The following is a 55237-nucleotide window of genomic DNA, read 5'->3' as shown; positions in this document are numbered from 1 at the left end:
CGGGCTCGACCAACTCGGTGCAGATCGGCTCGCTGCAGATCGCGACCTTCATCAACCCGGCCGGCCTCGAGGCGCGCGGCGAGAACCTGTTCTCCGAGACCACGTCGTCGGGCGCGCCGAACGTGTCGCAGCCGGGCCTGAACGGCGCGGGCGTGCTCAACCAGAACTACGTCGAAGCGTCGAACGTGAACGTCGTGCAGGAGCTCGTCAACATGATCCAGACGCAGCGTGCCTACGAGATCAACAGCAAGGCCGTGACGACGTCCGACCAGATGCTGCAGACCGTCACGCAGATGAAGAGCTAACCGGAAAGTCCCGTCGTCGCCATGAAGCAGGTTCGCCTCCTCCCGTCAGCCACCGTCGGCGCCGCATGCGCGGTCGCGGTGGCGGCGCTCGCCGCCGGTTGCGCGCAGATTCCGCGCGATCCGATCATCCAGCAGCCGATGACGGCGCAGCCGCCGATGCCGATGTCGATGCAGGCGCCCGGCTCGATCTACAACCCCGGCTACGCGGGGCGGCCGCTGTTCGAGGATCAGCGGCCGCGCAACGTCGGCGACATCCTGACGATCATGATCGCGGAGAACATCAACGCGACCAAGTCGTCGGGCGCGAACACGAACCGGCAGGGCAACACCGACTTCAACGTGCCGACGGCCGGCTTCCTCGGCGGGCTGTTCGCGAAGGCGAACCTGTCGGCCGCCGGCAACAACAAGTTCGCGGCGACCGGCGGCGCGAGCGCGGCGAACACGTTCAACGGCACGATCACGGTGACCGTCACCAACGTGCTGCCGAACGGCAACCTGGTGGTCAGCGGCGAGAAGCAGATGCTGATCAACCAGGGCAACGAATTCGTGCGCTTCTCGGGCGTCGTGAACCCGAACACGATCTCGGGCGCGAACTCGGTCTACTCGACGCAGGTCGCCGACGCGAAGATCGAATACTCGTCGAAGGGCTACATCAACGAAGCCGAGACGATGGGCTGGCTGCAGCGCTTCTTCCTCAACATCGCGCCGTGGTGATGACGATGCAGAAGACCCTGTTCGACCGGCTGTCGGCCCGCGCGCATGGCGCCGCGCGGCTCGCCCTCGTGTTCGCGGCGGTGGCCGCGGCGTGCGTGCTCGGCGCGGCGCCCGCGCACGCGGAACGCCTGAAGGATCTCGCGCAGATCCAGGGCGTGCGTGACAACCCGCTGATCGGCTATGGCCTCGTCGTCGGTCTCGACGGCACGGGCGACCAGACGATGCAGACGCCGTTCACGACGCAGACGCTCGCGAACATGCTCGCGAACCTCGGCATCTCGATCAACAACGGTTCGGCCAACGGCGGCCCGTCGTCGCTGAGCAACATGCAGCTGAAGAACGTCGCGGCCGTGATGGTGACCGCCACGCTGCCGCCGTTCGCGCGGCCGGGCGAGGCGCTCGACGTCACCGTGTCGTCGCTCGGCAACGCGAAGAGCCTGCGCGGCGGCACGCTGCTGCTCACGCCGCTGAAGGGCGCGGACGGCCAGGTCTATGCGCTCGCGCAGGGCAACATGGCGGTCGGCGGCGCGGGCGCGAGCGCGAACGGCAGCCGCGTGCAGGTGAACCAGCTCGCGGCCGGCCGGATCGTCGGCGGCGCGATCGTCGAGCGTGCGGTGCCGAACGCGATCGCGCAGATGAACGGCGTGCTGCAGCTGCAGCTGAACGACATGGACTACGGCACCGCGCAGCGGATCGTGTCCGCGGTCAATTCGAGCTTCGGCCCGGGCACCGCGACGGCGCTCGACGGCCGCACGATCCAGCTCGCCGCGCCGGCCGATTCGGCGCAGCAGGTCGCGTTCATGGCGCGCCTGCAGAACCTCGACGTGAGCCCGGACAAGGCCGCGGCGAAGGTGATCCTGAACGCGCGCACCGGCTCGATCGTGATGAACCAGATGGTCACGCTGCAGAGCTGCGCGGTTGCGCACGGCAACCTGTCGGTCGTGGTCAACACGCAGCCGGTGGTGTCGCAGCCGGGGCCGTTCTCGAACGGGCAGACGGTGGTGGCGCAGCAGTCGCAGATCCAGCTCAAGCAGGACAACGGCGCGCTGAAGATGGTGACGGCCGGCGCGAATCTCGCCGACGTCGTGAAGGCGCTGAACACGCTCGGCGCGACGCCCGCGGACCTGATGTCGATCCTGCAGGCGATGAAGGCCGCCGGCGCGCTGCGCGCCGACCTGGAGATCATCTAAATGGCAGCCTCTCTTCCGAACGCGAACGACCTCACGCAGCGCTTCGCGCTCGACGTGCAGGGTTTCGACGCGCTGCGCGCGCAGGCCAAACAGTCGCCGCAGGCCGGCGCGAAGGCGGTCGCCGGCCAGTTCGACGCGATGTTCACGCAGATGATGCTCAAGAGCATGCGCGACGCGTCGCCGGACGGCGGGCTGTTCGATTCGCATACGTCCAAGCTGTACACGTCGATGCTCGACCAGCAGCTCGCGCAGCAGATGTCGACGCGCGGGATCGGCGTCGCCGACGCGCTGATGAAGCAGCTGCTGCGCAATGCGGGGCAGGGCGCGGGCAGCGACACGGCGGCCGACGTCGGCGCGGCCGGCCTGGGCGCGGGCGGCCTAGGCACGTCGGGTAACGAAGGCGGCCTCGCCGCGATGAACGCGATGGCGAAGGCCTACGCGAGCGCGGCGAACAACGGCGGGCTCGCCGGCACGCGCGGCTACTCGGCCGGCAGCGCGCTGACGCCGCCGCTGAAGGGCGCGAGCGGCGTGCAGGACGCCGACGCGTTCGTCGACCGGCTCGCGGGCCCCGCGCAGGCGGCCAGCGCGTCGACCGGCATCCCGGCGCGCTTCATCGTCGGCCAGGCCGCGCTCGAATCGGGCTGGGGCAAGCGCGAGATTCGCGCGAGCGACGGCTCGACCAGCTACAACGTGTTCGGCATCAAGGCGACCAAGGGCTGGACCGGCCGCACGGTGTCGGCGCTGACGACGGAATACGTGAACGGCACGCCGCGCCGCGTGGTCGCGAAGTTCCGCGCGTACGACTCGTACGAGCACGCGATGACCGATTACGCGACCCTGCTGAAGAACAATCCGCGCTACTCGGGCGTGCTGAGCGCGAGCCGCAGCGTCGAAGGCTTCGCGCACGGGATGCAGAAGGCCGGCTACGCGACCGACCCGAACTACGCGAAGAAGCTGATCTCGATCATGCAGCAGATCGGCTGACGGCCCGTCGGCCCGCGCCGTTGCCCCTTTCGGACCGCGCCCGGCAGCCCGCCGCGCGCGGTTTCAACGTTTGCGCGAAAAAAATCCCCGTTTCGATCTAAACTTTCGGTCAGCACTGCCGCTAAGTGTGAGAGACCTGCGACCGGGCCCCCGTTCTGGCCCGGTTTTATCGCGCACCGGTTGCCCGGGCGCCCATGACAAGAAAGACCGGCTAGCCATGAATATCGAAACGTCGACGGACCCCAGCCTGGATGCAGGCCACTCCGGGCCCGACTATGCCCGCCGCAATCCGCTGGAAATCGGCGTGCAGCTGCGCAACCTCGTCAATCGCGGCGATTTCCTGACCGTCCAGTATCCGGGCGGCCAGCTCGTCACGCGCCTGCTCGAGGTGGATGTCGGCGCGCGGACGTTCACGTTCGACTGGGGCGCGCTGTCCGAGCAGAACGCCGGCATCCTGGGCGCGTCGCACTGCACGTTCGCGGCCGCGCCGGAGGGCGTGCGCGTCGAATTCTCCACGGGCACGCCGCGCGAGACGCGCTACGAGGGGCTGCCCGCGTTCGTCGCCGATTTCCCCGACGTCCTGATGTGCATCCAGCGCCGCGAGTATTTCCGCGTCGATGCGCCGGTCGTCGATCCGTACGTGTGCCGCGGCAAGCTGCCGGACGGCGAGAGCTTCCTGTTCGAGGTGCACAACCTGTCGCTCGGCGGCGTGGGGCTGCGCACGGCGGACGAACGCGTCGAGGCGCTCGAGGTTGGCACGCTGCTGCCCGACGTCGAGCTCGAGCTGACCGGCCACGGCAAGCTGTCGCTCGACCTGCAGCTCGTGTCGCAGCGTTCGACGCAGATGCCGAACGGGTCGCGGCGCTACCAGCTCGGCTTCCGCTACATGTCGCTGCCGGGCAGCGCGGAGAACACGCTGCAGCGGCTGATCACGCAGCTCGAGATGAAGCGCCGCTCGCTCGCGCGGGCCTGACGCGCCCGCGGCGGCCGGCCCCGCCCGGGGCCGCTCGAGGCCGCCCGCGCGCCGCCCACGCACCGCCGCCGGCCCGGGCCGCCGGGCGTTTCGACCCGCCACGCGCGAGCGCGCGTCGCGCGTGCATTTTTTCCTCAATTTTTTCGATCCGCGGCCGTTATACCGGGAGTCACGCAACCCGGCGGCCGCAGCGCGGCCGGCTCATCAGGATCGCGCATGTCCAACACACTCATGAACCTCGGCGTCAGCGGCCTGAATGCCGCGCTCTGGGGCCTCACGACGACCGGCCAGAACATCAGCAACGCGGCGACGCCGGGTTATTCGGTCGAACGCCCCGTCTATGCCGAGGCAAGCGGCCAGTACACGAGCAGCGGCTACATGCCGCAGGGCGTGAACACCGTCACCGTGCAGCGGCAGTACAGCCAGTACCTGAGCGACCAGCTGAACGGTGCGCAGACGCAAAGCGGCGCGCTGTCGACGTGGTATTCGCTCGTCACGCAGCTGAACAACTACATCGGCAGCCCGACGTCCGGCATCTCGACCGCGATCACGAACTACTTCACCGGGATGCAGAACGTCGCGAACAGCGCGTCCGACGCGTCGGTGCGGCAGACCGCGATGAGCAATGCGCAGACGCTCGCGAACCAGATCACGGCGGCCGGCCAGCAGTACGACGCGCTGCGCCAGAGCGTGAACACGCAGCTCACGAGCACCGTGACGCAGATCAACGCGTACACCGCGCAGATCGCGCAGCTGAACCAGCAGATCGCGTCCGCGAGCAGCCAGGGCCAGCCGCCGAACCAGCTGATGGACCAGCGCGACCTCGCGGTGTCGAACCTGTCGAACCTCGCGGGCGTGCAGGTCGTGCGCAACAGCGACGGCTACAGCGTGTTTCTCGCGGGCGGCACGCCGCTCGTCGTCGCGAACAAGAGCTACCAGCTCGCGGCCGTCACGTCGCCGTCCGATCCGAGCGAGCTGACCGTCGTGTCGCAGGGCATCGCCGGCGCGAACCCGCAGGGGCCGAACCAGGCGCTGTCCGACGCGTCGCTGTCGGGCGGCACGCTCGGCGGCCTGCTCGCGTTCCGCAGCCAGACGCTCGACCCGGCCGAAGCGCAGCTCGGTGCGATCGCGACCAGCTTCGCCGCGCAGGTCAACGCGCAGAATGCGCTCGGCATCGACCTGTCGGGCAACGTCGGCGGCAACCTGTTCACCACCGGCACGCCGATCACGTACGCGAACCAGGGCAATACCGGCAACGCGGCGCTGTCCGTGTCGTTCGCGAACGCGTCGCAGCCGACCACGAGCGACTACACGCTGTCGTACGACGGCACGAACTACACGCTGACCGACCGCGCGAGCGGCGCGGTGGTCGGCCAGTCGGCCAGTATGCCGGCCTCGATCGGCGGGCTGAACTTCTCGTTCTCGTCCGGCGCGATGAACGCCGGCGACAAGTTCACCGTGCAGCCGACGCGCGGCGCGCTGAACGGCTTCGGCCTCGCGACGTCGAACGGCTCCGCGATCGCGGCGGCGTCGCCGTACGTGCCGTCGGCCACCAAGACGAACACGGGCACCGGCACGATCGGCGGGCTGACGGTCACCAGCGCGACGGCCGCGGCCAACCCGCACAACTACACGATCACGATGGGCGGCACGACCGCCAGCCCGACCTACACGGTCACCGACAACACGGCCGTGCCGCCGACGACCAGCGCGGCGCAGCCGTACCAGTCCGGCACGCCGATCACGCTGACGGCCGGCGTCACGGTCACGGTGTCGGGCGCGCCCACGGCCGGCGACACGTTCACGGTCGCGCCGAACACGGGCGGCACGAACGACGGCAGCAACGCACTTGCGCTGTCGAAGCTCGTCAGCGCGAAATCGTTCGGCAACGGCTCGACCACGCTGACGGGCGCGTACGCGAGCTACGTGAACGGCATCGGCAACACGACGAGCCAGCTGAAGTCGTCGAGCGCCGCGCAGACTTCGCTGATCGGCCAGATCACGCAGGCGCAGCAGTCGGTGTCGGGCGTGAACCAGAACGAAGAGGCGGCCAACCTGATGCAGTACCAGCAGCTCTACCAGGCGAACGCGAAGGTGATCCAGACCGCGTCGACGCTGTTCCAGACCGTGCTCGGCCTGTTCAACTGATTTCGGGGATCGATGCGATGCGGATTTCCACCACGCAGTTCTACCAGATGAACGTCGCGCAGATGAACGATCAGCAGGCGCAGCTCTCGCAGCTGTACCAGCAGATCTCGAGCGGCGTGAGCCTCTCGACGCCTGCCGACAACCCCCTCGGCGCCGCGCAGGCGGTGCAGCTGTCGATGACGTCGGCGACGCTGTCGCAGTATGCGTCGAACCAGAACGCCGCGCTGTCGTCGCTGCAGAAGGAAGACCAGACGCTCATCAGCGTCAACAACCTGCTGAACAACATCCATACGGTCGTGATCCAGGCCGGCGACGGCTCGCTGTCCGACAGCGACCGCGCGGCGCAAGCGACGCAGCTGCAGGGCTACCGCGACCAGTTGCTGACGCTCGCGAACTCGACCGACGGCTCGGGCAACTACCTGTTTTCGGGCTTCCAGTCGACCACGGCGCCGTTCTCGAACGCGCCGGGCGGCGGCGTGACCTACAGCGGCGACACGGGCACGCGGCAGGTGCAGATCGCCGATACGCGCGCGATCTCGCAGGGCGACAACGGCGCGAACGTGTTCCTGTCGGTGCCGATGCTCGGCAGCCAGCCGGTGCCGTTCGCCGGCGCGGGCAACACGGGCACGGGCACGATCGGCGCGGTGTCGATCACGAGCCCGTCGGCCGCGACCAACACGCACCAGTTCACGATCACGTTCGGCGGCACGGCCGCCGCGCCGACCTATACGGTCACCGACAACACCGTGGTGCCGCCGACCACGACCGCCGCGCAGCCGTATTCGGCCGGCGCCGGGATCGCGCTCGGCAACGGCCTGTCGGTGCCGGTGTCGGGAACGCCGGCGTCCGGCGACACGTTCACCGTCACGCCCGCACCGAAGGCCGGCACCGACGTGTTCGCGGCGCTCGACTCGATGATCGCCGCGCTGAAGGTGCCGATCAGCAGCAACACGTCCGCCGCGGCCTCGCTCGCGAACGCGATGACCACCGGCACGACGAAGCTGAACAACATGATGACGAACGTCCTCACCGTGCAGGCGTCGGTCGGCGGCCGCGAGCAGGAAATCAAGGCGATGCAGACCGTGAACCAGACCAACACGCTGCAGGTCACCAGCAACCTGTCCGACCTGACGAGCACCAACATGGTGTCGACGATCAGCCAGTTCCTGCAGATGCAGAACGCGCTGACGGGCTCGCAGAAGGCTTACGCGCAGCTGCAGAACCTGTCGCTGTTCCAGTACATCAACCCCTGATGCACGCCGCGCCGGCCGCGATGTGAGCGCACGCTTGCGTCGCGGCCGGTGTCGACCGCCGGCGGCCCGCTCGCTCGCCCCCGATGCGCGGCCGCCCGGCAGCCGGGTCGCGCGATCGCGCCCCGTTTCGCCTCTTCCCGGCCGCGCCCCGGCCCGCGTGTCGGTCTGCTTGCCAGCCCCATTTCCGCTCCGTAAACTCGCGCCAGATTCCAGACCGGCGCATCCTCCGCAGCCGGCGACCGACCGACAGGAGCCCTTTTCCCCATGTCCGATTCCTACTTCCCGCGCTGGCGGGTGCAATCGACCGGCGCGGCATCGCGCGTGGTCGGCCCCGACGAGCGCCTGCCGTGGCCGCAGATGGTCGCGATGGGCGTGCAGCACGTCGTCGCGATGTTCGGCTCGACCGTGCTCGCGCCGCTGCTGATGGGCTTCGACCCGAACCTGTGCATCTTCATGTCGGGCATCGGCACGCTGCTGTTCTTCGTGCTGGTCGGCGGCCGCGTGCCGAGCTACCTCGGCTCGAGCTTCGCGTTCATCGGCCTCGTGATCGCGGTGACGGGTTACGGCGGCAGCGGCCCGAACCCGAACATCCCGGTCGCGCTCGGCGGGATCGTCGCGTGCGGCGTCGTGTACGTCGCGCTCGGCGCGCTGGTGCAGGCGATCGGCACGCGCTGGATCGAGACGCTGATGCCGCCGGTCGTGACCGGCGCGGTGGTCGCGGTGATCGGGCTCAACCTCGCGCCGATCGCGGTCAAGGGCGTGTCCGCATCGACCTTCGAATCGGTGATGGCGCTCGTCACGGTGCTGTGCGTCGGCGGCGTCGCGGTGTTCTCGCGCGGCATGGTGCAGCGCCTGCTGATCCTCGTCGGGCTCGTGATCGCCTACGCGATCTATGCGGTCGCGACCAACGGGATGGGGCTCGGCAAGCCGATCGATTTCTCGATCGTCGGACACGCGGCCTGGTTCGGGGTGCCGAGCTTCCGCGCGCCGGTGTTCGATCCGCACGCGATGCTGATGCTCGCGCCGATCGCGGTGATCCTGGTCGCGGAGAACCTCGGCCACATCAAGGCCGTCAGCGCGATGACGGGCACCAGCCTCGATCGCTACGTGGGCCGCGCGTTCATCGGCGACGGGCTCGCGACGATCGTGTCGGGCAGCGTCGGCGGCACGGGCGTGACGACCTACGCGGAGAACATCGGCGTGATGGCCGTGACGCGGATCTACTCGACGCTCGTGTTCGCGGTCGCCGCGCTGATCGCGATCGTGCTCGGCTTCTCGCCGAAGTTCGGCGCGGTGATCCAGACGATTCCGGGCCCCGTGCTCGGCGGCGTGTCGATCGTCGTGTTCGGGCTGATCGCGGTGACGGGCGCGCGGATCTGGGTCGTCAACAAGGTCGACTTCTCCGACAACCGCAACCTGATCGTCGCGGCCGTCACGCTCGTGCTCGGCGCCGGCGACTTCTCGCTGAAGATCGGCGGCTTCGGGCTCGGCGGGATCGGCACCGCGACGTTCGGCGCGATCATCCTGTACGCGATCCTGCGCAAGGAAAAGGAACCGGGCCCGGTGGTCTGACCGGGAGCGGGCGGCGCGATGCCGCCCGCCGGCGCGGCCTCACGCGCCGGTATTCGACTGCGCCTGCAGCCACGCGCAGAACTGCGCGACGAGCGGATCGTCGGCCGGCGCGCGCGGCGCGATCCACCAGTAGCTGCGCGTCGCGATGCGCGGCCCCGCCAGCGGCATCACGAGCCGGCCGCTCGCGAGCTCGTCGTCGATCAGCGGCAACGGGCCGAGCGCGACGCCGAGCCCGTCGACGGCCGCCTGCAGCGCCAGGTAGAAGTGGTCGAACGACTGCCGCTTGCGCCCCTTCATCGCCACGCCGGCCGCCGCGAACCAGTCGCGCCAGCCTTCCGGCCGCGTATCCGAATGCAGCAGCACGTGGCGCGCGAGATCGTCCGCGCGCGCGATCGGCGCGCGTTTGAGCAGCGCGGGGCTGCAGACCGGAATCACGCTTTCGTCGAGGAAGTGGCCGCTCGTGCAGTTCGACCAGTGGCCGGGGCCGCGGCGGATCGCGACGTCGAAACCGTCGAGCGCGTCGAGCGGCGCGTTCGACGTCGACAGCTTCAGCTCGACGTTCGGCACGTCGCGCTGGAACCGCGACAGGCGCGGCAATAGCCATTTCATCGCGAAGGTCGGCAGCGCGTTGATGCGCAGCACGCGCGCCGCGCCGGTGTTGCGCAGCTGCTCGGTCGCGTGCGCGATGCTGTCGAACGCCGCGCGCACGGTGTCCAGGTAGCGGCGGCCTTCGTCGGTGAGCTTCACGCGCTTGCCGTAGCGGTGGAACACCGGCTTGCCGAGCCATGCCTCGAACCCGGCGATCTGGCGGCTGATGGCACCGTGAGTCACATGCAGCTCGTCGCCGGCGGCGCTGAAGCTTTCATGTCGTGCCGCGGCTTCAAAGGCCCGAAGCGCGGAAAAGGGCGGGAGATCGCGTGCCATGCTTGTGATTCTAGATCACAAGGGCGCGCCGATAAAATCGTTTTGCAGGCCTGCCGAACGGCGGTAACCTCGGTTCACCGTTTGATGAGGAGCCCCATGCAATCCGCCTTTCCGCCCGCCGCCCCGCCGCCGGCCGCGTCCCCCCGCCGCATCGGCCTCGCCGAGTTGTTCACCGGCTTCCTGTCGCTTGGCCTCATGTCGTTCGGCGGCGCGCTGCCGTTCGCGCGGCGCACCATCGTCGACGAGCGCAAGTGGCTTTCCGCCGACGAATTCACCGACCTGCTCGGGCTGTGCCAGTTCCTGCCGGGCGGCAACGTGATCAACCTGTCGGTGGCCGTCGGCATGCGCTTTCGCGGCGTGGCCGGCGCGTTCGCCGCCATTCTCGGGCTGATCGCGGGCCCGACGCTCGTCGTCGTCGCGCTCGGCGTGCTGTATGCGAAGACGCAGAACGATCCGCGCGTGCAGCACCTGTTCGCGGGGCTCGCCGCCGCGGCGGCCGGGCTGCTCGTCGCGATGGCCGTGAAGGTCGCGAAGCCGCTGCGGCACGCACGCGCGGCGGCCGGCATCGCGGCGCTCGCGTTCGTCGCGATCGCGGTGCTGCGCATCCCGCTGCTGACCGCGATGCTCGTGCTGACGCCCGTCAGCATCTGGCTCGCGTCGCGCCGCCGCGACGCGGGCACGCCGCAGCCGGCGCCGGCCGCGGCGCGCGACACGCAGCCGGGAGGCCGGCCATGAACGACACGCTGATCGCCATCGCGACGATCTTCAGCCAGTTGTCGCTGCTCGCATTCGGCGGCGGCAACACGATCCTGCCGGAGATGCAGCGGCAGGTCGTCGACGTCCATCACTGGATGAGCGCGCACGAGTTCACCGCGCTGTTCGCGCTGGCCCAGGCGGCGCCCGGGCCGAACATGATGATCGTGTCGCTGGTCGGCTGGCACGTGGCCGGCTGGAGCGGGCTGCTGGTCGCGTCGCTCGCGAAGTTCGGGCCGTCGTCGATCGTCACCGTGCTCGCGCTGCATGCGTGGGAGCGCTTTCGCGACCGGCCGTGGCGCCGCTACGTGCAGCAGGGGATGATGCCCGTCACGGCCGGGCTCGTCGCGGCGAGCGCGGTGCTGATCTCCGAGGCGTCGAACCGCACGGCGATCCAGTGGGGCATCACCGCCGCGTGCGCGGTGCTCGCGTGGCGCACGCGCATCCATCCGCTGTGGCTGCTCGCGGGCGGCGCGCTGATCGGGCTCACGGGTATCGGGCAATGACCGTCGCACGGTAACGTCCCGTGCGCCATACTGGCGCGAATCTTCACGGGAGGCTCGATGGATCTCGACGGCGCCAGCCGCAATCTCACTGTCGCCGCGTTGCTGACGCTGTCCGGCGGCTACCTCGATGCGTACACGTACGTGGGCCACGGCCACGTATTCGCGAACACGATGACGGGCAACGTCGCGCTGCTCGGCATCAACGTGTCGGCCGGCGAATGGGCGGCCGCGCTGCACCACGTGCCGCCGCTCGGCGGCTTCGTGGTCGCGGTGTTCGTCGCGCACCTGCTCGGCCTCGCCGCGCAGCGCGGCTGGATGCGGCATACCGCATTCGCGAGCCTGCTCGTCGAGATCGCGTTTCTCGGCGTCGCCGCGAGCGGGCTCGTCGGCGCGTCGAGCGCATGGCTGATTCCGGGCATTTCGTTCGTCGCGACGCTGCAGACGCTGTCGTTCACCCATCTCGAGGAACTGTCGTACACGTCGGTGATGACGACCGGCAACCTGCGCCGCGCCGCGCAGAAGCTGTTCGTCGGGCTGATCCCGCGCTACGACGCGGGCGCGCTGCACGACTCGGCGCTGCTCGCGACGATCAGCTTCTGCTTCCTGGCCGGCGCGGTGATCGGCGGCCTCGTCACGCGGCTCGTGCCGGAGCTCGCACTGTGGGGCGCCGTGCTGCTGCTCGCCGGTGCGTTCGCGGAGATCCTCCGGCGCGCCTGGCGCCGGCGCGAGACGCCCGGCGAGCCGTCGTCGGCGGCGTGACGGCGCCGCCCGCCGGCACTTCCGGCCGCCTGCCCGTTCCCCCGCGCCTGCGGGGCGATGCTTACAGACCCGACATCCCGTAAGCCGCGTGGCCGGAGGATGCCGTGCGGCATCCGACGCCCGCCCGGCGCGCCTCGCGCGCGCGGCGTTGTGCGCGGGCGACAGTTCCGCCGTTACCGCGCATTTCAATTTCTTTCAGCGATTGCAGTCGTCATATGATTCAGCCCACATCGCGCGCGCCAAGAACGCGCGCGATCGCCACCCGGCTGCGCACGCGGCCGGCCATGAACGGAGACACCTACAAACAGGAAAGCTCATGAAGCAGACCACACGACTCGCAGCCATCGCAGGGGGCGCCGCGCTCGCATTTGCCAGCCAGTACGCGGCCGCACAAAGCTCGGTCACGCTCTGGGGCGTCGCCGACGCCAGCATTCGCTACCTCACCAACGCCAACGCCAAGAACGACGGCCTGCTGTCGATGACCAACGGCGCGATCACGAACAGCCGCTTCGGCATCTACGGCACGGAAGATCTCGGCGGCGGCCTGAAGGCCGTGTTCAACCTCGAAAGCGGCGTGAACCTGCAGAACGGCGCATTCGCCGACAGCGGCCGCCTGTTCAACCGCGCGGCGTACGTCGGCCTGCAGAGCCCGTACGGCACGGTGACCCTCGGCCGCCAGAAGACGCCGCTGTTCGACCTGCTGTCGGACACCTACGATCCGCTGACGGTCGGCAACTACCTCGAAAACGCGTGGCTGCCGGTCGCACTCGGCGGCGGCCTGTATGCGGACAACCAGATCAAGTACACGGGCAAGTTCGAAGGCCTGACCGCGAAGGCGATGTACTCGACCGGCACCAACTACGAATCGACCGGCGCCGGCGGCTTCTCGGGCCAGATCCCGGGTTCGCTCGGCAAGGGCAATGCGTGGGGCGTGTCGCTGTCGTACGTGATGGGCCCGCTCAGCATCGCGGCCGGTGCGCAGCAGAACAGCGACAACTCGGCGCGCAAGCAGACGATCTACCACGCGAACGTCGTGTATGCGTTCAGCAAGGCGAAGATCTACGCGGGCTACCTGCGCTCGAAGGACGACACGGGCTTCGTCGACAGCCTGCTCGCCCAGCAGTCGATTCCGGTCGCGAAGGGCACCGGCCGGATCGACGACGGTCCGTTCGCGGGCGTGAGCTGGCAGGTCAGCGCACCGCTGACGCTGACGGGCGCGTTCTACTACGACCACATGCGCAATGCGATGACCACGAACGGCACGCTCGCGAGCGGCAACCGCTACGCGATCGTCGGCATCGCCGAGTACGCGCTCAGCAAGCGCACGGAAATCTACGGCACCGTCGACTTCAACAAGACGAACGGCGCGGCGAACGTCGAGCTGCCCGGCCGCAGCAACCAGACCGGCATCGCGATCGGCCTGCGCAATATCTTCTGACGAACGTCGGAACGCATGCGCCGGCAGTCGTCCGGTATGCATCGAAGGGGCGCCGCGAGGCGCCTCTTTTTTTTCGTCATGCGACCTTCATACGCGCGCACGACTATTCGGCGAATGCTCCATCACGAGACCCCCGCGCCGTAAGGGAACCGTCGGCAATCCAGAACATACTTTTACAGTGCGCGCGAAGCCTTTCCGCTACGCTGCGTGCATCGCCCGTTGCGTGCCGCCAGACTCGCGCGTGCGTCGTTCCGGTCACGCTCGGCGAGCGCGGCCGGCCTGGTGCGTAACTTGTGTATCCGGTGATGACAATCGCGGTTCGCCGGTTTTTTTTCGTGGGACGATGCGCTCACGATTTTCTTGAAAGGGGATGACGATGGGTATCCTGAACACCGTGGGTGAAATCGCCGGCGCAATCGCCGCCGTCGAAGGCGCGGAAAAGCTGGATCCGGATGCGGGCCTGCTGACCAAGGCGGCAGCCGCCGTCGCCGGCTTCAAGGGCGCGGAAGCGATCGAAGGCATGCTCGAGAAAAAGGAAGAGCAGCCGCAGCAGGCAGACGACACGCAGGCGACGGACGGCAGCGACACGTCGCAGGCATGAGCATGGCGGCTGGTCCGGCCGTGGGCGCGCCCTTCGCGCGCCCGGCCGGGCCGGTGCCGCGCAGCCGGCAGGTCGGGCATGCGGTCGATCGGTGACGCATGGCACACTCGGCAGCCGGTTTGACCGGCGAGAGGCAACGTCTCTCGCCGTTTTTTATTGGGCGTGCGCGCGGCGGCACCATGTGCCGCAAGAATGCCGGAATCTTGCTATCGTGCCTGCATCCGAACTGCGATGAGGCAATGCGATGGATTTCGACTACGACCTGTTCGTCATCGGGGCCGGCTCGGGCGGCGTGCGGCTTGCGCGCATGTCCGCGTCGTACGGTGCCCGCGTCGGCATAGCGGAAGAAGAGCAGATCGGCGGCACCTGCGTGCTGCGCGGCTGCATCCCGAAGAAGCTGCTCGTCTACGCATCGCACTATCCGCACGAAGTCGAGGACGCGAAGGGCTTCGGCTGGACCTTCGGCGCCGGCACGCTCGACTGGCCCGCGCTGATCGCCGCGAAGGATCGCGAGATCAACCGGCTCAGCGACATCTACATCAATCTGCTGCGGCAATCGGGCGTCGAGATGCACGCCGGGCGCGCGACGCTCGTCGATGCGCACACGGTCGCGATCGGCGAACGCACGATCCGCGCGCGCCACATCGCGATCGCGACCGGCTCGCGCCCGTCGATGCCGGCGCGGCCCGGCATCGAACATGCGATCACGTCGCGCGAGGCGTTGTCGCTCGCCGCGCGGCCCGCACGCATCGCGGTGGTCGGCGGCGGTTATATCGCGGTCGAGTTCGCGGGCATCTTCAACGGCTTCGGCAGCCACGTCGACCTGTTCTATCGCGGCGAAAAGATCCTGCGCGGCTTCGACGACGACGTGCGCCAGTTCCTCACCGACGAGATGACGAAGCAGGGCGTCACGATCCATGCGCGTGCGGTGGTCGAGTCGATCGAACGCGCGGACGACGGCACGCTGAGCGTGCGCGTCGGCGATGCGCGGCACGGACCGTACGATCAAGTGCTGTATGCGACCGGCCGTGTGCCGAACGTCGACGGGCTCGGGCTCGAACAGGCGGGCGTGATGCTCGACGCACGTGGCGCGATTGCCGTCGATGCGTATTCGGCGACGTCGGTGCCGTCGATCCATGCGATCGGCGACGTCACGTCGCGGCCGCAGCTCACGCCGGTGGCGACGCGCGACGGCGCGTTGCTTGCCCGCACGCTGTTCGGGGGGGCGCGTGTCGCGGCCGATCACGAATGGGTGCCGTCGGCGGTGTTCAGCCAGCCCGAGGTCGCGACGGTCGGTCTCACCGAGGCGACCGCGCGCGATCTTTACGACGGCGACGTCGACATCTACCGCACGTCGTTCAAGGCACTGCGCCACACGCTGTCGGGCCGCGACGAGCGCACGCTGATGAAGCTCGTCGTCGCGCGCGACAGCCAGCGCGTGGTCGGCGCGCACATGGTCGGCCGCGATGCGGGCGAGATCATCCAGGGGATTGCGATCGCGATTCGCGCGGGCGCGACGAAGGCGCAGTTCGACGACACGATCGGCATTCACCCGACCGCGGCCGAGGAGTTCGTGACGATGCGGCAGAAGGTGGCCGACTAGCGGGCGCGGATGCGCGCGCGTTCGTACGTGCGCGCGGCAGGATTGCCGGAATGCATCGTGACCGGCGAACCCGTCGGGTGCGGTAAAGGCAGCCGGATTTCGGTGATTATTCTCGGGATATGGGTAATGCGGATGGGCGGTACGGACAATATATCTTGATATTGCCGGATTCGAGATCGATCGCCGGAGACAACAAAGGAAAATCGGCACGCTGCGTCCACATGCCTGCAAAGCCCCTGTCGGCGAGGAATTGCGCCGATTCGACCGCGCGCGTCGGATAAGTAAGAAAATCGTCAACTATTATCAAGATTCCTCATCTTGATAAGCAGGCTTGATATGATCGCGAAAAATCATATACGGGGCCGATCATGCGCGATCAACAGCGCAGTAACCAGAATAACGGTGTAGCCGTCGCGCGCGAGCCTGTCGCGTACCGCGCCGCGCATCCGCATGTCGTCGCAACGCACGGGTTGCGCGCCCCTTTCACTCATCTACTGCCACCGCCGGTGCGGCGATGAACGCGCGTGCGTCCATCGCGCCGATGCACGCATCCCCGTTCGCACCGCAACCGTTTCGACCGCCGGGTCGTTTGCGAGCCGGCGTGCCCGTTCCGGGCCATCTTTCCACACAAGGAGACCAACAGTGAACATTCAGACACGACGCACCGTCCTCGTGGCGGCGGCGCTCGTTGCGGCGCTGTCCGGCTGCGCGACCGAATCGTCGCGCACGCTCGACGTGCCGGCCGTGAGCAGCGCACAGAAACCGTACGCGGGCAAGCCCGTCGCGATCGCGGTCGGCAAGTTCGACAACCGCTCGAGCTACATGCGCGGCATCTTCTCGGACGGCATCGACCGCCTCGGCGGGCAGGCGAAGACGATCCTCGTCACGCGCCTGCAGCAGAGCCGCCGCTTCAACGTGCTCGATCGCGAGAATCTCGACGAGATCAAGCAGGAAGCCGGCTTCATGAAGAAGGCGCAGGCGGTGAAGGGCGCGAACTACGTGGTGACGGGCGACGTGACCGAATTCGGCCGCAAGGACGTCGGCGATCACCAGCTGTTCGGCATCCTCGGCCGCGGCAAGACGCAGGTCGCATACGCGAAGGTCAACCTGAACATCGTCGACACGACGACGTCGGAAGTCGTCGCATCGAGCCAGGGCGCGGGCGAGTTCAGCCTGTCGAACCGCGAGGTGATCGGCTTCGGCGGCACCGCCGGCTATGACTCGACGCTCAACGGCAAGGTGCTGGATCTCGCGATCCAGGAGGCCGTGAACCATCTCGTCGACCAGGTCGACGCCGGCACGCTGAAGGTGCCGCAGTAAGCGCCGTGCGCGGCACGCGCTCGACGAATCACTCACTCATCGAAAGAGACAAGACCATGAAACGGGGAATCTGGCTGCCGGCGACGGCGGCCGCCATGCTGCTCGCGGGCTGCGCGGCGCCGACCACGCCGCCGCTCTATCAGTGGAACGGCTATCAGCCGCAGGTGTACGAATACTTCAAGGGGCAAAGCTCGCCGCAACAGCAGATCGACGCGCTCGAGAAGGCGCTGCAGGAGATCCGCGCGAAGGGTAACAAGCCGCCGCCCGGCTTCCATGCGCATCTCGGGATGCTCTACGCGAGCGTCGGCAACGGGCAACAGGCCACGCAGTCGTTCGAGGCCGAGAAGGCGCTCTTTCCGGAATCCGCGCCGTACATGGATTTCCTGATGAAGAAGAAGGCCGTGAATCCGCAGGCCGCGAACCCGAAGGCCGCCGACCAGACGATCGCCGGCCGGAAGCAAGCCGATCCGACTCCCGCCCAACAGTAACGTGCGTGCCATGATCAAGACACTTTCATTCAAGCTGCTGTCCGTGCTGTCGCTCGTCGCGCTGCTGAGCGCATGCGCGCAACCCGTCAAGCGTCCCGACTACACGGCCTTCAAGAAGAGCCAGCCGCGCTCGATCCTCGTGCTGCCGCCGGTCAACGAGACCACCGATGTCGGCGCGACCTACGGGGTGCTGTCGCAGATGACGCAGCCGCTCGCCGAGTCGGGCTACTACGTGGTGCCGGTCGCGGTGATGGACGAGACCTTCAAGCAGAACGGCCTCGCGAACGCGGCCGAGATCCAGAACACGTCGCCGGCGAAGCTGCGCGAGATCTTCGGTGCGGATGCCGCGCTCTATTCGAAGATCACGCAATACGGCTCCGTCTACCAGGTGGTGGACAGCACGACGGTGGTCGCGGCGTCGGCGAAGCTCGTCGACCTGAAGAGCGGCGACGTGCTGTGGCAGGGCGAGGGCCGTGCGACCGGCAAGGAGGTCGGCAACTCCATGAGCGTCAATGCGTTCGGTGTCGTCGGGATGCTGGTGCAGGCGGCTGTCAAGCAGGTCGCGCATTCGCTGACCGACGAAGCGCACGATGTGGCCGGGCTGACCAGCAGCAGGTTGTTGTCGGCGGGGCCGCCGAACGGGTTGCTGTACGGGCCGCACTCGCCGAAGTACGGGACTGACTGACCCGCGCGGATGCAGCGGCTTCGGCCGGTCGGGCAGGCCAGGTCGCCTGCCTGCCGCGCCGGCGCCGCGACATCCGGCACCAGGCGGCCGCGTTCGCGCGGCCGTTTTGCATGGCGGGCGGCGGCGCTCGTCGCCCGCGCCGCCGCTCAATGCACGCCGAACGCGTCGAGCAGCCGGTACCAGCTCATCGCGAGCACGAGCGCCGGCGTGCGCAATGCCTCGCCGCCCGGGAAGTCGCGATGGCGGATCTTGTCGAACAGGTCGAAGCGGCTCGCCTGTCCGTCGATCGCCTCGGCGATCAGCTTGCCCGCGAGCGCGGTCGTGTTCACGCCGTGCCCCGAGAACCCCTGCGCGAAATACATCGTCGGCGCGATGCGGCCGAAGTGCGGCGCGCGGTTCATCGTGATGTCGACGAAGCCGCCCCACGCGTAGTCGACCTTCACGTCCGCGAGCTGCGGGAACGTCTTCAGCATGTCCGCGCGCATCGCCGCGGCGAGATCGCGCGGCTCCCGCGTCGAATAGCTGACCTTGCCGCCCCACACGAGCCGCGTGTCGGGCGCCGGCCGGAAATAGTCGAGCACGAAGCGGCTGTCGCAGATCGCCGCGCGCGCCGGCATCAGCGCGGCGGCGCGCGCTTCGCCGAGCGGCTCGGTCGCGATCACGTAGGTGCCGACCGGCATGATCTTCTTCGACAGCGCGGGCGCGAGCGTGCCGACGAAGGTGTTGCACGCGAGCACGACGAAGCGTGCGCGCACGTTGCCGCCGCTCGTCTCGACGACATGGCCGCCCGCGACGTCGCGCACGCGCGTCACGCAGCTGTCCTCGTGGATGCGCACGCCCACACCGGTGGCTGCGCGCGCGAGGCCGAGCGTGTAGTTCAGCGGATGGAGGTGGCCGCTGTCCGGGTCGTACAGGCCGCCGCAATAGCGGTCGGACTGCACGTAGTCGCCGAGTTCGTCGGCATCGACGAAGTGGAAGCGGTCGTAGCCGAAGCGCTTCGCGGCCTCGTCGCGCCAGCGCTTGAGCGAATCGGCATCGCGTTCGGTGTTTGCGGCGGTCAGGTAGCCGGGCACCAGCGCGCAGTCGATGTCGTGTTGCGCGATGCGCGACTTCACGAGCGACAGCGTTTCGAGCCCCATGTCCCAGATGCGCTTCACGTCGCCTTCCGGCATGAACTGCGCAAACGTATCGATATCGCACGCGAACCCGCCGATCAGCTGGCCGCCGTTGCGGCCGCTCGCCGCCCATCCGACCCGCGACGCTTCGAGCACGGTCACCGAATGGCCGCGCTCGGCGAGGTTGAGCGCGGCGGACAGGCCCGTGAGGCCCGCGCCGATCACGCACACGTCGGCATCGATCGTGCCGGCGAGCGGCGCGTGGCGGGTCGTATCGTTGGCGGTCGCCGCGTAGTAGGACGCGACGTGCGGCTGGTTGGCGAATGTCTGCATGGTCAGGAGGACGGATAAATGGGCTTAGAACAGCTCGCGTACGCGGTGGTACAGCATCCCGAGCTCGAGCGCGGGTTGCCGCCACGCGTCGCCGCCGGGGAAGCGCCGGTGGCGCATGCGTGCGAACAGGTCGAACGCGCGCGTGTCGCCCGCGATCGCACCGGCAACCGCGCGTCCGGCAACGCCGGTGAGCGCGACGCCATGCCCGCTGAAGCCCTGGACGTAGAAGAAGTTCGGATCGAGCGCGCCGAAATCCGGCGCGCGGTTGCGCGTGACGTCGACGAAGCCGCCCCACGCGTGGTCGACGCGCACGTCGCCGAGCTGCGGGAACACGCCGACCATGCGCCGCCGGATCGTTTCGGCGAGCGTGGCGGGTGACGCGCCGGCCGAATTCGCGCGGCCGCCGAACAGCATCCGGTGGTCGGCCGACAGCCGGAAATAGTCGAGGAAGAAATTGTTGTCGCACACGGCCTCGCGCTGCGCGATCAGTGCATCGGCGCGTGCCTGGCCGAGCGGCTCGGTCGCGATGATGTACGACGCGATCGGCGCGATGCGTGCAGCCGTCGCGGCCGGCAGCACGCCGCCCGGGCCCGCGTTGCAGCACGACACGACGAAGCGGCAGCGCACGTCGCCCGACGGCGTGCGCACGACGGGCCGCGCGCCGCGCACGACGTCGAGCGCGGGTGTGTGCGCGTACAGCGCGACGCCTTCGCGCCGCGCGGCTTCGGCGAGGCCGAGGCAGTACTTGAGCGGATGCAGGTGGCCCGACAGCGGATCGTAGACACCCGCGAGATAGCGCGTCGACGCGATGCGCGCGCGGATCGCGCCGGTGTCGAGCCACGACAGCGACGGATGGCCCCAGCGCCCGGTCGCGGCGTCCATCCACGCGCGCAGGTCGTCGATGCGGCGCGGTTTCGTCGCGACCGTCAGGTAGCCGCGCGTGAAGTCGCAGTCGATCCCGTAACGCGCGATCCGCTCGGCGATCAGCGCGACGCCGTCGAGCGACAGCGACCACGCGGCGCGTGCGCCGTCGGCGCCGAGCTGCCGCTCGATTTCCTCGTCCTTCGCGAAGCCGGTGATCGCCTGCCCGCCGTTGCGTCCCGACGCGCCCCAGCCGGGCCGGTGCGCATCGATGACCGCGACCGACAGCCCGCGCGCGCGGCAGTCGAGCGCCGTCGACAGGCCGGCGAAGCCGGCGCCGATCACGCAGACGTCGACGTCGATCGTGTCCTCGAGCACCGGGTCGTCGGCGGCCGGCCGCACGGCCGTCGCCTCGTAGTACGAGTCGCGCGCGAGCGCATCGGCGCGGCGGGTGAAAGACTGCGTCATCAGACCGACTCCCTCGTTGCGGCCGGCACGCGATGCGCGATGCATCGTGCTTCGGCCGGTAAAAACGGCGCGGGACGCCGTGCGCGCGGCACGGCGTCCCGCGTGTGCTGCGTCAGAACGAATAGATGAACTGCGTCGCGAGCAGGTCGTTGGACTTGCCGTACGACCCGTCGTTGCGCAGGAATACCTTGTTGTTCGCCCAGTCGTGCCGGTATTCGACCTTCACGGTGATCTGCTGGGTCGGATAGAACAGCAGGTCGAGCGCGACGTCCTGGCGTACCGCCCCCTTGCACTCGAAGCCCAGGCCGCCGCCGGCCTTCGACTGCGCGAGGCAGTCCGCGTCGACGCCGAAGCCGTTGCTCGGATCCATCCCGTTGCCGTTCAGCGCGATGCCGCCGCCGCCGCCGCCGTTCTTCGAGTTGGCGAGCAGGTCGTAGCGCAGCGTCACGCCCATGCGGCCGACCACCGGCGCGTTGAACTTGCGGTGCGCGAGCAGCGACAGGCCGTACCACTGAGCGAGCCCGCCGTTGAACGCCGCATGCTGCTGACGGCCGTAGTCGACTTCCGCGTTGTACTGAATGTCGGCGAGCGTGTAGGTCGCGTCGAGTTCACCGAAGAAGAACGAACCGTACGCGCTCGGTGCCGCCCCGCCCGGGCCGTAGTTGGCGTTGCCGTTCGCATCGAGCGCGCTTGCGAGCGTCTGCCGCCCGATATTGAACGACCCGCCGATGTCGAGCGCGCTCGACCACGTGTAGTCCGCGCGCGCGGTGAAGGTCGGCACCTTGTTGCTGGTCGTGATCGGGTCGCCGAGCGCGTTGGTGCCCTTCTGCGTGACCGAACCGTACGTGCGGTACTGCTCGTTGCCGAGGAAGAACTTCCACGCCCAGTTGCCCTTCGTGTAGTTCGCGCCGATACCGACGTAGCTGCCCGGATCCGAGAAATCGTACAGCAGGTTGTGCGTGAGCGTGAGCATCTGGTTCGACTGCTGCACCTCGTAGCCGCCGAAGCTCGGGATCAAACCGGCGACGAGCGTCGTCTCGGCGGTGATCGGCACGTTGATGACCGCCGTGTTCAGCAGGTTGTCGGTGATCGAGCCGCGCGAGTTCTGCAGCAGCGTGATGCCGTTGCCGCGGTTCGGCATCAGCGTGATTTCCGCCGACGGCGCCATCGGGCCGACGCCGAAGGTCTTCTTGATGTCGAGGTAGAGATCGCCGAACGTGCTGTTGAAGTAGTTGTACGCGTTCTCGTGGTTCGCGAACAGGAACGACGACGTACCGGCCGCGCGGTTGTAGATGTAGGTCGGGTCGATGTAGCCCGTGACCGACAGGCCGGCCAGCGGGCCCGTGTTGGCCGCGTCCGTCAGCGAATCGACCTTCAGCTGCTGGTTCGCGATCTGCTGCTTCATTTCGCCGACTTCGTCGTTGGTCAGCGTCGCCTGCGCCTTGCCGTAGTCCGGCGAGCCCGGATCGACGGCCACGGCGACCGGCGCGGCCTTCGTGCCGGCCTGGGCGGTCGCGGTGCCGCCCTTCGCCGAAAGCTGCGCCTGCATCGCCTTCATCTGCTTCTGCAGCGCCGCGACCTGCGCCTGCAGCGCCTTGATCTCGGCGGATGTCGAGTCGGCCAGCGCGATGCCCGGCAACGCGCCGGCCACCAGCAGGCAGATCAGTTTCTTCTTCATTGCGGATTCTCCTTGTCGTGCGCCTGTCAAATCGGGATCGAATCGCGCGCCCCCCCTGGGGCAGCGCGCCTTGCTTGTCTGCACTGCTTGTTATCTTCGAAGCCGGAGGTGCGTCGTCATGCCACCGCGAACGCCGCCTTCATGTCGGCCACGCGGCGCCGCTCGCGCGCGATCATCATCCGGTTCACGACGATCACGCCGATCGTCACGGCCGTGATGAACAGCGTCGCCAGCGCGTTCATCTCCGGGTTCAGCCCCAGCCGCACGCGCGAGAACACCACCAGCGGCAGCGTCGTCGACCCCGGCCCCGACAGGAACGCCGACAGCACCAGGTCGTCGATCGACAGCGTGAACGACAGCAGCCACCCCGACAGCAGCGCCTGCGAGATCAGCGGCAGCGTCACCACGAAGAACACCTTCAGCGGCGTCGCGCCCAGATCGAGCGCCGCCTCCTCCAGCGACTTGTTCATCTCCTTCACGCGCGACTGCACGATGATCGCCACGTACGACACGCACAGCATCACGTGTCCGATCCAGATCGTCACCATCCCGCGCCCCTTCGGCCAGCCGAACATCTGCTCCAGCGCAACGAACAGCAACAACAGCGAGATGCCCTGGATCACTTCCGGAATCACCAGCGGCGCGTTGATCATCCCCGTGTACAGCGTGAAGCCCTTGAAGCGGCCGAAGCGCGCGAGCACGAAACCCGCCCACGTGCCGATCACGACCGACGCGGTAGCCGTCAACAGGCCGATCTTCAGCGACAGCCACGCGGCGGTCAGCAGCTCGTCGTCGTCCAGCAGCGCGCTGTACCACTTCAGCGAGAAGCCCGACCACACCGTCACCAGCTTCGACTCGTTGAACGAGTACACCACCAGGCTGATGATCGGGATGTACAGGAACAGGAAGCCGAAGGCGAGAACGCCCGTCGACAGCGGTTTGCTCGGCTTGATCATTTCGCGTCCCCCAGTTCCTTGACCTGGTAGTACTGGAACAGCGCCATCGGCACCAGCAGCAGCATCACCATCGCGACCGTCACCGCGGACGCCATCGGCCAGTCCATGTTGTTGAAGAATTCATCCCACATCACGCGCCCGATCATCAGCGTGTCGGCGCCGCCCAGCAGTTCCGGAATCACGTACTCGCCCACCGCCGGGATGAACACCAGCAGGCTGCCGGCGATGATCCCGTTCTTCGACAGCGGCAGCGTGATGCGCGTGAACGCGACCCACGGCTTCGCGCCGAGGTCGTATGCGGCCTCGAGCAGCGTGAGGTCCATCTTCACGAGGTGCGCGTACAGCGGCATCACCATGAACGGCAGGTACGAATAGACCATCCCGATGTAGACGCCCGCGTCGCTGTGATAGAGGCGCAGCGGCGTGTGGATGATGCCCAGCGCGATCAGCGTGTGGTTCAGGAGGCCGTCGTCCTTCAGGATCCCGATCCATGCGTACACGCGGATCAGGAACGACGTCCAGAACGGCAGCATCACGGCCATCATCAGCACGTTGCGGCGATTCGGTTCCGAGCGCGCGATGTAGTACGCCATCGGATAACCGATCAGCAGGCACAGCACGGTCGACACGGCGGCCATCTTCAGCGAGCTGAGGTAGGTCGCGATGTACAGGTCGTCCTGCAGCAGGAACGCGTAGTGCGACAGCTGCAGCGCGAAGTGCACGACGCCGTCCTTGATCTCGACGAGCGACGTGTACGGCGGGATGCCCATCACCTGGTCGGCGAAGCTGATCTTCAGCACCAGCACGAACGGCAGCGCGAAGAAGACCGCGAGCCACACGAACGGCACGCCGATCGCGACGCTGCGGCCCGACGGCAGGAAGCGCGACAGCATGGAGAAACGGCCCGGGCGCGCGCGGCCGGCACCGGTGCTCGCGGCGCCGGCGGACACCGGCGCGGACGGAGTGGAAGCGGAGGTTCTCATCGTGGCAGTCCTCACTGCGTCAGCACGACGCCGCTGGCCGGCGACCACGACACGAACACGTCGTCGTTCCACGCCGGCGCGTTGTCGTTCATCAGGTGCGAGCTCGACAGGTTCGACACCACCGTCTTGCCGCTCGGCAGGCGCACGTGGTACAGCGAGTAGCTGCCCATGTACGCGATGTCGGTCACGACGCCGCGCGCCCAGTTGTGTTTCGAGCCCGGTTTCTCGCGCGACACGTGCACGCGCTCCGGGCGCACCGAGATGCCGACCGGCATGCCGAGCGGGCCCGTCACGCCGTGGCTCACGTACATGCGCGCTTCGAGGTCGTCGCTCTCGACGAAGATGTGGTCGGGTTCATCCTCGACCACGCGTCCTTCGAAGAGGTTGGTCGAGCCGATGAATTCGGCCGAGAAACGGCTGTTCGGGTATTCGTAGACTTCGCCGGGCGAGCCGATCTGCACGATCTTGCCTTCGCTCATCACCGCGAGGCGGCTCGCCATCGTCATCGCTTCTTCCTGGTCGTGCGTGACCATCACGCAGGTCACGTCGACCTTCTCGATGATGTTCACGAGTTCGAGCTGGGTCTTCTGGCGGATCTTCTTGTCGAGCGCGGACATCGGCTCGTCGAGCAGCAGCAGCTTCGGGCGCTTGACCAGCGAGCGGGCCAGCGCGACGCGCTGCTGCTGGCCGCCGGAGAGCTGATGCGGCTTGCGCTTCGCGTACTTGCTCATCTGCACGAGCGCGAGCGCGTCGGCCACGCGTTCCCGGATCTCGTTCTTCGGCGTGCCTTCCTGCTTCAGGCCGAACGCAACGTTCGATTCGACCGTCATGTGCGGGAACAGCGCGTACGACTGGAACATCATGTTGACCGGGCGGCGGTACGGCGGCAGCGACGCGAGGTCCTCGCCGTCGACGAAGATCTTGCCGGAGGTGGCCGTCTCGAGCCCGGCGAGCATGCGCAGCAGCGTCGACTTGCCGCAGCCCGAGCTGCCGAGCAGCGCGAACAGCTCGTTCTTCGCGATCGTCAGGTTCACGTTGTCGACGGCCGTGCTGTCGCCGAATTTCTTCACGACGTTTTCGATGCGGACGAAGGCGTCGTTTTGCGTACGGGCCGCGGGGGCCGGTTGGGTCTGTCGTGCAGCAGCGGAAGAGGGTATCGATTGCATGGGATTCACCATTCGTTCTTCACGGATTGCAGGCGTGAGCGTCCCCGCGCGAGGCGCGTTATGCGACTCACGGACAACGGCTCGTGCCGGATGGAACAGTGCGCGCGGCGCGCGCGGGCGGATGGAGGTCCGCGGATCTCAGGCGGGCAGGCGTGAAGCGATGCCTGCGCCGCCGGAATGCTTCGCGATCAGTGGCCCGTCTTCAGCTGGGCCCACAGACGGTTCTCGAGGCGCAGGATGTCGGCCGGCATCGGCTTCATCAGCACCATCTTCTTCAGCACGTCTTCGGGCGGGTAGACGGTCGGGTCCTGCGCGACGGCCGGCGTGACGAACTGGTGCGCGGCCTTGTTCGCGGTCGGGTAGAACACCGTGTTGGTGATCGCCGCGTTGACCTTCGGATCGGACACGTAGTTGATCCACTTCAGGGCGGCCTCGGGGTGCGGTGCATCCTTCGGGATCACCATCACGTCGAACCACAGCAGGCCGCCTTCCTTCGGATTCGAGAACTTGATGTCGTACGAGCGCTTCGCTTCGGCCGAGCGGCGATGCGCGATGCCGACGTCGCCCGACCAGCCGAGCACGACGCACACGTCGTTGTTCGCGAGGTCGTTGATGTAGCCGGACGAGTTGAACTGGGTGATGTACGGGCGGACTTTCTTCAGGACTTCGAACGCGGCCTGGTAATCGCCGGGGTTGGTGCTGTTCGGGTTCTTGCCCATGTATTGCAGCGTCGCGGCGAACACGTCGACGGCCTGGTCGAGGAACGACACGCCGCAGCTCTTCAGCTTTTCCATGTTGGCCGGATCGAACACCAGCGCCCAGCTGTCGACCGGCGCCTTGTCGCCGAGTGCCTTCTTCACCGCCTGCGCGTTGTAGCCGATGCCGTCCGTGCCGTAGGCCCAGGGCACGCCGTACTGGTTGCCCGGATCGGCGTCCGAGATCATCTTCATCAGCAGCGGGTCGAGGTTCGCGAGGTTCGGCAGCTTCGACTTGTCGAGCTTCTGGTACACGCCGGCCTGGATCTGCTTGGCCATGTAGTTCGACGTCGGCACGACGATGTCGTAACCCGAACTGCCGGCAAGCAGCTTCGCCTGAAGCGTGTCGTCGCTGTCGTAGTTGTCGTACTTGACGTGGATACCCGTCTGCTTCTGGAAGTTCGGGATCGTGTCCGGTGCGATGTAGTCGGACCAGTTGTAGACGTTCAGGTCCTCGGCATGCGCCGACGGGCTGGCGACTGACGTAAACGCGGCCGCGGCGGCAAGGGCGGCAACGGAACAGGCTTGGCGAAGAAAGCAGGCACGCATGGTGGAATTCCCCTGGTTATGGCGGCGTGCGGCGCCCGCCGCACGCCTGTAGGCAAAACCGTTACGAAATACCCAGTTGCTGGGCGGTTGCATCGACTGCTTTTTTCGCCTTCGATACGAGTTCATCGATTTCCTGACGCGAGATCACGAGCGGCGGCGACAGCAGCATCCGGTCGCCGGTCGCACGCATGATCAGGTTGCCGTTGAAGCAGAAGTCGCGGCAGATCGTGCCGACGTCGCCGCCGTTCGCGAAGCGACGGCGTTCGGCCGGCGCCTCGGCGAGCTGAAGGCTCGCGACGAGGCCGTGGCCGTGCACTTCGCCGACGATCGGGTGACGCGCGAAGGTCTCGCGCATCAGCGCCTGGAAGTACGGGCCCGTGTCGTTCTTCACGCGCTCGACGATCCCTTCGTCGCGCAGCAGCTTCAGGTTCGCGACCGCGACGGCCGCCGCCACCGGGTGGCCCGAGTACGTGAGGCCGTGGTTGAATTCGCCGTTGTCGATGATCGGCCGCGCCACGCGCTCGTGAATGCCGACAGCGCCCATCGGCACGTAGCCCGACGTGAGGCCCTTGGCCATCGTGATCAGGTCCGGCTCGAAGCCGAAGTGCTGGTGCGCGAACCATTCGCCGGTGCGCCCGAACCCGCCGATCACTTCGTCGGCCACCAGCAGGATGTCGTACTTGCGGCAGATCCGCTGAATTTCCGGCCAGTACGTCGACGGCGGGAAGATCACGCCGCCCGCGCCCTGGAACGGCTCGCCGATGAACGCCGCGACGTTTTCCGCGCCGAGTTCGAGGATCTTCGCCTCGAGCTGCTGCGCGCGGGCCAGGCCGAATGCTTCCGGCGTTTCGCCGGCCGCCGCCTCGCCGAAGAAATACGGCTGGTCGATGTGCACGATGTTCTCGACCTTCGACGGCATCTGCTCGTGCATGTAGCCCATCCCGCCGAGCGTGCCGCCCGCGATCGTCGAGCCGTGGTAGCCGTTCTTGCGCGAGATCACGAACTTCTTCTGCGGCTGGCCCTGCACGCGCCAGTACTGGTGCACGAGGCGCAGCACGGTGTCGTTGCCTTCCGAGCCGCTGTTGCAATAGAAGAAGTGGTTGAAGCCCTTCGGCGTGACTTCCGCGAGCATCGCGGAGAGTTCGATCACCGGCGGGTGCGTGGTCTTGAAGAAGGTGTTGTAGAACGGCAGTTCCTGGATCTGGCGATACGCGGCGTCGGCGAGTTCCTTGCGGCCGTAGCCGACGTTCACGCACCAGAGGCCGGCCATCCCGTCGATGACCTTGTTGCCGTCCGAGTCCCACAGGTAGACGCCGTCGGCCTTCACGATCACGCGGCTGCCCGCGCGGTTCAGCGCGCCCATGTCCGAGAACGGGTGGATGTGGTGCGCGGCGTCGAGCGCGCGGTATTCGGCGGTCGAGCGCGCCTGCGTCGTGCGCGGTGCGGCGGCCGGCGCGGCGGGCTGGATCCAGGCAGATTCGTTGCGGTACGTCATGTTTCCTCCGTGTTTCCGTATTCGGTTGTGTGCACGCTCAGACGTGCAGCAGCAGATGGCGGCGTTCCCACGAGCTGATCACGCGGAAGAACGCTTCGTATTCGGTTTCCTTCAGCGCGAAATACGCCTTCAGGAACTTGTGGCCGAGGATCTCGCCGAGCGGCTCGCACGCGGCCATCAGCGTCAGCCCTTCCTCGAGGTTGCGCGGCAGCTGGTACGGCAGGTCGTAGCCGTCGCTGACGAGCGGCTCGGTCGGTTCCAGGCGCTGCGTCATGCCGAGGTAGCCGGCCGCGAGCGTCGCGGCGAGCGCGAGGTACGGGTTGCAGTCGACGCCCGGAATCCGGTTCTCGATGCGACGTGCCGACGGGCCCGAGTGCGGGATGCGGAAGCCGACCGTGCGGTTGTCGTAGCCCCACTGCACGTTGATCGGCGCGGCCATGAAGCGCGACAGGCGGCGGTACGAGTTGATGTACGGCGCGAAGATCGGCATCAGTGCGGGCGTGTATTTCTGCAGCCCCGCGAGGTAGTTGTAGAACATCGATGTCGCGCCGCCGGTTTCGGGCGACGTGAACAGGTTCTGGCCCGTTTCCTCATCGACGATGCTCTGGTGCACGTGCATCGCCGAACCCGGTTCGTCTTCCATCGGCTTGGCCATGAACGTCGCGTACATGTTGTGACGCAGCGCGGCCTCGCGCACCGTGCGCTTGAACAGGAACACCTGGTCGGCCAGCGACAGCGCGTCGCCGTGCATGAAGTTGATCTCCATCTGCGCGGCGCCGACTTCGTGGATCAGCGTGTCGATGTCGAGGTTCTGCGATTCGCAGTACTCGTAGATGTCCTCGAACAGCGGGTCGAACTCGTTGACGGCCTCGATCGAATACGACTGCCGGCCCGTTTCCGGGCGGCCCGTGCGGCCGACCGGCGGACGCAGCGGCAGGTCGGGGTCCTTGTTCATGTCGACCAGGTAGAACTCGAGCTCGGGCGCGACGACGGGCTTCCAGCCCTTCGCCTTGTACAGGTCGAGCACGCGGCGCAGCACGTAGCGCGGCGAGATCTCGACCGGCGAGCCGTCGAAGTGCACGCAGTCGTGGATCACCTGCGCGGTCGGGTCGACGGCCCACGGAATCAGGCGGATCGTCGACGTGTCGGGCACGCACACCATGTCGGGGTCGGTCACGCCGGTCAGCGAACCGTCTTCCGGATATTCGCCGGTGACGGTCTGCACCATCACGGCTTGCGGCAGGCGCATCGATTCGCCGGACGTGAACTTGTTGCGGGGCGTGATCTTGCCGCGCGCGATGCCGGCCATGTCGGGAATGATCGCTTCGATCTCGGTGATCCGGTACTGCTTCAGGAAATCTTCGATGTCTTGCATGTCTGTTCTCGTTGGTTGGGTCGGCGCGCTCAGGCGAGCGCGGCGGCGGCCGTGGCGCACGTGCGGGCGGCGCGGCGCGCGCGGCAGGCATCGCCGAAGGCGCGGAAGATCGCGCTCGACAGCGGGTCCTGCGCATGCCGCCATTCCGGGTGCCACTGCACGGCGAGGGCGAAAGCCGGTGCATCGACGACGCTCACGGCTTCGACCAGGCCGTCCGGCGCGACGGCTTCGACGGCGAGGCCGGAGCCGAGCTGCGCGATGCCCTGCTTGTGCAGCGAGTTCACGCGCACTTCGTCGCGGCCGCCGGCGAGCGCGTGCAGCTTGCCGCCGGGCGTCAGTCGCACGACGTGCGCGGGGCCGTATTGCGTGTCCATCGGCGCGTCGTCGTCCTCGCGGTGATCGGCGAAGCCCGGCACTTCATGCACGCGCTGGTGCAGCGTGCCGCCGCAGACGACGTTCAGCTCCTGGAAGCCGCGGCAGACTGCGAGCACCGGCACGCCTGCGGCGATCGCCGCGCGCAGCAGCGGCAGCGTGGTCGCATCGCGGGCCGGGTCGTGCTTCGTGCCGGGTGCGCTCGGTTCGCCGCCGTACAGGTGCGGCTCGACGTTCGAGTAGCTGCCGGTGAACAGCAGGCCGTCGACCGCGTCGAGGATGTCGTCGACCGACTGGCGCTCGCCGAGCGCGGGCAGCACCATCGCGAGCGCTTGCGCGCCGTCGACGATCGCGGCGACGTATTTGTCGCCGACCGTATGCGACGCGTGTGCGCCGATCTGCGTGTGGTCGGCGGTGATGCCGACGAGTGGTTTCCTTCTTTCCATGACGTCAATCAGTTATCCGGAGGGTTGTCGCGTACGTCTTGCCGGATGTGGCGAAACGCCGGCGTGCAACAGCCCCGCAGCCTGGCGCAAAGCGCAAGGCCGCTGGTGAATGGGCGCAACGGGATGGCGTGGCGATCCGCGCTGCGCGCGACGATCAGGCCGTCGTTCGTTTCATTGCGATACGCGACGCGGCAACGAATGCGCGAACGCGTTCCGTCACCGCATGGACCATGCGGTTGGCGAATCAGCAGACGAAACGAACGACGTAAAGAAAGGAGAGGCGCTACGGCAGCAGCGACGCCACTTCGTCGGTATCGACGGCGACGAATGCGCGTGCGGAAACGGCGTTGTGGCGCCGAACGGAACGACGGGAAAGGATGGTGTAGATCGACAGATGCTGCAGGCGAGGACTATGCCAGCCGCAACTGCCATCGGAAGGGGATGCCGCGCTGCGCGAACTTCGCGCCACGCTTCGATCCCACCTCACCAGAGGGCCACGGACTCTCACGATTACACTCGACTGGGTTGTTGAAAGTATTGAACACCCGACCGTTTCGACGCACTGGGCGTTTAAAATAATCAAGGCGCCGGTTACGCGTCATTTACATCGAAGGGCATCAATTTTTGCGTTGCAATAACGCTTTTTGCTGCCGATGAACGCTTGATGACGCGAACCTGAGAGCCAGCATATACGAGCCAAAAACGGCGTCAAATGTTTTTTAACGGTGTTGCATCAGGGCTTTCCCGGGCAGTGCAAACAAAAGATTCGCAAACGGAATAATCGACGGGGTGTTCATTATTTCGAACGCCTTTCAGGGTTTTCCCCGCTGATGTGCGGCATAAAGTGATTAGAATATTCAACGGCTGTCCACTGCGTCGTTTCACTTTGTCATCGCACCTATCGTGTCCGAAACCGAATCGATGTCCACCGAAGTCGCCGAGCGCCTGCGTTTCGTGCGCAACAAGCATGGCCTGTCGCAGCGCGAACTCGCGAAGCGGGCCGGCGTGACCAACGGCACGATCTCGCTGATCGAACAGGGCCGCGTGAGCCCGTCGGTCGGCTCGCTGAAGAAGCTGCTGGAATGTATCCCGATGAGTCTCGCGGAGTTCTTCACGTTCGAGCTCGTCGAATCGCGTTCGGTCGTGTCGCGCCGCGACGAGATGCCGAACCTCGGCAACGACACGCTCGCGTTTCATCTGGTCGGCGCGAGCGTGAAGGACCGCAACATGTGCATCCTGCGCGAGGTCTACCAGCCGCACGCCGATACGGGGCCCGAGATGCTCGTGCACGCGGGGCACGAGGGCGGTGTCGTCGTGTCGGGCCGGCTCGAGCTGACCGTCGACGGCGCGACGTGGCTGCTCGACCCCGGAGACGGCTATTACTTCGAAAGCCGTTTGCCGCACCGTTTTCGCAATCCCAGCGCGGACCTGATCTGCGAGGTCGTCTCGGCCAATTCGCCGGCGACCTTCTGACCTCCAGACCGCGCATCACCGCATTCGCTGCCGGCCGGCTGCGCGTCACGCGCAGCGGCGCGTCGCATCGCGAATGCCAAAAAACTGAGGCATCCTGATGAACAAGTTGACTTTGGCTGACTGGCAGGACAAGGCGGCGTCGCTCGAGATCGAAGGGCGCGCATTCATCGACGGCGCGTCGCGCGACGCGCACGGCGGCAAGACGTTCGACTGCGTGAGCCCGATCGACGGCCGCGTGCTCGCGAAGGTCGCCGATTGCGGCGAAGCCGACGTGAACGCGGCCGTCGCGGCGGCGCGTCGCGCGTTCGACGCGGGCGTGTGGGCCGGGCTGAACCCGCGTGCGCGCAAGGCCGTGCTGCTGCGCTGGGCTGCGCTGATGCGCGAGCACCTCGACGAGCTGTCGCTGCTCGAAACGCTCGACGCGGGCAAGCCGATCGGCGATACGACGACGGTCGACGTGCCGGGCGCCGCGTATTGCGTCGAATGGTTCGCGGAAGCGATCGACAAGGTGGGCGGCGAGGTCGCGCCGGCGGATCATCATCTCGTCGGTCTCGTCACGCGCGAGCCGGTCGGCGTGGTGGCCGCCGTCGTGCCGTGGAACTTCCCGATCCTGATGGCCGCATGGAAATTCGGCCCCGCGCTCGCGGCCGGCAACAGCGTCGTGCTGAAGCCGTCGGAGAAATCGCCGCTGACCGCGATCCGCGTCGCGCAGCTCGCGTACGAAGCCGGCATTCCGGCGGGCGTGTTCAACGTCGTACCGGGGGCCGGCGAGCCCGGCAAGCTGCTCGCGCTGCATCGCGACGTCGACTGCATCGCATTCACCGGCTCGACGGCAGTGGGCAAGCTGATCATGCAGTACGCCGCGCAGTCGAACCTGAAGCGCGCGTGGCTCGAACTCGGCGGCAAGTCGCCGAACATCGTGCTGCCCGATTGTCCCGATCTCGACCGCGCGGCGCAGGCGGCCGCCGGCGCGATCTTCTACAACATGGGCGAGATGTGCACGGCCGGCTCGCGGCTGCTCGTGCATCGCGACATCAAGGATGCGTTCATCGAGAAGCTCGTCGCGGCCGCGCGTGCGTACGTGCCCGGCAATCCGCTCGATCCGTCGGTGTCGATGGGCGCGATCGTCGACGGCATCCAGCTCGAGCGTGTGCTCGGCTATATCGAGGCCGGGCGCAGCGAGGGCCGGCTCGTCACCGGCGGTGCGCGCGTGAAGGCGGAAACGGGCGGCTTCTACGTGGAGCCGACGGTGTTCGAGGTGAAGCCGGATGCGAGGATCGCACGCGAGGAGATCTTCGGGCCCGTGCTGTCGGTGATCGTGTTCGACGACGTCGACGAGGCCGTGCGGATCGCGAACGATACCGAGTACGGGCTGGCCGCGGCCGTGTGGACGTCGAACCTGACGACCGCGCACGACGTGTCGCGCCGGCTGCGTGCGGGCACCGTCTGGGTGAACTGCTACGACGAGGGCGGCGACATGAACTTCCCGTTCGGCGGCTACAAACAGTCGGGCAACGGCCGCGACAAGTCGCTGCACGCGCTCGAGAAGTACACCGAACTGAAGTCGACGCTGATCCGGCTGCGCTGATGCACTGCGGGGCGCGGGCGCAGCGCCGTACGGCGTGTGCCCGCGCTCGCGTTGTGCGTAAGTTATGCGGTGCGCAGCGCGGGGTGGAAGCCGGCGGCTTCGATGATCGACTGCACGCGCTCGGCGCCTTGCGCCGACTCGACCTTGACGATCTTCGCCGCGACGTCGATGTCGAGCTTCGCGGCGGGATCGGCGGCCGTCACCGCGCGCGTGATTGCATTGGCGCAGCCGCCGCAGGTCATGTCCTGGACTTCGAATTCCATCGTGTTCTCCTGAGTTGACGATTGACAAGCATCGACAGCATGAAGCTTGCCACGGTGGGAAGGTCAAGCGTACGCGTGTCGACGAAGTTCCGTGTCGCGGCTCCGGTGTGACGACGGTAGTGCGGCGACAGCGTGTTGTAAAGGTGACGTCTGATGAATGGCGGGCGGGCTTTTGACGTCATTCGGCACTTGTCCCGATTGACGGTGAAGCGTTCCGGGCGAAGCGGGGCGGATGCCTTGCCGGGCAAGGCGTGGCGGCGCTCCATGGAGCACGATCACCATGTCGCCAGTAAGGGTACGCGAGTTGGAAATGCGAATCGATCTTAGTATCAGCTCCCTTCGATATTTCAATTCGTTACCCCCATGAACCGTTTTGCTTTCGGCTTTTCGCTGGTGCTGCTGGGCGCATCGGCAACGTCCGCATTCGCGGCCGACGATGTCGTCAACCTGACCCTGAAGGATCACAAGTTTTCGCCGGACGGCGTGACGATCCCGGCCGGCAAGAAGGTGAAGTTCGTCGTGAAGAACCTCGACGCGACGCCCGCCGAATTCGAGAGCGACGATTTCAAGGCGGAGAAGGTCGTGCCTGCCGGCAAGTCGGTGGAGATCCTGGTCGGGCCGCTGAAGGCCGGAACCTACGAGTTCCACGACGAGTATCACGAAGCGCAGTCGAAGACGCAGCTGACCGTCAAGTAAGCGGATACGGACATGCTGTCGACTGCCCTGATCGTCTTTCGTGAAGTGCTCGAGGCCGCGCTGGTGGTGTCGATCGTGATGGCCGCGACGAAAGGCGTGCCGCGGCGCGGCTGGTGGGTCGGCGGCGGGCTGGCGGGCGGCGTGATCGGCGCCGGCCTGATCGCGGCGTTCGCCGACGTGATCTCGCAATGGGCGTCCGGCATGGGGCAGGAGGTCTTCAACGCGGGTGTGATGTTCGTCGCGACGCTGATGCTCGCATGGCACAGCATCTGGATGAGCCGGCACGGTCGCGAGATGGCGATGCAGATGACCGCGGTCGGGCGTGCCGTCGCGGCCGGCAGCAAGCCGCTGACGGGGCTCGCGATCGTGGTCGGCGTCGCGGTGCTGCGCGAAGGCTCCGAGGCCGTGCTGTTCCTGTACGGCATCGCGGCGGGCGATCCGGGGCAGACACCGCAGATGATCGTCGGCGGGCTGCTCGGCGTGCTCGGCGGCGCCGGGCTCGGCTACGGGATGTATGCGGGCCTGCTGCAAATTCCGCTGAAGCGCCTGTTTTCCGTCACCAACTGGCTGATCGTGCTGCTCGCGGCGGGGATGGCCAGCCAGTGCGTCGGCTTCCTGCTCGCGGCAGGCCTCGTGCCGTCGTGGGGCGATGCGGTCTGGGATACGTCGTGGCTGCTCAAGGAATCGAGCATCGTCGGCAAGGCGCTGCATACGCTGATCGGCTATACCGCGCGTCCGGCGGGCATCCAGATCGTTGCATATCTCGCGACGCTGGCCGCGATTGTCGGGCTGGCACGGTTCGTCGGCCGGCCGCAGGCGGCGGTGCGGCCGCCACGGGCCGCAGCTTGAGTTGTCCTGGTTCGAATGACAAAGGGGCGTCGATGACGCCCCTTTTTTCATTGTCGGCTCGCGGCCGACTCGTGTCCGGCGTCGATCACGGCGCGCAGGTTGCGCACGCTCAGCGGTGGCTGTCGATCCAGGCGCGGGCCCATTCGAGCCCCGCTTCGCGCGCGTCGTCCTCGGTGTCGAACACGCCGAGCACGCCGGACGCCTCCACCAGCTTGTTGTTCTGCGTGATCGTGCCGCTCGCCGCGAAGCGCTCGGGCTGCAGGATCTCGTCCTGCTGCAGGATCGCGTGGCCCCAGATCTGGTAGCCGTGGTAGGTTTGCGCTTCCATTATCGAGTCACCTCCGCGGAGCGGTTGTGCGTGCCGACGCGCAGCACGTTGCCGTCCGGTGTGTATTGCCGCGGGATGTCGGAGTAATTCAGTGCGTGCTGCGCATCGGGCGCAGCCGGCTGCATGACCGTCAGGCGTCCCGGTGCGGGCTGCGCGACGGGGCGCGGAGCGGCCGGCGTCTCGGCCGCGGTGGCGGGCGGACGATGCGAACCGGCTTTCACCGCCTGCGCGACACGGCGTTTGTGCGGTTTCACCGCGGCTTTCGGCGTGGCATTCGCGTGCTTCTCCACGCTCTTGCCGGCGCGAGCATCGGCGCCGGTGTGCGCGGCCGGCGTGCGGGCGGCCGGCTGCCGCGCCTCGGGCGGGTTCCAGACTTCGACGTAGTGCTCGGCGGCCCAGCCCGTCGACGCGAACGTCAGCGCCAGCAATCCGCATCCAAAGAGTCTTACTACCATTGTGTCTCCGTCATATTCGTTGCGGGGCGCGTCGCGGTATCCGGTGCGGGGGCGGCCGTGCAGGGGGATTCGGGGGGCCGGTTCAGGAGAACACCTCGAGCCCGTGTTTCTCGACGATCTGGAGCATCCGTGCGGCGATGCCGCTCGGCCGCTTGTCGCCCTGTTCCCATTGGCGGATCGTCGACGTCGTCGTGTTCAGGTAGAGCGCGAACACGCTCTGGCTGACATTGACGGATTTGCGGATGCGGGCGATGGCTTCCGGATCGAACCGCGGGGCGGCTTCGATGCAGAGATCGTCGTATTCGCGCATCGTCTTCTTGTCGATCAACGCGGCACGATAGAGGCCCGACGCGGCGCTGTGGGTCGCCTCCGTTGCGTCGCTCTTGAATCGACTCCTGGCCATTGCAAATCTCCACCCGCTCTTTCAGTGTGACCAGCGTCGCGATATCGGCGCCGGCGCGGCGCCCGACATTCGCGGCGAGCTTTCTGAAGGCACGCCGTTCGCGTTCGTCGATGTCGTCCCGGTCGGGCTTGGCGAACAGGAATACGAAAACCCGCACCTGCCCGACCTTGCTCGGCACGATCCCGCGCTGCCGATTACCGGCACGTCGGGCCGATCAGGTCAGCACAGGATTATATGCCACTACGTGGTACATATTTCGACCTGGCCGAATGGCCTGCTTCGTGCCGATACGGGCCGATACGGGGTCGGGACGGCTTCGCGGGGCCGTCCCGGTCGTCCCGCCTTACTCCACCGTCACCGATTTCGCGAGGTTCCGCGGCTTGTCGACGTCGGTGCCGCGCGCGCACGCGGTGTGATACGCGAGCAGTTGCAGCGGCACGACGTGCAGGATCGGCGACAGTTGCCCGTAATGCTCCGGCATCCGGATCACGTGCAGGCCGTCGTCGTTGACGATCTGCGTGTCGGCATCGGCGAACACGTACAGCTCGCCGCCGCGCGCACGCACTTCCTGCATGTTCGACTTCAGCTTCTCGAGCAGCGTGTCGTTCGGTGCGACCGTGACGACCGGCATCGCTTCCGTGACGAGCGCGAGCGGCCCGTGCTTCAGTTCGCCGGCCGGATAGGCCTCGGCGTGGATGTACGAGATTTCCTTCAGCTTCAGCGCGCCTTCGAGCGCGATCGGGTAGTGCAGCCCGCGGCCGAGGAACAGCGCGTTTTCCTTGCGCGCGAATTCCTCCGACCACGCGATGATCTGCGGCTCCAGTGCGAGCACGCTGTTCAGCGCGGCCGGCAGGTGGCGCAACTGCTTCAGGAACCCGGCTTCCTGCGCGGCATCGACGTGCCCGCGCAGCTTGCCGAGCGTCGCGGCCAGCACGAACAGCGCGACGAGCTGCGTCGTGAACGCCTTCGTCGACGCAACGCCGATCTCGGTGCCCGCGTGCGTCAGGAACTGCATTTCGGTGAGGCGCACCATCGCGCTCGTCGCGACGTTGCACACGGCGAGCGTGTGCGTGTGGCCGAGCGACTGCGCGTGCTTGAGCGCCGCGAGCGTGTCGGCGGTCTCGCCCGACTGCGAGATCACGAGCACGAGCTGGCGCGGATTCGGCACCGATTCGCGGTAGCGGTACTCGCTCGCGATCTCGACCTGGGTCGGGATCTTCGCGATCGATTCGAGCCAGTATTTGGCGGTGAGGCCCGAGTAGTAGCTCGTGCCGCATGCGAGGATCAGCAGGCTGTCGATCTCCGCGAACGCGGCGGGCGCGGCGTCGCCGAACAGCGTCGCGTCGAAGGCTTCGGTTTGCGGCACGGTATCGCTGATCGCGCGCGGCTGCTCGAAGATTTCCTTCTGCATGAAGTGGCGATACGGGCCCAGCTCGACCGCGCCGCCGTATGCGCTGACCACGCGGATCTCGCGCTGCGCGAGCGCGCCGTCCCGGTCGACGATCTTCACGCCGTCGAGCGACAGCTCGCACACGTCGCCTTCCTCGAGGAACGTGAAGTGGTCGGTGCTGCCCGCGAGCGCGAGCGCGTCGGACGCGAGGAAGTTCTCGCCGTCGCCGTGGCCGACCACGAGCGGCGAGCCCTGGCGCGCGCCGACGACGGTGTGCGGCTGGTCCTTGTGGATCACGGCGATCGCATACGCGCCGTGCAGCTGCTGCACGGCTTCGCGCACCGCGTCGAACAGGTTGCCGCGATACAGGCTGTGCACGAGGTGGGCGATCACTTCGGTGTCGGTTTGCGACACGAATTCGTAGCCCTTCGCGCGCAGCGCTTCGCGCAGCGGCTCGAAGTTCTCGATGATGCCGTTGTGGACGAGCGCGAGCGCGTTCGACGAGAAGATCGGGTGCGCGTTGTGCGTGACGGGCGCGCCGTGCGTGGCCCAGCGCGTGTGCGCGACGCCCGTCGTGCCTTCGAGATGCGATTCGCGCACCTGCGCGTCGAGATCGGCGACGCGTTCGACGCTGCGCGCGCGCTTCGGCGCGCCCGGCTCGAGCACGGCGACGCCGCACGAGTCGTAGCCACGGTATTCGAGGCGCCGCAAACCTTCGATCAGCACCGGAACGATATTACGTTGCGCAACTGCGCCGACAATGCCGCACATGAATGAGTCAGTCCTGTAAGTCGACGCGGGCGCCGTCGGGGCGCCCGCAAAAGGTTCAGCTTTTCTTCTTGACCGGGCGGACGTAGCCGCTCTTCGCGGTCTGGGTCTTCTCGTTCAACGCGAGCAGGCCTTCGGCCACGTCCTTCCAGATCGTCGTGCCGGCGGCGATCGTCACGCCGCGGCCGACGCGCACGGGCGCGACCAGCTGCGTGTCGGAGCCGACGAACACGTCGTCCTCGATCACGGTGCGGAACTTGTTCGCGCCGTCGTAGTTGCAGGTGATCGTGCCCGCGCCGATGTTCACGCGCGCGCCGATGTCGGCGTCGCCGATGTACGTGAGGTGGTTCGCCTTCGAGCCGTGGCCGATCACCGCGTTCTTCACCTCGACGAAGTTGCCGACGTGCGCTTCGTCCGCGAGCTGCGCGCCGGGGCGCAGCCGCGCGTACGGGCCGATCACGGTGTGCGCGCCGAGCTCGGCGCCGTCGATGTGCGTGAACGCGTCGATGCGCGTGCCCGCGCCGACCGACGCGTTGCGGATCACGCAGTTCGCGCCGATCGTCACGTTGTCCGCGAGCGTCACGTTGCCCTCGAACACGCAGTTCACGTCGATCGACACGTCGCGGCCGCAGCGCAGCGTGCCGCGCACGTCGACGCGCGCCGGATCGGCGAGCGTGACGCCGTCGACGAGCAGCGTTTCCGCGATATTGCGCTGATGAATGCGTTCGAGCTCGGCAAGCTGCGCCTTGCTGTTCACGCCGAGCGTTTCCCATTCCTCGTCGGGCTGCGCGGTGACGACCTCGAAACCGGCCTCGATCGCGAGTTCGACGACGTCGGTCAGGTAGTACTCGCCCTGCGCGTTCTCGTTCTTCAGTGCGCCGAGCCACATCGACAGCTGGGCCGTGGGCGTGACGATGATGCCCGTGTTGATCTCGGCGATCTTCAGCTGTTCGGGCGACGCGTCCTTCTGCTCGACGATGCGTGTGACGAAGCCGGCCGCGTCGCGCACGATGCGACCGTAGCCGGTCGGATCGTCGAGCGTGACGGTCAGAATCCCGTAGCGGCCTTCGCGCGCGGCATCGACGAGGCGCTGCAGCGTCGACGCGCGCGTGAGCGGCACGTCGCCGTACAGCACGAGCGTCGGTTGCGCGGGATCGAGGAGCGGCAGGGCCTGACGCACCGCGTGGCCGGTGCCGAGCTGCTCTGCCTGCACCGCGAACTGGACGTCGGGCGCGGCGACGGCGGCCTGGACCTGCTCGGCACCGTGACCGACGACGACGACGAGCCGGGACGGCTGCAGCGTGCGCGCGGTGTCGATGACGTGGGAGAGGAGCGGCCTGCCGGCCAGGGGGTGAAGCACTTTCGGCAGCGCGGAACGCATGCGCTTGCCGGTGCCTGCCGCCAAAATCACGATATTCATGGCGCCAGCTTGTCAGAGGAGTTCGAAGCCGACCATTTTAGCATGCGGCCCCTGCCGTTCCGGGCCTGTCGCGGCGGGGCGACGGCGCCGGAAAAGGGCCGCGCGGCCCCGTTCCGGCGGGTGTTCGGGCCCTGCTTACAGGTCGTCGAACTGGACGATCGAGATTGGCCGGGCGCCACCCGGCGTCGCCGCGTCGTCGCCCGATGCGCACGGTTCCTCGTCGAACGCGATGTCGCCTTGCGGATCGGCCTCGCCGGTCGCGCGCAGCGACTGGAACGGGTACAGCGTCGTGTCCATCAGGTGCGACGGCACGACCTTCGCGAGCGCGTTGAACATGTTGTCGACGCGGCCCGGGAAGCGCTTGTCCCATTCGCGGATCAGCGCCTTCATTTCCGCGCGCTTCAGGTTCGGCTGGCTGCCGCACAGGTTGCACGGGATGATCGGGAATTCGCGCAGTTCCGCGTATTTCTCGAGATCGGTTTCCTTCACGTACGCGAGCGGGCGGATCACGATGTTCTTGCCGTCGTCCGACTGCAGCTTCGGCGGCATCCCCTTCAGCTTGCCGCCGTAGAACATGTTGAGCAGCAGCGTCTGCACGATGTCGTCGCGGTGATGGCCGAGCGCGATCTTGGTCGCGCCGAGCTCGCCGGCCACGCGGTACAGGATCCCGCGGCGCAGCCGCGAGCACAGCGAGCAGGTCGTCTTGCCTTCGGGCACGAGCCGCTTGACGATGCTGTAGGTGTCCTGGTTCTCGATGTGGAACGGCACGCCGACCTGCTTCAGGTACTCGGGCAGCACGTGCTCGGGGAAGCCCGGCTGCTTCTGGTCGAGGTTCACCGCGACGATGTCGAAATCGATCGGCGCGCGCTCGCGCAGGCGCAGCAGCACGTCGAGCATCGCGTAGCTGTCCTTGCCGCCCGACAGGCACACCATCACCTTGTCGCCTTGCTCGATCATGTTGAAGTCGCCGATTGCCTGGCCGACCTGGCGCACGATCCGCTTGAACAGCTTGTTGTTCTCGTACGCTTCCTTCTGCTCGCGGCGCGTCAGCGCCTGGCGGCCGGCCGGGGCGGCGGCTGCGTCGTGGGTGGCGGCATCGGCCGCCGCGTCATTCATGTGGGGGGCGTTCATGCGCGCTCCTCGTCCTTGATGCGAAAGACTTCGACGCCGACGGCGTCGCAGTCCGGATAAGCGTCCGGTTTCTCGGTACAGACGCGTACCGCGCGCACGGCGTCGTGCGCCAGCAGGTGCGCGGCGATCGCGTCGCACAGCGTTTCCTGCAGGTGGATGTGGCCGCGCGCCACGCATTGCGCGACGCTCTGCTTCATCAGGTCGTAGTCGACGACTTCATGCAGCCGGTCGTCCACGGGAGTGGACATCGCGAGCGGCACGAACAGGTCGACGTTGATGACGACGCGCTGCTCGCCGCGCTTCTCGTGTTCGAAGGCACCGATGTTGATGTGCACTTCGTAGTCGCGCAGGTAGAGCCTGCGGCAGTCCGCGAGGCGGGGGTGCAGGAGAGCGGAAAACATGGTCGTCCCAGTCAAATTGGCGTGCGCACACGCAAAGCGGCGCGGGCGGCGGCAGTCAGGCCGCGCGATCCGCGCAGTTCATTCATTCGGGCCGGCGGCCGGCGGCACGAGGTGCTCGCCGCCGTCGACGGTCAGCGTCGCGCCCGTGACGCCGGGCGCGCTCGCGAGATAGCAGGCGGCCGCGGCGATGTCGTCCGCGTGCGCCGCGTGGCCGCGCACGAGCGCCGCGACCCGCACCTTCGGCGCGAGCGCCAGCGCCAGCGCCGACGTCGCGCGGTTCAGCGCGGCCTGCATCAGCGCGTGCGACAACTGCGCAGGCGCAGGGTGAAACAGCGCCTGGTCCAGCACGTGGATCGCGCATGCGCGCAGCGCTTCGTGCTCGCGCGCGGCGTCGGGCGTCGCATCGGCGAGCGCGCGCGCCAGCGCGAGCGGCGCCGTCACGTTGCGCGCGAGTGCACCGGCGAGCGACGTGCCGTCTACCGTGTGCGCGTCGTCGGCGCCCGCGCGGGCGCTCACGAACACCGCGCACGCGGGCCGGCCGAGCGCCGCGCCGCACGCGGCGACGAGTGCGGCGGCATCGGCTTCCAGGGCCAGATCGGCGTCGAGCACGACCGCGCGGCGGCCGAGCGCCGCGACTTCGGCGACGAGCGCGTCGGCGGCCGCATGCGGCGTGCCGGGGCTGCGCTGCAACGCGACGTCCCAGCCGTGCCGGGCGAATCCCGTCGCGAGCGCACGACCGATCGACGCGGCGTCGGCCGCGCTGCCCAGGGCACCGGTGACGAGCGCCACGCGCAGGGTCGACGTATCGGCTGAAACGGTCATTTACAATGCCGGGATGAACCCGAAAGCTCACGAACCCGCTAGTTTACCTGCTCCCGGCCCTGACGCGCTCGCGCAGTCCGAAACCCTTGCCGCGCAACTGCGCGACGAGATCGCGGCGGCCGGCGGCTGGCTGCCGTTCGACCGCTTCATGGAGCGTGCGCTGTACGCGCCCGGCCTCGGCTATTACAGCGGCGGCGCGCGCAAGTTCGGGCGCCGCGCCGACGACGGCAGCGACTTCGTCACCGCACCCGAGCTGTCGCCGCTGTTCGCACAGACGCTCGCGCAACCGGTCGCGGAAGCGCTCGCGGCGAGCGGCACGCGTTGCGTGATGGAATTCGGCGCCGGTACGGGCAAGCTCGCGGCCGGTCTGCTCGCGGCGCTCGACGCGCTGGGCGCCGGACTCGACGAATACCTGATCGTCGACCTGTCCGGCGAACTGCGTGAACGGCAGCGCGACACGATCACGGCCGCCGCGCCGGCGCTCGCCGCGAAGGTGCGCTGGCTCGACGCGCTGCCCGAGCGGTTCGACGGCGTCGTGGTCGGCAACGAGGTGCTCGATGCGATGCCCGTGCGCCTGTTCGCGAAGGCGGGCGGCGCATGGCAGGAGCGCGGTGTCGCGCTCGACGCGCGGCAGGCGTTCGTGTTCGAGGACCGTCCTGCCGCGCCGGCCGGCCTGCCGGCGGTGCTCGCGGGGCTCGACGAGGCGGGCGACGGTTACGTGACCGAGACGCACGAGGCCGCGCTGGCGTTCACGCGCACCGTCTGCACGATGCTCGGACGCGGCGCGGTGCTGCTGGTCGACTACGGCTTTCCCGCGCACGAGTATTACCACCCGCAGCGCGACCGCGGCACGCTGATGTGCCACTACCGGCACCATGCGCACGACGATCCGTTCCTGTACCCGGGGCTGCAGGACATCACCGCGCACGTCGAATTCACCGGCATCTACGACGCGGCCGTCGCGACCGGCGCCGACCTGCTCGGTTACACGTCGCAGGCGCGCTTCCTGCTGAACGCGGGCATCACCGACGCGCTGGCCGCGATCGATCCGTCGGACATCCGTGAATTCCTGCCGGCCGCGAACGCGGTGCAGAAGCTGATTTCCGAGGCCGAGATGGGCGAGCTGTTCAAGGTGATCGCGTTCTCGCGCGGCATCGACGGCACGCTCGACGCGTTCGCGCGCGGCGATCGCTCGCACGCACTCTGACGGGGCTAGGGCCTGTTTCCATATGGAACGCACATGCGAATGCCCGAAATCGCTCGTAGGGCAAGGAGTGAGGAGCGCCGTTTGGCCGTGCCAAACAAGCGACGAGCGACGCCGCCATACGGGCGATTTCGGGCATTCCCGTGACATGATTCTTTTAATTTGGGGTTGCCACGAGAACGGCCGCTCGCCGCGTTGCGCTCCTTGCGAATACGTCCAGTATTCGCGGCGTCGCGCGCCTCGCGAGCGGCCGTTCTCGTGGCAACGCATGCGCGTTCCATATGGAAACAGGCCCTAGCATGCTGCGCTGGCTGTTGACGACGTTCGTCGCGGTGATGATCCTGACGCGCTGCTGGCCGTGGCTCGGCAAGCTCGGCATCGGGCGGATGCCGGGCGACGTCACGCTGACGCTCGGCGGGCGGCGCTACCCGTTCCCGTTCATGTCGACGCTGGTGCTGACGATGCTGGTATCGATGGTGGCGCGGCTGCTCTGAGCCGCGCCTGAAGGTCGGTGCGCGTTACAGCTCGATCTCGCCGAGAATCCGGTGCGCGAGCGCTTTCGCCTCGTCGAACGCCTCTTCCTCGCTGGGGCTCGTCGAGTGGACGTCGTAACGCGTGTTCTCGGTGTCGTCGCCGTCGTCGCGCGAGAGGATCACGTAACCCTGGAACTGCCCGTTGCCCGCGTGCTGGGTATGCGCCTTGGCCGTGTAGATGCCTTTCGTGAACGTGTTCGTGTCCATGGTGCTCTCCCGCAAAAGGACACTTCATCGTAGCACTGCGGCGCAGCATGTACAGCGCCGCTTATCGGTGACCGAACAGCGTCCGGTCACCGTTCGTGCCATCGGCGTGCCGTCAGCGTTCGATCAGTGCGACGACCTCGTCGAGCGTCGGCGCGTGCGCACCCGTATGCCGGCACGCCGCGGCACCTGCGGCCAGCGCGAACACGAGATGCTCGCGCCACGTGCGCTGCGGCGCGGCCATCAGGCTGAACAGCATGCCGCCGATCGACGCGTCGCCCGCACCGACGGTGTCGGCCACCTCGACGCGCGGCGGGCTGGCTTCATGCACGTCGCCGTCCGCGTAGAGCGTCGCCGCCTGTGCGCCGCGCGTGACGAGCACGGCCGCGCGCGGGTTCAGCGTGCGCACCGCGGCAATCGCGTCGGGGCCGTCGCCGCCGAACAGGTGCCGCAGGTCCTCGTCGGACACCTTGATCAGGTCGGCGAGCGCGGCCATCTTTTCCAGCGTCGGCCGGTACGCGGCCGTCATCAGGTTCCGGACGTTCGGGTCGAAGCTGATCTTCACGCCGCGCGCGTGCAGGTCGGCCGCGAGCGCGGCCAGCGTGCCGGCGAGCGGCTCGCGCACGAGGCTGATGCAGCCGAAATGCGCCCATTTCACGTGGTCGATCCAGCCGGCCGGCAGCCGCGCCGGATCGAACGCGAGATCGGCGCTTGCTTCGCCGATGAAGAAATACGCGGGCGGGCGTGTCTCGTGAACGATCGCGAGCAGCGGCGGCCGTGCGACGCGCTGCAGGAAGCGCAGGTCGAGCCCGGCCGCGTCGCTCGTGCGCCACAGCACGTCGGACAAGCAGTCTTCGCCGATCGATCCCGCGAGCGCGCTCGGCACGCCGAGCCGCGCAACCGCGCGCGCGACGTTCCAGCCGGCGCCGCCCGGTACCGACGTCCATTGCGCATCGCTCGCGCGCACCATGTCGGTCAGGATGTCGCCTGCCGACACGAAAGCCGGAAACGTGCCGCCGCTCATTGCGTCGGCTCGCTGCGCTGCGCGCGCGCGAGGGTTGCCAGCACGTCGTAGCACGCGCCCATCGTGTGATAGTCGGTCTTGCCGGCCGGGCTTTTCTCGTCGCTGTACTTGCGGTTGTCGCAGGTGAGGATGCGGTACCACGCGCCGTAGCGGTGATCGACGAAGTGCGCCCAGCTATAGCGCCAGATCTCGTCGTACCAGTCCCAGAAGCGCTCGCTGCCGGTGCGCGCGCCGAGCATCGCGGCCGCCGCGAAGGTCTCCGCCTGCACCCAGAAATACTTGTTGTGGTCGCAGATCGTGAAGTCGGGGCCGAAGCCGTAGTACAGGCCGCCGTGGTCGGCGTCCCATGCGTGCGTGAGCGCGGCGTCGAACAGCTCGGCCGCGCGCGGCACGAGCCAGTCGAGCGGGCGGTGCCGTTCGAGGATCAGCAGCAGCTTCGCCCATTCGGTCTGGTGCCCGGGCTGGAAGCCCCACGGGCGGAAGATGTTCGAACTGTCTTCCTTGTTGTAGTCCCAGTCGACCGACCAGTCGGCGTGGTAGTGCTCCCACACGAGCCCGCCCGACAGCGCGGCCTGGCGCTGCGTGATGTGGGACGCGAGCTTTTCCGCGCGATCGAGGTACGTGAGGTGGCCGGTCGCCTCGTGGGCCGCGAGCAGCGCCTCGGTCATGTGCATGTTCGCGTTCTGGCCGCGGTACGACGACACGATCCAGTTCGGCGTCGCGTCGTCCGCGTAGAGGCCCGCGGCCGCGTCCCAGAAGCGGTGCTCGGCGAGCTCGTAGGTGGCCGCGATCAGCGGGCGTGCCTCGTCGATGCCGGCCATCGTCGCGTGCGCGGCCGCGAGCAGCACGAACGCGAGCCCGTAGCAGTGGCGCGTGCCGTCGAGCGTCGCGCGCTTCGCACCGTCGCGCCAGTCGAGTTCCCAGTCGTAGCCCTGCAGTTCGTCGTCCCAGTGCGCGTCGCGCAGGAAGCGCAGCCCGTGGCGCGCGTATTCCAGGTGGCGCGGATCGCCGAAATGCCGGTACGCCATCGCGTAGTTGAAGACGAACCGGCAACTGCTGACGAGGTGGCGCGACGTGCGGTTGTAGATGCTGCCGTCGTCGCGGAAGTAGTGGTAGAAGCCGCCCGTCGGGTCGAACGCGTTCGTTGCGTAGAAGCGCAGCGTGTCCTCGATGTGCGACAGCAGGAACGACGGATCGCGGAAACTCGCGACGAACGGCGCGGCTTGCGTGTGGGCGGCCGGCGCGGCCGTGCAGGGTTGGACCGGGGGCATGTTCATGATTCGGTGACCGTGGCGGTATCGAGTGCCGGGGAGCCGGCGGGCTGACTGCTGGCCCGCACGATCAGCTCGACGGGCAGGGAAATCTCGGTGCGTTCTGGCGAGTCGGCGAGCAGCAGCTCGACGCCGCGGCGGCCGAGCGCTTCCTTGTCGACCGCGAGCGTCGTGAGCGGCGGGCTCGCGTGCGCGGCGGCCGGGATGTTGTCGAAGCCGACGATCGCGATGTCGTCCGGAATCCGCAGGCCGCGTGCGGTGCACACGCGCTGCGCGGCGAGCGCGGCCGCGTCGTTGTACGCGAACACGGCTTCGGGGCGCGGGCCCGGTGCGTCGAGCAGCTGCTCCATCGCGCGCGCGGCGCCCGTGTCGGGATCGAGCCCCGCGTCGATCGTCACTTCGTAGGCGGGATCGAACAGCCGCCCGGCTTCGAAGAACGCGCGCCGGTAGCCGATCGCGCGCTGCGCGATGCTGTAGTGCGCGGCCGAGCCGCCGATGAACGCAATCCGCGTGCGGCCGGTGGCGAGCAGGTGACGCATCGCGAGCGCCGCACCCGTTGCGTTGTCGATGTTCACCGAGCGCAGGCCGGGCGCCCACAGGTCGATCAGCACGAGCGGCCGGCCGGTCGCGGCGAGCGCCTCGATCGTTTCCGGCTCGATGAAGCCGGCCACCGCGATCGCGTCGGGCGCGTGCGGGCGCATCTGGCGCAGCACGTCGTCGTTCGGCCCGACCGTCAGCAGCGTCGGCACGATGCCGCGCTCGCGGCAGGCGTCCTCGACGCCGTGCAGCACGTGCGAGAAGAACGGGCTGGCCGGAAAGCGGTTGTGCTGGCGATGCAGCAGGAAGGTGAGCCGGCGGATGCGCGGCCGCAGCTGCGCGGGATCGTAGCCGAGCCGCTGCGCGATCTCGACGATGCGCGCACGCGTGGCTTCGGACAGGCCCGGCTGGTTTTTCAGCGCGCGGGAGACGGTGCCGATCGAGACCTCTGCCGCCCGCGCCACATCGCGAATGGTGGTACCCATCGTTCGGGGTCCGGTTTGTTTAGGGTGAAAGCGATTGTATAGTAAAACGCATCGCGGAATTCGGGCCGGATAACCGGGGAATACCCGAAAATTACCGGTTTTTAAGCGCTAATCTGCGAAAACGACGTTACTAAAAATACTAAACAAAACGCGAAAAAGGCAAGGTGGACGTGCGGGTGTCCGGCGAGCGGGAAGCGGCGGCCAGCGTGCCGGCTTCGCGCATGCGCGCACGTGTGCCCGGCGGCTTGCTCAGGCCGGCGGGAAGGGCGGGCGCAACGACCGGCCCGGCAGCGCGGTGGGCGTCCGGGCGTGACGGACGACGGCGCATCGCCGCCGCATCGGGCACCTCGCGTGCGCGAACGAGCGAGGCCGGCTGCCCGCCGGTCAGCGTATTGCCATGGCCGGCGGTTCGCCGCGATCGCGCAGCGCGGCGCGGCCCGCGTCGAGATCGACGACCGCGAGCCCGCCCGGCTGCTGTTTCGCGCGCCGCTTCGCGAGCGCGGCGACCGATGCGATCTCGTCGCTGCCGTAGCGCTTCGCGCCGTGCGCGCCGGCCGGCACGCCGACCGCGCCGATCGCCATCGTCACGAAACCGAAGAACGCCGGGTTGCCGTGGCGGTCCTCGCCGCGCAGCCCGCCCGCCTGCCGGTCGGCCTGCGTGTAGAAGCGCTGCGCGCCGTCGTTGAAGCGCGCGATCGCGTCGGCGGCGCGTTGGCGCCAGTCGTCGCGCTGGAACAGCACGAGGAAATCGTCGCCGCCGACGTGCCCGAGAAAGTCGCGCTGCGGATCGCACACGCCGGCCAGCACCGTCGCGGCGAACTTCAGCACCTCGTCGCCCTGCCAGTAGCCGTACTGGTCGTTGAACGGCTTGAACTGGTTCAGGTCGACGTAGCACGCATGAAAGCCGGCGTCGCGCTGGAGCAGGCGGTCGATGTGCGCGCTGATCGGGATGTTGCCGGGCAGGAACGTCAGCGGGTTCGCATAGCGGGCGGCCTCGATGCGCATCTCGGTCACCGCGCGCACGAGGCTCTCGCCGGTGCCGAGCCCGACATAGCGGCCGTGTTCGGTGATGACGAAGCCGTCCGCGAGGTAGCGCTGGTCGTGGCTCGCGAGCAGCATCGCGAGCTGCTCGAACGTCGTCGCGTTGTCGATCATCAGCGGCGCGTCGTTCGCGAACGGCAGGCACGGCTTCTTCCCGAACACCTCGCGGTGGTACGGCAGCGCGAAGCGGTCGATGAAGCCGCGGCGATCCACGAGCGCGACGGGCCGCCCGCGTTCGACGAGTGCGACCGCATGCAGGTCGGGCATCCGGTTGAACAGGTCGAGCACGTCGTTGCTGGTCGCGTCGCGCGGCAGCGCCGGCGCCGGAACCAGCATCTTTCCGGCGATCGTGCCGGCCGGCCGCACCGGGCGCGTCGCGCCGGGAAACACCGCGATGTGCGGCGCGCGGATCGCGTCGCGCGCGGCCGGTGCGACGACCCGCGACGGCCGCGCGTTCGGCCGGCCGAGCAGGAAGCCCTGCACGCAGCAGATGCCCATGTCGCGCACGACGATCAGGTCGCTTTCGTTCTCGATGCCTTCCGCGATCAGTTGCGCGCCGCTCGCCTGCGCGAAGTGCTGCATCGCCTTCACGGCCTCGAACTTCAGCGGGTCGCGCGCGATGTCGTGGATGAAGAAGCGGTCGATCTTCACGACGTCCGGATGCAGGCGCAGCCACAGGTTCATGCTCGCGTTCGCGGTGCCGTAGTCGTCGAGTGCGAACTGGACGCCGGCGTCGCGCAGCGACGCGACGGCCGGCCCGATGTGGGCGATGTCCGTCGTCGCGTTCTGCTCGGTCAGTTCGATCACGATGCGCTCGGCGCCGACCCGCGCACGGTCGAGCAGTTGGCGGGCGCGCTCGCGTTCGCGCGCGAGCTGCAGGATCGTGCCCGCGCTGAAATTGAGGAACAGCTTGCCGTCGCAGCCGAGCGCTGCGAACGCGTCGAGGCAGGTGAGCGCGGCGGCCTGTTCGAGCGCGATGGTCTCGCCGTCGCGCGCGGCCTGCGCGAACAGCGCGGCGGGCGTTTCGAGGTCGGTGCCGCGCGGGCCGCGTATCAGGCCCTCGTAGCCGACGACCGTCCCCGACCCGAGATCGACGATCGGCTGGAAGACGGCGGCCAGCGCACGATCCGCGATCAGGCGCGTGGTGCGGGTGGCGGCGGAGTCGGGGTGGGGCGCGGGCATGGGCGAGGGCAGCCGAATCGACGGGACGCCCGACTTAACGGCACCGCTCGCGGAGAGTTGAATGAAGATTTCGTGACGCGACGGGCGTTGCTGGTGCATCGCGTCGGGGGCGTGTCGGTGCGTGGGTGGAAGGGCGTTGCGCCGGGAGGCGGAAAGGCGGAAAGGCGGAAAGGCGGAAGGCAGAGCCCCGGGACGGCACCACCCGGCGGCCGTCCCGCCGCCCCGATCGTCAGCGCTTGCCCGCGCTCAGCGCGCCGGGCGCCGATGCCGCGTCGCCCTCGTCGTGCTCGCCGCTCATGTCGCGCGCGCCCCAGCGCTGCGCGAGCGCCGCGCACGCCATCAGCTGGATCTGGTGGAACAGCATCAGCGGCAGCACGATCGCCCCGACCGCGTTCGCCGAGAAGATCACCTTCGCCATCGGCACGCCGGCCGCGAGGCTCTTCTTCGATCCGCAGAAGATGATCGTGATCTGGTCGGCGCGGTTGAAGCCGAGCCGCTTGCTGACGAACGCGGTCAGCAGGAGCGCGATCGCGAGCAGCACGAGGTTGACGACGAGCAGGCCGCCGAGCGCGCGCGGCGGGATCTGGTGCCAGAGGCCTTCGTTGACGGCCTCGCTGAACGCGACATAGACGACGAGCAGGATCGAGCCCTGGTCGACGAAGCGCAGCACGCCGCGGTTGCGGTCGATCCAGCCGCCGATCACGGGCCGCAGCAACTGGCCGGCGATGAACGGCACGAGCAGCTGCATCACGATGCTGCCGACGGTGCTCCACGGCGACGCGGCGGCGGCCGATTGCGACGTGATCATCAGCCCGACGAGCGCCGGCGTGACGAAGATCCCGAGCAGGCTCGACGCGGATGCCGCGCACACGGCGGCCGGCACGTTGCCCTTCGCGATCGACGTGAACGCGATCGACGACTGGACCGTCGACGGCAGCGTGCACAGGAACAGCACGCCCGCGTACAGCGTCGGCGTGACGAGCGGCTGCAGCACCGGCTTCAGCGCGAGGCCGAGCAGCGGGAACAGCGCGAACGTGCTGAGCAGCACGACCGCGTGCAGCCGCCAGTGGGTCGCGCCCGCGACGACGGCTTCGCGCGACAGCTTCGCGCCGTGCAGGAAGAACAGCAGGCCGACGGCGATGTTGGTCGCCCAGTTGAACGCGTGGGCGGCCGGGCCGCGGCAGGGCAGCAGGCTCGCGAGCACGACGGTGCCGACGAGCGCGAGCGTGAAGTTGTCGGGAAGAAAACGGGGACGGGCCATCGGGAACTCGATTCGGAAACGACGGGGGCGCGCGTCGCGCGCGCGCGGATGGCGCCATTGTCCCGGTTGATGATTCACTACACAAATTCATTGTGGGAATCGATTGATGAATCAGTCTCATGCGACTGCGTTCACGGCACCGGCCCGGCCATGCGCAAAACGGCAGAAGAATGTTCTGTCCCGGTCGCGTGCCGAAGTGAAAAAACCTAGCAGTAACATGGTGTTACACCGATGCCGGCGACATAACACTTTTTGGCTCGACACGCTTTCGGCGCGCTCATAAATTACTGCTGAAAGCCTTGGGTCGGCCGAAAGGAGCCGGCGGCGGGCATGGACAGGCATTGCACGATGACGGAACGGGTGAAACGGAAGATCGGACGATGGGTCGCAGGCGCACTCGGCGCGTTGCTGATGCCGTTCGCGCTCGCGCAGCCGCCGCACGGCGGTCATGCATTCGGCGGCCACGGTTTCGGTGGCGGCGACATGCGCGCATACGGTCAGCCGGCCGGCGGGGTTCCCGTCTGGCGCCACGTCACGCCCCCCGTCGGCGCACGCGCCGGCGGCGTGAGCGGCTACGGTTCCCGCTGGGGGCTGCGGCCGACGCCGTCGTACGGTCATTACGCCGCGCAAAGCCCGTATCGCCCGATCAGCGCCGACGTGCGCCAGATGCCGCGGCCGCCGGGCGGCGGCAACGTGCCGCTGCGCGCCGGTTCGATCCGCGCCGACGTCGCGCGCTACAACGAGGAGCGCGGCGGCCGTCCGATGCCGCCGCCCCGCTCGCAGGAAGAGCCTGCGCACTCGCCGTATTTCTCCCCGTTCTACCGAAACTGAGCGCCCGCGCGCTCGTCCCTCCGGCGGCTGATGCGAATTCGCCACAGTCGCGCACAGATTTCCGCTGATTTTCCCGTCGCATTGCGCTATCTTTCGCGCCCGGCTCGCATGTGCCACGCGGCCGTCCGGCCGTGCGACCGCGTCCACGCCGGGCCGTCGGCGGGTACCCGGCCATGTATCAATTCCGCGAAGTTAATGCTGCCGCTATACCCGCAATAAGTGTGCGCAATTTTGACCGGACGAATGATCCGTAAAGATGGCTGCGCCCCATACGACGCAAGCACTCGGCTCCAAAAAACAACGCTCGCGCCACTTATCGACAATTCGACAAAATCTGGAGATCCAATGAAAGCATTCGCTCGCCGTGCGTCGCGCACGTCCGTCAAGCTGATCGCCGCGGCTGCCTGCGTGGCGGCTACCGCTCCCGTCCATGCACAGTCGAGCGTGTCGCTCTACGGTCAGGTCGACGAATGGGTCGGCGCCACCAAGTTCCCGGGCGGCGACCGCGCGTGGAACGTGAGCGGCGGCGGGATGTCGACGTCGTACTGGGGCATGCACGGCGCCGAGGATCTCGGCAACGGCTACAAGGCGATCTTCACGCTGGAAAGCTTCTTCCGCGCGCAGAACGGCCAGTTCGGCCGCTTCCAGGGCGACACGTTCTTCGCACGCAACGCGTACGTCGGCATCGATTCGCCGTACGGCACGGTGACGGCCGGCCGCCTGACGACGCACCTGTTCCTGTCGACGATCCTGTTCAACCCGTTCTACGACTCGTACACCTTCTCGCCGATGGTGTACCACGTGTTCCTCGGCCTCGGCACGTTCCCGACCTACCCGAGCGACCAGGGTGCCGTCGGCGATTCGGGCTGGAACAACGCGCTGTCGTACACGTCGCCTTCGTTCGGTGGCCTGAATTTCGGCGCGATGTACGCGTTCGGCAACCAGGCCGGCGACAACGGCTCGAAGAAGTGGAGCGCGCAGTTCAACTACGCGAACGGCCCGTTCGCGGCGACTGCGGTCTACCAGTACGTGAACTTCAACAACGGCCCGCGCGACCTGAGCGCGCTGGTGGCCGGCATGAAGAGCCAGGGCATCGCGCAAGTCGGCGCGACCTACGACCTGAAGTACGTGAAGCTGTTCGGCCAGTACATGTATACGAAGAACGACCAGGTCGCGGGCAGCTGGCACGTGAATACCGCGCAGGGCGGCGTGTCGGTGCCGCTCGGCGTGGGCAACGCGATGGCGTCGTACGCGTACTCGCGCGACGCGGGCGGCCTCGACCAGACGCGCCAGACCTGGGCCGTCGGCTACGACTATCCGCTGTCCAAGCGCACGGACGTCTACGCGGCTTACATGAACGACCACATCAGCGGCCTGTCGAACGGCAACACGTTCGGCGCCGGCATCCGCGCGAAGTTCTGACGCGCACGCGCGACCGCCGCGCCGGACGCGTGCGAAAAGCGCGTCCGGGCTGCATGTTTTCCCGCCGGAACGGCGCCGCCACCCGCGGCGCCGTTTTGCCTTTCTTGACCTTTCTGTTTCCCCGCCTTTGTTACCCTATCTCGTAATTGGACCATTCCCCCGTCATTACGAGCGAGTTCGATGGATACCCTCGTCAGCATGAATGTGTTTCGCTACGTCGTCGAAGTGGGCAGCTTCGTCGGCGCGGCTGAGCGCATGCAGATGTCGGCTGCGATGGCGAGCAAGCACGTGATGCATCTCGAGCAGCAGCTCGGTGCGCGGCTGCTGCATCGCACGACACGACGCGTCGCGCCTACCGAGGCCGGACGCGAATACTACGAGCGCCTCGTGCAGGCGCTGTCGGAACTCGACGAAGCCGGGCAGGCCGTCGGCGCCGCGAGCGTGGTGCCGCAAGGCAGGCTGCGCGTCACGTCGCTGTCCGCGTTCGGGCTGCGGCACGTGATGCAGGCCGTCACCGATTATGCGGGCCGGTTCCCGGACGTGACCGTCGACATGACGCTGTCCGATCGCGTGGTCGACCTGATCGAGGAAGGCTACGACGTCGCGGTGCGTGCGGCGCCGAACGGGTTGAAATCGTCGTCGCTGGTCGCGCGGCAGATCGCGACCGCGCACATCCTGCTGGTCGCGTCGCCCGAGTATCTCGAGAAGCACGGCACGCCCCAGACGATCGCCGATCTCGCGCACCACAACTACCTGCGGCGCGACTCGAATTCGACGATGCTCGACGCGCTGGTGATCGACGCGGCCGCCGCGTCGCGCGTGAACCTGAACGGCAACCTGATCGTGAACCATCTCGAAGGGCTGCGTGCGGCCGTGCTCGCGGGCGCGGGCATCGCGCTGCTCGGCACCGAGGTGGTCGGCGACGACATCGAGTCCGGCCGGCTCGTGCCGGTGCTGATCGATGCGGTGCCGCCGCACGAGGCGCCGATCTATGCGGTCTACGCGAGCCGCCGTCACGTGTCCGCGAAGGTGCGTTCGTTCGTCGATTTCCTGGCGGCGCGTTTCGAAGGGCAGTCGCTGTGCCCGTCGATCGAATCGCGCCTGCGCGTGCTGCCGATCACGCGGATGAAGCGCGCGGTGTGAACCGCGCATCCCGCCGCGGCGGGGCGATGAAAACAAAAAGCGCGAGCCGTTGCAGCTCGCGCTTTTTTGTTTGGTCCGACGGGATGCGCGCCGGCGAAGGCCGTCAGCGCGGGATGCCGAGCCGCGCCTTCGCGTCGTCGTACTCGCGCTTCAGGCGCTCGACGAGCGCGCCCACGCTCGGCAGGTCGTCCATCAGGCCGACGCCCTGGCCGGCGCCCCAGATGTCCTTCCACGCCTTCGTCTTGTCGCCGCCGAAATTCATCTTGGTCTTGTCGGATTCCGGCAGCGCGTCCGGATCGAGGCCCGCCTTCTCGATGCTCTCGCGGATGTAGTTGCCGTGCACG

At 67.8% G+C, this 55237-nt stretch carries 54 protein-coding genes and 1 pseudogene (2 of these 55 running past the window's edge); 26 read left to right on the top strand and 29 right to left on the bottom strand.

The window, feature by feature from the left end:
• From flgG to ACTJLD_RS37505, 8 genes are all read left to right on the top strand, one after another.
• A protein-coding gene (gene flgG / locus ACTJLD_RS37540; RefSeq protein WP_021164160.1) for a flagellar basal-body rod protein FlgG crosses the window boundary here: on the top strand, window positions 1-305 show its final stretch. Its footprint begins 484 nt before the window's first position; the window shows 305 of its 789 coding nt (coding positions 485-789); its start codon lies off the left edge, out of view; it ends in the stop codon at window positions 303-305.
• Between the two features lie 21 nt (window positions 306-326).
• Complete coding sequence (gene flgH / locus ACTJLD_RS37535; RefSeq protein ID WP_440661283.1) at window positions 327-1019, top strand: flagellar basal body L-ring protein FlgH; 693 nt, start codon at window positions 327-329, stop codon at window positions 1017-1019.
• 5 nt (window positions 1020-1024) lie between these two features.
• Window positions 1025-2209 carry a flagellar basal body P-ring protein FlgI gene (locus tag ACTJLD_RS37530; RefSeq protein ID WP_027788923.1) on the top strand — a complete coding sequence of 395 codons (1185 nt, stop codon included), beginning with the start codon at window positions 1025-1027 and terminating at the stop codon, window positions 2207-2209.
• Window positions 2210-3193, top strand: a complete 984-nt coding sequence (gene flgJ, locus ACTJLD_RS37525) for a flagellar assembly peptidoglycan hydrolase FlgJ (protein ID WP_440661281.1) — start codon at window positions 2210-2212, stop codon at window positions 3191-3193. It abuts the gene before it with no gap.
• Window positions 3194-3410: 217 nt separating this feature from the next.
• Complete coding sequence (locus ACTJLD_RS37520) at window positions 3411-4166, top strand: flagellar brake protein (protein ID WP_021164374.1); 756 nt, start codon at window positions 3411-3413, stop codon at window positions 4164-4166.
• Window positions 4167-4382: 216 nt separating this feature from the next.
• Window positions 4383-6314: a flagellar hook-associated protein FlgK gene (gene flgK / locus ACTJLD_RS37515; RefSeq protein WP_060373186.1), complete on the top strand. Its 1932-nt coding sequence runs from the start codon at window positions 4383-4385 to the stop codon at window positions 6312-6314.
• A gap of 17 nt (window positions 6315-6331) precedes the next feature.
• Window positions 6332-7567, top strand: a complete 1236-nt coding sequence (gene flgL / locus ACTJLD_RS37510) for a flagellar hook-associated protein FlgL (RefSeq protein WP_059700405.1) — start codon at window positions 6332-6334, stop codon at window positions 7565-7567.
• Between the two features lie 264 nt (window positions 7568-7831).
• Window positions 7832-9139 carry a solute carrier family 23 protein gene (locus ACTJLD_RS37505; RefSeq protein ID WP_059523034.1) on the top strand — a complete coding sequence of 436 codons (1308 nt, stop codon included), beginning with the start codon at window positions 7832-7834 and terminating at the stop codon, window positions 9137-9139.
• A 39-nt stretch (window positions 9140-9178) separates the two neighbouring features.
• Here the strand turns inward: ACTJLD_RS37505 and ACTJLD_RS37500 are convergent, their stop codons facing one another.
• Window positions 9179-10063, bottom strand: coding sequence for a transcriptional regulator GcvA (locus tag ACTJLD_RS37500; protein ID WP_059700402.1), 885 nt, complete (start codon window positions 10061-10063; stop codon window positions 9179-9181).
• A 96-nt stretch (window positions 10064-10159) separates the two neighbouring features.
• On the opposite strand from ACTJLD_RS37500, the gene ACTJLD_RS37495 reads away from it, so the two are divergent.
• The 9 genes from ACTJLD_RS37495 to ACTJLD_RS37455 all read left to right on the top strand — a co-directional run bounded on the left by ACTJLD_RS37495 (window position 10160) and on the right by ACTJLD_RS37455 (window position 18216).
• The gene (locus ACTJLD_RS37495; RefSeq protein WP_027788928.1) at window positions 10160-10798 is read left to right on the top strand and encodes a chromate transporter; all 639 of its coding nucleotides are present in this window, start codon (window positions 10160-10162) and stop codon (window positions 10796-10798) included.
• Entirely contained in the window at window positions 10795-11322 is a 528-nt protein-coding gene (locus tag ACTJLD_RS37490) for a chromate transporter (protein ID WP_043184629.1), read from the top strand. Before ACTJLD_RS37495 ends, ACTJLD_RS37490 begins: the two co-directional genes overlap by 4 nt.
• A gap of 57 nt (window positions 11323-11379) precedes the next feature.
• Entirely contained in the window at window positions 11380-12081 is a 702-nt protein-coding gene (locus ACTJLD_RS37485) for a YoaK family protein (RefSeq protein WP_027788930.1), read from the top strand.
• Window positions 12082-12397: 316 nt separating this feature from the next.
• The gene (locus tag ACTJLD_RS37480; RefSeq protein WP_027788931.1) at window positions 12398-13519 is read left to right on the top strand and encodes a porin; all 1122 of its coding nucleotides are present in this window, start codon (window positions 12398-12400) and stop codon (window positions 13517-13519) included.
• Window positions 13520-13895: 376 nt separating this feature from the next.
• Complete coding sequence (locus ACTJLD_RS37475; protein ID WP_027788932.1) at window positions 13896-14120, top strand: hypothetical protein; 225 nt, start codon at window positions 13896-13898, stop codon at window positions 14118-14120.
• Between the two features lie 244 nt (window positions 14121-14364).
• Window positions 14365-15723, top strand: a complete 1359-nt coding sequence (gor, locus tag ACTJLD_RS37470) for a glutathione-disulfide reductase (protein WP_060174228.1) — start codon at window positions 14365-14367, stop codon at window positions 15721-15723.
• Window positions 15724-16371: 648 nt separating this feature from the next.
• Window positions 16372-17043 (top strand): CsgG/HfaB family protein, encoded by a 672-nt coding sequence (locus ACTJLD_RS37465; RefSeq protein WP_182670311.1) that lies wholly within the window; start codon window positions 16372-16374, stop codon window positions 17041-17043.
• A 56-nt stretch (window positions 17044-17099) separates the two neighbouring features.
• The gene (locus tag ACTJLD_RS37460; protein ID WP_027788934.1) at window positions 17100-17531 is read left to right on the top strand and encodes a DUF4810 domain-containing protein; all 432 of its coding nucleotides are present in this window, start codon (window positions 17100-17102) and stop codon (window positions 17529-17531) included.
• A gap of 10 nt (window positions 17532-17541) precedes the next feature.
• A complete protein-coding gene (locus ACTJLD_RS37455; protein WP_027788935.1) occupies window positions 17542-18216 on the top strand; it encodes a DUF799 domain-containing protein in 675 nt (224 codons plus the stop codon).
• 146 nt (window positions 18217-18362) lie between these two features.
• Here the strand turns inward: ACTJLD_RS37455 and ACTJLD_RS37450 are convergent, their stop codons facing one another.
• The 11 genes from ACTJLD_RS37450 to ACTJLD_RS37400 form a co-directional block, all read right to left on the bottom strand.
• Window positions 18363-19664 (bottom strand): NAD(P)/FAD-dependent oxidoreductase, encoded by a 1302-nt coding sequence (locus ACTJLD_RS37450; protein ID WP_440661276.1) that lies wholly within the window; start codon window positions 19662-19664, stop codon window positions 18363-18365.
• Between the two features lie 24 nt (window positions 19665-19688).
• A complete protein-coding gene (locus tag ACTJLD_RS37445; protein ID WP_175900781.1) occupies window positions 19689-20993 on the bottom strand; it encodes an NAD(P)/FAD-dependent oxidoreductase in 1305 nt (434 codons plus the stop codon).
• Between the two features lie 112 nt (window positions 20994-21105).
• Window positions 21106-22671, bottom strand: coding sequence for a DUF3138 family protein (locus ACTJLD_RS37440; protein WP_027788938.1), 1566 nt, complete (start codon window positions 22669-22671; stop codon window positions 21106-21108).
• A 116-nt stretch (window positions 22672-22787) separates the two neighbouring features.
• Window positions 22788-23627 (bottom strand): ABC transporter permease subunit, encoded by an 840-nt coding sequence (locus ACTJLD_RS37435; protein ID WP_027788939.1) that lies wholly within the window; start codon window positions 23625-23627, stop codon window positions 22788-22790.
• Window positions 23624-24610: an ABC transporter permease subunit gene (locus ACTJLD_RS37430; protein ID WP_440661274.1), complete on the bottom strand. Its 987-nt coding sequence runs from the start codon at window positions 24608-24610 to the stop codon at window positions 23624-23626. Before ACTJLD_RS37430 ends, ACTJLD_RS37435 begins: the two co-directional genes overlap by 4 nt.
• An 11-nt stretch (window positions 24611-24621) precedes the next feature.
• Entirely contained in the window at window positions 24622-25776 is a 1155-nt protein-coding gene (locus tag ACTJLD_RS37425) for an ABC transporter ATP-binding protein (RefSeq protein ID WP_027788941.1), read from the bottom strand.
• 188 nt (window positions 25777-25964) lie between these two features.
• Window positions 25965-27080: a polyamine ABC transporter substrate-binding protein gene (locus ACTJLD_RS37420; protein WP_027788942.1), complete on the bottom strand. Its 1116-nt coding sequence runs from the start codon at window positions 27078-27080 to the stop codon at window positions 25965-25967.
• 61 nt (window positions 27081-27141) lie between these two features.
• Window positions 27142-28575, bottom strand: a complete 1434-nt coding sequence (locus ACTJLD_RS37415) for an aspartate aminotransferase family protein (RefSeq protein ID WP_175926430.1) — start codon at window positions 28573-28575, stop codon at window positions 27142-27144.
• A 37-nt stretch (window positions 28576-28612) separates the two neighbouring features.
• Window positions 28613-29950 (bottom strand): glutamine synthetase family protein, encoded by a 1338-nt coding sequence (locus tag ACTJLD_RS37410; protein WP_027788944.1) that lies wholly within the window; start codon window positions 29948-29950, stop codon window positions 28613-28615.
• Between the two features lie 29 nt (window positions 29951-29979).
• A complete protein-coding gene (locus tag ACTJLD_RS37405) occupies window positions 29980-30768 on the bottom strand; it encodes a gamma-glutamyl-gamma-aminobutyrate hydrolase family protein (protein ID WP_440661271.1) in 789 nt (262 codons plus the stop codon).
• 283 nt (window positions 30769-31051) lie between these two features.
• Window positions 31052-31276: a hypothetical protein gene (locus tag ACTJLD_RS37400; RefSeq protein WP_072437498.1), complete on the bottom strand. Its 225-nt coding sequence runs from the start codon at window positions 31274-31276 to the stop codon at window positions 31052-31054.
• Window positions 31277-31689: 413 nt separating this feature from the next.
• On the opposite strand from ACTJLD_RS37400, the gene ACTJLD_RS37395 reads away from it, so the two are divergent.
• Both ACTJLD_RS37395 and ACTJLD_RS37390 read left to right on the top strand, forming a co-directional pair.
• Window positions 31690-32241, top strand: coding sequence for a cupin domain-containing protein (locus ACTJLD_RS37395; protein WP_059490496.1), 552 nt, complete (start codon window positions 31690-31692; stop codon window positions 32239-32241).
• A gap of 97 nt (window positions 32242-32338) precedes the next feature.
• Window positions 32339-33829 (top strand): aldehyde dehydrogenase, encoded by a 1491-nt coding sequence (locus ACTJLD_RS37390; protein ID WP_021162114.1) that lies wholly within the window; start codon window positions 32339-32341, stop codon window positions 33827-33829.
• 62 nt (window positions 33830-33891) lie between these two features.
• On the opposite strand, the gene ACTJLD_RS37385 is transcribed toward ACTJLD_RS37390, so the two are convergent.
• A complete protein-coding gene (locus tag ACTJLD_RS37385; RefSeq protein WP_021162112.1) occupies window positions 33892-34092 on the bottom strand; it encodes a heavy-metal-associated domain-containing protein in 201 nt (66 codons plus the stop codon).
• 363 nt (window positions 34093-34455) lie between these two features.
• Between ACTJLD_RS37385 and ACTJLD_RS37380 the strand changes: the two genes are divergently transcribed.
• Both ACTJLD_RS37380 and ACTJLD_RS37375 read left to right on the top strand, forming a co-directional pair.
• Window positions 34456-34788 carry a cupredoxin domain-containing protein gene (locus ACTJLD_RS37380; RefSeq protein ID WP_136472631.1) on the top strand — a complete coding sequence of 111 codons (333 nt, stop codon included), beginning with the start codon at window positions 34456-34458 and terminating at the stop codon, window positions 34786-34788.
• A 12-nt stretch (window positions 34789-34800) separates the two neighbouring features.
• A complete protein-coding gene (locus tag ACTJLD_RS37375) occupies window positions 34801-35637 on the top strand; it encodes an FTR1 family iron permease (protein ID WP_048025393.1) in 837 nt (278 codons plus the stop codon).
• A 109-nt stretch (window positions 35638-35746) separates the two neighbouring features.
• Here ACTJLD_RS37375 and ACTJLD_RS37370 read toward each other — a convergent pair whose 3' ends face one another.
• From ACTJLD_RS37370 to ACTJLD_RS37330, 9 genes and pseudogenes are all read right to left on the bottom strand, one after another.
• The gene (locus ACTJLD_RS37370) at window positions 35747-35965 is read right to left on the bottom strand and encodes a hypothetical protein (RefSeq protein WP_021162109.1); all 219 of its coding nucleotides are present in this window, start codon (window positions 35963-35965) and stop codon (window positions 35747-35749) included.
• Complete coding sequence (locus ACTJLD_RS37365; RefSeq protein WP_059695250.1) at window positions 35965-36420, bottom strand: hypothetical protein; 456 nt, start codon at window positions 36418-36420, stop codon at window positions 35965-35967. The genes ACTJLD_RS37370 and ACTJLD_RS37365 overlap by 1 nt, the downstream gene beginning before the upstream one ends.
• Before the next feature lie 82 nt (window positions 36421-36502).
• A complete protein-coding gene (locus ACTJLD_RS37360) occupies window positions 36503-36823 on the bottom strand; it encodes a helix-turn-helix domain-containing protein (protein ID WP_027788951.1) in 321 nt (106 codons plus the stop codon).
• Window positions 36819-37031 (bottom strand): annotated as a pseudogene (locus ACTJLD_RS37355) (type II toxin-antitoxin system RelE/ParE family toxin); the annotation flags it as partial. The pseudogene ACTJLD_RS37355 and the gene ACTJLD_RS37360, both read right to left, overlap by 5 nt.
• A gap of 135 nt (window positions 37032-37166) precedes the next feature.
• Window positions 37167-38984: a glutamine--fructose-6-phosphate transaminase (isomerizing) gene (gene glmS / locus ACTJLD_RS37350; RefSeq protein WP_174393931.1), complete on the bottom strand. Its 1818-nt coding sequence runs from the start codon at window positions 38982-38984 to the stop codon at window positions 37167-37169.
• 55 nt (window positions 38985-39039) lie between these two features.
• Window positions 39040-40401 carry a bifunctional UDP-N-acetylglucosamine diphosphorylase/glucosamine-1-phosphate N-acetyltransferase GlmU gene (glmU, locus tag ACTJLD_RS37345; RefSeq protein WP_059695255.1) on the bottom strand — a complete coding sequence of 454 codons (1362 nt, stop codon included), beginning with the start codon at window positions 40399-40401 and terminating at the stop codon, window positions 39040-39042.
• A gap of 135 nt (window positions 40402-40536) precedes the next feature.
• Window positions 40537-41532 carry a tRNA 2-thiocytidine(32) synthetase TtcA gene (ttcA, locus tag ACTJLD_RS37340; protein ID WP_124919809.1) on the bottom strand — a complete coding sequence of 332 codons (996 nt, stop codon included), beginning with the start codon at window positions 41530-41532 and terminating at the stop codon, window positions 40537-40539.
• Window positions 41529-41933 carry a dihydroneopterin aldolase gene (locus tag ACTJLD_RS37335; protein WP_027788955.1) on the bottom strand — a complete coding sequence of 135 codons (405 nt, stop codon included), beginning with the start codon at window positions 41931-41933 and terminating at the stop codon, window positions 41529-41531. The genes ttcA and ACTJLD_RS37335 overlap by 4 nt, the downstream gene beginning before the upstream one ends.
• Window positions 41934-42011: 78 nt before the next feature.
• Window positions 42012-42755 carry an SDR family oxidoreductase gene (locus tag ACTJLD_RS37330; RefSeq protein WP_049097788.1) on the bottom strand — a complete coding sequence of 248 codons (744 nt, stop codon included), beginning with the start codon at window positions 42753-42755 and terminating at the stop codon, window positions 42012-42014.
• Between the two features lie 13 nt (window positions 42756-42768).
• Here ACTJLD_RS37330 and ACTJLD_RS37325 point away from each other — a divergent pair, with 13 nt between their 5' ends.
• Entirely contained in the window at window positions 42769-43962 is a 1194-nt protein-coding gene (locus ACTJLD_RS37325) for a class I SAM-dependent methyltransferase (protein ID WP_059619687.1), read from the top strand.
• Between the two features lie 296 nt (window positions 43963-44258).
• A complete protein-coding gene (locus ACTJLD_RS37320; RefSeq protein ID WP_021163761.1) occupies window positions 44259-44453 on the top strand; it encodes a DUF2905 domain-containing protein in 195 nt (64 codons plus the stop codon).
• A gap of 24 nt (window positions 44454-44477) precedes the next feature.
• Here the strand turns inward: ACTJLD_RS37320 and ACTJLD_RS37315 are convergent, their stop codons facing one another.
• The 6 genes from ACTJLD_RS37315 to ACTJLD_RS37290 form a co-directional block, all read right to left on the bottom strand.
• The gene (locus tag ACTJLD_RS37315; protein WP_021163760.1) at window positions 44478-44699 is read right to left on the bottom strand and encodes a hypothetical protein; all 222 of its coding nucleotides are present in this window, start codon (window positions 44697-44699) and stop codon (window positions 44478-44480) included.
• Window positions 44700-44811: 112 nt separating this feature from the next.
• Window positions 44812-45720 carry a carbohydrate kinase family protein gene (locus ACTJLD_RS37310; RefSeq protein ID WP_440661266.1) on the bottom strand — a complete coding sequence of 303 codons (909 nt, stop codon included), beginning with the start codon at window positions 45718-45720 and terminating at the stop codon, window positions 44812-44814.
• A complete protein-coding gene (locus tag ACTJLD_RS37305; protein ID WP_027788958.1) occupies window positions 45717-46997 on the bottom strand; it encodes an AGE family epimerase/isomerase in 1281 nt (426 codons plus the stop codon). The genes ACTJLD_RS37310 and ACTJLD_RS37305 overlap by 4 nt, the downstream gene beginning before the upstream one ends.
• Window positions 46994-48013 carry a LacI family DNA-binding transcriptional regulator gene (locus ACTJLD_RS37300; protein ID WP_060082752.1) on the bottom strand — a complete coding sequence of 340 codons (1020 nt, stop codon included), beginning with the start codon at window positions 48011-48013 and terminating at the stop codon, window positions 46994-46996. The genes ACTJLD_RS37305 and ACTJLD_RS37300 overlap by 4 nt, the downstream gene beginning before the upstream one ends.
• Window positions 48014-48397: 384 nt before the next feature.
• Window positions 48398-50236 (bottom strand): EAL domain-containing protein, encoded by a 1839-nt coding sequence (locus ACTJLD_RS37295; RefSeq protein ID WP_440661263.1) that lies wholly within the window; start codon window positions 50234-50236, stop codon window positions 48398-48400.
• 229 nt (window positions 50237-50465) lie between these two features.
• Complete coding sequence (locus tag ACTJLD_RS37290) at window positions 50466-51497, bottom strand: bile acid:sodium symporter family protein (protein ID WP_059492026.1); 1032 nt, start codon at window positions 51495-51497, stop codon at window positions 50466-50468.
• 348 nt (window positions 51498-51845) lie between these two features.
• On the opposite strand from ACTJLD_RS37290, the gene ACTJLD_RS37285 reads away from it, so the two are divergent.
• The 3 genes from ACTJLD_RS37285 to ACTJLD_RS37275 all read left to right on the top strand — a co-directional run bounded on the left by ACTJLD_RS37285 (window position 51846) and on the right by ACTJLD_RS37275 (window position 54893).
• Window positions 51846-52328: a hypothetical protein gene (locus ACTJLD_RS37285; protein ID WP_027788964.1), complete on the top strand. Its 483-nt coding sequence runs from the start codon at window positions 51846-51848 to the stop codon at window positions 52326-52328.
• A 345-nt stretch (window positions 52329-52673) separates the two neighbouring features.
• A complete protein-coding gene (locus ACTJLD_RS37280; protein WP_027788965.1) occupies window positions 52674-53750 on the top strand; it encodes a porin in 1077 nt (358 codons plus the stop codon).
• Window positions 53751-53930: 180 nt separating this feature from the next.
• Window positions 53931-54893, top strand: coding sequence for a LysR family transcriptional regulator (locus tag ACTJLD_RS37275; RefSeq protein ID WP_021157442.1), 963 nt, complete (start codon window positions 53931-53933; stop codon window positions 54891-54893).
• A 103-nt stretch (window positions 54894-54996) separates the two neighbouring features.
• On the opposite strand, the gene ACTJLD_RS37270 is transcribed toward ACTJLD_RS37275, so the two are convergent.
• On the bottom strand, window positions 54997-55237 hold the 3' portion of the coding sequence (locus tag ACTJLD_RS37270) for an NAD(P)H-dependent flavin oxidoreductase (protein ID WP_027788966.1). 719 nt of this gene lie beyond the right edge of the window; the window shows 241 of its 960 coding nt (coding positions 720-960); its start codon lies off the right edge, out of view; it ends in the stop codon at window positions 54997-54999.

The organism is Burkholderia sp. 22088 (assembly GCF_052045915.1).
GTDB lineage: Bacteria > Pseudomonadota > Gammaproteobacteria > Burkholderiales > Burkholderiaceae > Burkholderia > Burkholderia cepacia.
The sequence above is the reverse complement of the archived record's forward strand: the minus strand, read 5'-3'. Positions and strand labels throughout refer to the sequence as shown.

Excerpts from the sequence above, each read along its gene's own strand:
- ACTJLD_RS37275 (WP_021157442.1), top strand. The coding sequence starts at position 53,931 with ATGGATACCCTCGTCAGCATGAATGTGTTTCGCTACGTCGTCGAAGTG.
- ACTJLD_RS37410 (WP_027788944.1), bottom strand. The coding sequence starts at position 29,950 with ATGCAAGACATCGAAGATTTCCTGAAGCAGTACCGGATCACCGAGATC.
- ACTJLD_RS37500 (WP_059700402.1), bottom strand. The coding sequence starts at position 10,063 with ATGGCACGCGATCTCCCGCCCTTTTCCGCGCTTCGGGCCTTTGAAGCC.
- ACTJLD_RS37385 (WP_021162112.1), bottom strand. The coding sequence starts at position 34,092 with ATGGAATTCGAAGTCCAGGACATGACCTGCGGCGGCTGCGCCAATGCA.
- ACTJLD_RS37420 (WP_027788942.1), bottom strand. The coding sequence starts at position 27,080 with ATGCGTGCCTGCTTTCTTCGCCAAGCCTGTTCCGTTGCCGCCCTTGCC.
- ACTJLD_RS37290 (WP_059492026.1), bottom strand. The coding sequence starts at position 51,497 with ATGGCCCGTCCCCGTTTTCTTCCCGACAACTTCACGCTCGCGCTCGTC.
- ACTJLD_RS37445 (WP_175900781.1), bottom strand. The coding sequence starts at position 20,993 with ATGACGCAGTCTTTCACCCGCCGCGCCGATGCGCTCGCGCGCGACTCG.
- ACTJLD_RS37375 (WP_048025393.1), top strand. The coding sequence starts at position 34,801 with ATGCTGTCGACTGCCCTGATCGTCTTTCGTGAAGTGCTCGAGGCCGCG.
- ACTJLD_RS37440 (WP_027788938.1), bottom strand. The coding sequence starts at position 22,671 with ATGAAGAAGAAACTGATCTGCCTGCTGGTGGCCGGCGCGTTGCCGGGC.
- ACTJLD_RS37425 (WP_027788941.1), bottom strand. The coding sequence starts at position 25,776 with ATGCAATCGATACCCTCTTCCGCTGCTGCACGACAGACCCAACCGGCC.
- ACTJLD_RS37530 (WP_027788923.1), top strand. The coding sequence starts at position 1,025 with ATGCAGAAGACCCTGTTCGACCGGCTGTCGGCCCGCGCGCATGGCGCC.
- ACTJLD_RS37380 (WP_136472631.1), top strand. The coding sequence starts at position 34,456 with ATGAACCGTTTTGCTTTCGGCTTTTCGCTGGTGCTGCTGGGCGCATCG.
- ACTJLD_RS37325 (WP_059619687.1), top strand. The coding sequence starts at position 42,769 with ATGAACCCGAAAGCTCACGAACCCGCTAGTTTACCTGCTCCCGGCCCT.
- ACTJLD_RS37435 (WP_027788939.1), bottom strand. The coding sequence starts at position 23,627 with ATGATCAAGCCGAGCAAACCGCTGTCGACGGGCGTTCTCGCCTTCGGC.
- ACTJLD_RS37430 (WP_440661274.1), bottom strand. The coding sequence starts at position 24,610 with ATGAGAACCTCCGCTTCCACTCCGTCCGCGCCGGTGTCCGCCGGCGCC.
- ACTJLD_RS37320 (WP_021163761.1), top strand. The coding sequence starts at position 44,259 with ATGCTGCGCTGGCTGTTGACGACGTTCGTCGCGGTGATGATCCTGACG.
- ACTJLD_RS37475 (WP_027788932.1), top strand. The coding sequence starts at position 13,896 with ATGGGTATCCTGAACACCGTGGGTGAAATCGCCGGCGCAATCGCCGCC.
- ttcA (WP_124919809.1), bottom strand. The coding sequence starts at position 41,532 with ATGAACGCCCCCCACATGAATGACGCGGCGGCCGATGCCGCCACCCAC.
- ACTJLD_RS37285 (WP_027788964.1), top strand. The coding sequence starts at position 51,846 with ATGACGGAACGGGTGAAACGGAAGATCGGACGATGGGTCGCAGGCGCA.
- ACTJLD_RS37455 (WP_027788935.1), top strand. The coding sequence starts at position 17,542 with ATGATCAAGACACTTTCATTCAAGCTGCTGTCCGTGCTGTCGCTCGTC.
- ACTJLD_RS37310 (WP_440661266.1), bottom strand. The coding sequence starts at position 45,720 with ATGAGCGGCGGCACGTTTCCGGCTTTCGTGTCGGCAGGCGACATCCTG.
- ACTJLD_RS37405 (WP_440661271.1), bottom strand. The coding sequence starts at position 30,768 with ATGGAAAGAAGGAAACCACTCGTCGGCATCACCGCCGACCACACGCAG.
- ACTJLD_RS37280 (WP_027788965.1), top strand. The coding sequence starts at position 52,674 with ATGAAAGCATTCGCTCGCCGTGCGTCGCGCACGTCCGTCAAGCTGATC.
- ACTJLD_RS37390 (WP_021162114.1), top strand. The coding sequence starts at position 32,339 with ATGAACAAGTTGACTTTGGCTGACTGGCAGGACAAGGCGGCGTCGCTC.
- flgK (WP_060373186.1), top strand. The coding sequence starts at position 4,383 with ATGTCCAACACACTCATGAACCTCGGCGTCAGCGGCCTGAATGCCGCG.
- flgJ (WP_440661281.1), top strand. The coding sequence starts at position 2,210 with ATGGCAGCCTCTCTTCCGAACGCGAACGACCTCACGCAGCGCTTCGCG.
- flgL (WP_059700405.1), top strand. The coding sequence starts at position 6,332 with ATGCGGATTTCCACCACGCAGTTCTACCAGATGAACGTCGCGCAGATG.
- ACTJLD_RS37450 (WP_440661276.1), bottom strand. The coding sequence starts at position 19,664 with ATGCAGACATTCGCCAACCAGCCGCACGTCGCGTCCTACTACGCGGCG.
- ACTJLD_RS37460 (WP_027788934.1), top strand. The coding sequence starts at position 17,100 with ATGAAACGGGGAATCTGGCTGCCGGCGACGGCGGCCGCCATGCTGCTC.
- gor (WP_060174228.1), top strand. The coding sequence starts at position 14,365 with ATGGATTTCGACTACGACCTGTTCGTCATCGGGGCCGGCTCGGGCGGC.
- glmS (WP_174393931.1), bottom strand. The coding sequence starts at position 38,984 with ATGTGCGGCATTGTCGGCGCAGTTGCGCAACGTAATATCGTTCCGGTG.
- ACTJLD_RS37315 (WP_021163760.1), bottom strand. The coding sequence starts at position 44,699 with ATGGACACGAACACGTTCACGAAAGGCATCTACACGGCCAAGGCGCAT.
- ACTJLD_RS37395 (WP_059490496.1), top strand. The coding sequence starts at position 31,690 with ATGTCCACCGAAGTCGCCGAGCGCCTGCGTTTCGTGCGCAACAAGCAT.
- glmU (WP_059695255.1), bottom strand. The coding sequence starts at position 40,401 with ATGAATATCGTGATTTTGGCGGCAGGCACCGGCAAGCGCATGCGTTCC.
- ACTJLD_RS37300 (WP_060082752.1), bottom strand. The coding sequence starts at position 48,013 with ATGGGTACCACCATTCGCGATGTGGCGCGGGCGGCAGAGGTCTCGATC.
- ACTJLD_RS37335 (WP_027788955.1), bottom strand. The coding sequence starts at position 41,933 with ATGTTTTCCGCTCTCCTGCACCCCCGCCTCGCGGACTGCCGCAGGCTC.
- ACTJLD_RS37480 (WP_027788931.1), top strand. The coding sequence starts at position 12,398 with ATGAAGCAGACCACACGACTCGCAGCCATCGCAGGGGGCGCCGCGCTC.
- ACTJLD_RS37330 (WP_049097788.1), bottom strand. The coding sequence starts at position 42,755 with ATGACCGTTTCAGCCGATACGTCGACCCTGCGCGTGGCGCTCGTCACC.
- ACTJLD_RS37415 (WP_175926430.1), bottom strand. The coding sequence starts at position 28,575 with ATGACGTACCGCAACGAATCTGCCTGGATCCAGCCCGCCGCGCCGGCC.
- ACTJLD_RS37295 (WP_440661263.1), bottom strand. The coding sequence starts at position 50,236 with ATGCCCGCGCCCCACCCCGACTCCGCCGCCACCCGCACCACGCGCCTG.
- ACTJLD_RS37360 (WP_027788951.1), bottom strand. The coding sequence starts at position 36,823 with ATGGCCAGGAGTCGATTCAAGAGCGACGCAACGGAGGCGACCCACAGC.
- ACTJLD_RS37485 (WP_027788930.1), top strand. The coding sequence starts at position 11,380 with ATGGATCTCGACGGCGCCAGCCGCAATCTCACTGTCGCCGCGTTGCTG.
- flgH (WP_440661283.1), top strand. The coding sequence starts at position 327 with ATGAAGCAGGTTCGCCTCCTCCCGTCAGCCACCGTCGGCGCCGCATGC.
- ACTJLD_RS37370 (WP_021162109.1), bottom strand. The coding sequence starts at position 35,965 with ATGGAAGCGCAAACCTACCACGGCTACCAGATCTGGGGCCACGCGATC.
- ACTJLD_RS37365 (WP_059695250.1), bottom strand. The coding sequence starts at position 36,420 with ATGGTAGTAAGACTCTTTGGATGCGGATTGCTGGCGCTGACGTTCGCG.
- ACTJLD_RS37520 (WP_021164374.1), top strand. The coding sequence starts at position 3,411 with ATGAATATCGAAACGTCGACGGACCCCAGCCTGGATGCAGGCCACTCC.
- ACTJLD_RS37495 (WP_027788928.1), top strand. The coding sequence starts at position 10,160 with ATGCAATCCGCCTTTCCGCCCGCCGCCCCGCCGCCGGCCGCGTCCCCC.
- ACTJLD_RS37305 (WP_027788958.1), bottom strand. The coding sequence starts at position 46,997 with ATGAACATGCCCCCGGTCCAACCCTGCACGGCCGCGCCGGCCGCCCAC.
- ACTJLD_RS37505 (WP_059523034.1), top strand. The coding sequence starts at position 7,832 with ATGTCCGATTCCTACTTCCCGCGCTGGCGGGTGCAATCGACCGGCGCG.
- ACTJLD_RS37490 (WP_043184629.1), top strand. The coding sequence starts at position 10,795 with ATGAACGACACGCTGATCGCCATCGCGACGATCTTCAGCCAGTTGTCG.